This is a genomic window from Marinobacter flavimaris, assembly GCF_002933295.1.
Lineage (GTDB): Bacteria > Pseudomonadota > Gammaproteobacteria > Pseudomonadales > Oleiphilaceae > Marinobacter > Marinobacter flavimaris.
In genome coordinates, this window is the sequence record NZ_PSSW01000016.1 from 1 (window position 1) to 41,813 (window position 41,813).

The following is a 41,813-nucleotide window of genomic DNA, read 5'->3' on the forward strand; positions in this document are numbered from 1 at the left end:
GAAACGCCGATCAACTTGATTCATGGAGACCCTGATGCGCTGGAGGCCATGAAGGATCACTTGCGTCAGAACACCCGGTTTGAGGTGGATGTGGCAGGCTACCAATCCATTTTGCGTCTTTGATGTGAGACCGGGCAAATACCCGGGGTAATCCGGATATTTACGGCGAGGATTTCTAGTAGGCCACCATTAACGTCAGTAGAGTTATCAGGGAGAGATCATGAACGGCTATTCCATTGAGGATTCACATCGAATCCAGCAGCGTGCTGCCCAATACCGGCAGCGTTACCCCCAGTTTGCCAACTGGGCAAAAGGGCGCGGGGTGATCGAACATACCGATTTGACCCAGGTGCGCGTGTTCGACCTGTGCCAGGAACTCGTTTGTGCCGGGCGTTATGACTCGCTCGACGATGCCCTGATTATTTTCGAGGCTGCAGACACCCTCACCAACGCGGCCATGTGGCTGGTAGCCCACATGACTTATGCCAGCAGAGTGGACCTGTCCGGACAGCCGCTGGCGGCGGATGACTTCAAGGAAAATCCCCAGGGGCATACCGGTGGTTCGCTGAACATGGTGCCTGCCTATCTTGGCTACACGGCCGCCAACGCGTTGGCGGGGCTGACCCGTAGCTGGCTGATGGGGCAGGGGCACTGTGTGGCGGCTATCGAAAGCGTCAACATACTGCTCGGCAATCTGCATCCAGAACAGCAGGCTCGGTACACGCTCGACGAGGCGGGGCTGTCCCGGCTGGTGAGTGACTTTTACAGCTACGCCGTCACTCCGGATGGCACACCGGGGGTTCCCCTGGGCAGTCACGTCAACCCCCACACTGCCGGCGGGCTGATCGAGGGCGGATATCTGGGCTTCGCTGAACTGCAATACACCCACATGCCGCTGCCGGGGGAGCGTCTGGTCGCGTTTCTCAGTGATGGGGCATTTGAGGAGCAGCGGGGCAGCGACTGGGCAAGCCGCTGGTGGCGAGCTGAGGACTGTGGCCTGGTGACCCCGGTGATGATTGCCAACGGCCGCCGCATCGATCAACGTTCAACGATTTTTCTGCAAGGGGGGACAGACTGGTTCCGGCAACACCTGGAACTCAATGGCTTTTACCCCATACTCATTGATGGCCGCGATCCTGCGGCCTTTATCTGGGGCATCTTCGAGGCCGAATCGAGGCTTCAGGCGTGCAGCGAACAGGTCAGCGCCGGCCACATGAGGTACCCTGTAAAGCTCCCCTATCTGATTGCCGAGACGGTCAAAGGCTATGGTTTCTATGGTGCTGGCTCAAACGCGGCGCATGGTACCCCGCTTCCGGCAATACCGAGATTTGATGAGGTCTCGCGCAGGCACTTTAACGAATCCATTGCCCGTTTGTTTGTGCCCGAGATCGAGATTCACGGCGCCCGCGACGTGCTGGCAACTCACCGGGCAGACGATCGGCCTGCGGAAAAGGATCATCCGCTGAGCTGTCGTGACGTCAAGCTGCAAACTGTGCCCGAACCGGTCTGGTTGCAAACGGCGGTATCAGAGTCGCCCATGGTTGCGATTGATCGGCAGTTTGTTGCCCTTGTAAAGGCCAACCCGGCGCTTCGTATTCGCCTGGGGAACCCGGATGAATTGCGTAGTAATCAGATGAACCAGTCGCTTGACCTTCTGAAGCATCGCACCCTGACGCCCGAGCCCGGCCTTGCGGAATCCCTTCACGGCTCGGTAATCACAGCCCTGAATGAGGAGGCCGTTGTCAGCGCCGCTCTGGGTAATAAGGGAGGTATGAATCTGGTGGTGTCCTACGAAGCGTTTGCCATGAAAATGATTGGCGCTCTTCGGCAGGAAATTATTTTTGCGCGACACCAGAAAAGTCTCGGTCGGCCCGCCCGATGGTTATCCGTGCCGGTCATTGCGACGTCGCACCTCTGGGAAAACGGCAAGAACGAGCAGTCTCATCAGGACCCGGCCTTCGGCGAAGTCCTGATGGGAGAAATGAGTGACACTGCCCGCGTTGTCTATCCTCCCGACTGCAATAGTGCTGTGGCGTGCCTTAACGAGTGTTTTCGAACCCAGGGGCAGTTCTGGGCCATGACGGTTCCCAAGGCAAAACTGCCTGCCGTTTTTGACGGCCGTCAGGCTGTGCAATTGCTCCGGGATGGTGCCATCGCTCTTGGTGAAGCCGGTGATGTGCAGTTGATCGCTGTCGGCGCCTATCAACTCCGGGTTTGCCTTGAGGTTGCCGAAGCGCTGGCTCAGAGAGGGCTTTCGAGTGGTGTGGTCTGCCTTCTCGAGCCCGGTCGATTCCGGAGTCCCCGGGATCCAATCGAGTCAGGACATCAGTCTGGTACTTCTTACAGGGCCGAGCTGTTTCCCCACGATACAAAACTCAGAGTGTTCGTCTGCCATATGCGCCCAGAGGCCTTGCTGGGAATCTGCCGTCCTCTCGATCTCGGACCCGACCGGACGCTGGCGTTTGGCTATGAAAACCATGGTGGCACCCTGGATACATCGGGGCTGCTGCAGGCCAACAAATGTGATGCCCATTCGATAGTGCAGGCGATCCTGTCAAAAAGTGGCTCCTCAGGCGCTGATAAGGCGACATTGTAGCGATGGAGCGCGAGGATCGATTTACAACAGTCTTTACGGGGAAAAGTAAAGCGTTGGTGATCACCGTACTGATTCTCACACTAAAACAATCCGGGCGGCAACCGATTCAGCTAGCCGCCCCACATACAGGTCAATCATGCTATGAATGAATCGTTCAATCACGCTGGGGCCTGGGGCATCACACTGATCGTTATCGTTCTGGTGTCCTGGTTCTTTTACCGTTATTTCGCGCCGAAAAACTGGCGGGAATGGGCCGGCGCCGGAGTGGTGCAGGCCTTCATCATTGCGCTTTATGCGGAAATGTACGGTTTTCCGCTCACTATTTATCTGTTGGTGCGTTTTTTTGGCCTCGACAGTGAGTATGTCAGCGCCAGCCTGTGGTCGACCCTGGTAGGGCTGGGCGAAACCGGGATGTTGGTCTCAATGTTGCTCGGCTATGCGCTCGCGTTCACCGGGATCGGCCTCTTTATTCAGGGGTGGCGTCAGGTCCACAAGGCGCGAGGTGAAAACCGTTTGGTGAAAGACGGCTTGTATGCGTATGTGCGGCATCCGCAGTATACGGGGCTATTCATCGCTCTGTTTGGAGAAGGTGTGGTGCACTGGCCGACGCTGTTCTCGGTCGGCCTTTTTCCGGTGATCGTGCTTGTCTACACATGGCTGGCTCGACGTGAGGAGCGGCAGGTGCTCAAGGAGTTTGGTGAGGAGTACCGTGCCTACCAGCGGCAGGTGCCGATGTTCATCCCCCGCTGGGGGCGGTGGCGTCAGCTCGCCGCTGCGTCACGAAATAGTAGTGAAAATGATACGGTGTGACGCAGGTATTGGTTTTGCCGGTCGACTGGTTCGCATCAGGCTCGATTCCGTTGAGACGGCGTACAGGAGCGATCATTCCCGGGTGTCTGACTATACTGCGTGGCGCCCCCACATACGGTGCTGGCTCAATCTCATGATATCCGGCCATTGTAAAAACTGACTTGCATCAAGATAAGGGCGGCACAACTGACAATTTCAGTTTCGTTTCAGGTCAAGGGTGTCTAATTGTTCATGTTTTGGATCGATGGCTTTATTCGAAAGCCTTTTCCGGAACAGCTATATACGTCTCTTCATCTAACCCAGAAGGGTGCACCTATGAAAAAACTCCATTTTATCAAGCTGTCGCTTGCGGCCTCCGTACTCGCCAGCGGGACTGCAATCGCAAACGAAGATACTGAGTCAAAAATTGCCAACCTTGAGTCGCAGATGGCGGCACTGCGGGAGGATGTAAAGAGCAACAACCTCGATACGCTGTCCAAGCTGCACATGGCCGGATACGCCAACGTTGATGCCATAGCGGGCTCTGATCGACAGGAAGACGGTTTTACGGCAGCACGATTTGCGCCGATCTTTCATTTTCAGTTTTCCGACAGGGTGCTGTTTGAAGGCGAACTTGAAATCGAGACGAATGCGGACGGTGAAACCGAAATCGCAGCAGAATATGCGACCATCGATCTCATGCTGAACGATTACATGGCGCTGGTGGCGGGCAAGTTCCTGAGTCCGATCGGCCAGTTCCGCCAGAATGTCCACCCAAGCTGGATCAACAAGCTGCCGACCGCGCCCGTGGGCTTTGGTCACGGGGGCGCAGCCCCGCTCTCCGACCTGGGCGTTCAGTTGCGTGGCGGCATTCCGCTGAGCGGGTCGATGCGCGCCAACTATGCGCTGTTCACCTCGAACGGTCCGACCCTTGTTGTTGATGCTGATCCCGGCGAAGAAGTGGAAATTGAACTGGAAACCGAGGCTGCCGCATCCAATGGCGATGGTAATTTCGTCTACGGTGGCCGGGTAGGGTTCCTGCCGGTGCCTGCGCTGGAGCTGGGCCTGTCCGGCGCCCTGGGCAAGATCGGAGTGGCCGAGGGGCACGATGTGTCTGACCTGGCGGCGGGAGAGCCGGACCGTGACTACACAGTCCTGGGTGCGGACGCCGTTTACAACCTTGACACCCTGCAGCTGCGCGGTGAATTCATCCAGCAGACCGTGGGAAGCGAAGCCAACAGCGCGGTTGCCGGTGGCGCGGTGACCGAAGAACTCGAATACACTGCCTGGTATGCGCAGGCGGCCTACCGGGTGCCGGATACCAAGTGGGAAGGCGTTGTCCGCATAGGTGACCTGGACACCCCGGGTGCCGATGCAAACCGCTCCCAGTGGTCCGTTGGGGTGAATTACCTGTTCGCAAACCACGTTATCATCAAGGCGGCCTACACCGTGGACGATTACGATGACAACGCTATCGACGATGACGAACGCTTCAACGTTCAGTTGGCTTACGGCTTTTAAGAGGGTATTAACATGAAACTAATGAACCGCAACCTCATCAGTAATGCTGCACTCATGGCTGCGCTTTTCTTCGGTGGCGCAGGTTCAGCCGCTGCCCAGGACGCCGACGATCCCATGGCGTTCGTCCGGGGCGCCCAGTCATGGGCCGACAACTGCGCACGGTGTCATAACATGCGCGACCCGGCCGAGTTCCGTGACGATTTCTGGGAGCCATCCGTGCTTCACATGCGTCTCAGAGCGGGCTTAACCGGGCAGGAAACAAGGGATATCCTGACCTTCCTCCAGAAAGCCAATGATCCGGCAGATAATAAGGGGGAGAATAAATGAAACGATCGTCTTTTCTGATCGCCAGCCTGGTCGCCGGGAGCTTTGCCTACTCAGGCGGAGCCGCGGCTCAGGCGGACAGCGTGGAAGCCGGCGAAAAGCTCTATAACTCCACCTGCGTTGCCTGCCATGGCGCAGACGGAAAGGGCAAGCTGCCCGGCGTTCCTGACTTCACAAAGAGCGATGGCCGGCTGACCAAGAGTGACGATGTATTGGTTACCAATATCATGGAGGGTTTCAAGAGCCCCGGCTCATCCATGGCGATGCCCGCCAAGGGTGGCATCAGCTCATTGACCAAGGAGCAGGCGGAGGCCATGGTTCTATACATGCGCCAGGCCTTTGCCAGCAATTAGTAGTTGAAGTAGGGCAACTCGAAACTCCTTGTTGCCCTACTTCTTAGCATGCGTCGTTATCGCAGAACAGCTCATACAGAACTTCTATGATCCGGCGCGCCTCCTCTCCCGCCAGGGAGTAGTGTATGGTCCGCGCTTCGCGGCGCGCAGATACCAGGCCGTCCTTGCGCAGCAGGGCGAGTTGCTGGGAGACGGCCGCCTGGCGCATCTCCAGTGCATCCGCAAGTTCGCTCACCGCCTGCTCGCCGTCGACCAGTTGGCAGAGGATCATCAGCCGGCTCCGCCCGGAGAGGGCCTTTAGCAGATTGGTGGCCTGATCCGCCGCTTCCGACATCTGATTTTTATTCATACATTCATAGCTCTGCAATCGTGAACATGTTAGGCTTGGTTCAGATGATCGGCTGCTCTTGGCCAGGTAGTCAAGTGTTGCCCGTCGTCGTCTGGCAGGCCCCGGCTCTCCATGGTCCGGCACGTGGCCATGCCAGGTATTGTGTACGGGTGCTTTCAGTGCAGCCAGCGCAGTGCGCAATCTGCTGAAAGTGCCGGAACGCGCTACTATAACAGGAGGGGCATATGTCTATCGACCGCCTTGTACTCGCCTTCGCAGGATCTTTCATTCTTGTAAGTCTGGCTCTCTCCCAGCTCCACTCGCCTTACTGGCTGTGGTTCACCGCGTTTGTGGGCGCCAACATGCTGCAGGCTGCCTTCAGCGGATTCTGCCCTCTGGCGAAGATCCTCAAGGCCCTGGGCAAGAAGCCCGGCGCCGCCTTCGATTGACGCACGGAGGCACTGTAAATGTCTGAAAACACCGAGAGTTCGTGGCTACAGTTCGCCACTGACCGTCCTCGCCTGACCGTTTGGGCCATGGTGGTTGCCACGCTGGCGCTGGTGGCGCTGGCGGCGCTGCCAAGCGTCTGGCCCGAGCGGTTCGGTCTGCTTAATCCGCTGACCATCGATACCGACCCCGAGAACATGCTCTCTTCCGACGAACCCGTGCGCGTTTTCCACGACGATATGAAGGAGCAATTCTCGCTTTATGACATGGTCGTGGTGGGTGTGGTCAACGAAAGCAACCCTGACGGGGTATTCAATGTCGGTTCGCTGCGGCGCATCTATGAGCTGACGGAGTATGCCAGTACGCTCAGGTGGCCCGATCCGGACAACCCGGGCCGGCAGGAGGGCGTGGTTGAGGAGGATATGCTCGCGCTCTCGCGGGTCGACAACATTGAGCAAGAGGGGGTCGGCTCGGTTCGTTTCAGCTGGCTCATGCCAGAGCCGCCGGATACCCGCAACCAGGCGCTCGCTATTCTTGAGCGGGCGCAACGCATTCCGCTGTTCGACAATACCCTGGTCAGCGCCGATGGTAAGGCAGTCGCCCTTTACCTGCCGCTGACCAGCAAGGACATGAGTTACCGGGTCCGCGAAGCCCTGCTTGACAAAGTCGCTGGCTGGAAGGATACCGGCGATCAGGTCTACATCACCGGGCTGCCCGTGGCGGAGGACACCTTTGGTGTGCAGATGTTCTACCAGATGGCGATCTCGGCGCCACTGGCAATGCTGGTCATCTTCCTGGTGATGTGGTGGTTCTTCCGCCACGTCCGGCTCATTACCTCGGCGATGATCGTGGCCATGGTGGCGGCCGCGAGCACCATGGCGCTGCTGGTGATCAGCGGCAGCACCGTCCACATCATGAGCTCGATGATCCCCGTATTCATCATGCCCATTGCGGTGCTGGACGCGGTGCATATCCTCTCGGAATTCTTCGACCGCTATCCCCTGCATCGTGACCGCCACCGGGCCATCCGGGAGGTTATGGGGATACTGTTCAAGCCGATGCTGTTCACCACCCTGACGACGATGGCGGGGTTTGCCTCACTGGCACTCACCCCGATCCCGCCCGTTCAGGTGTTCGGCATCTTTATCGCGATTGGTGTGTTCCTGGCCTGGTTGTGCACGGTGACCTTCATTCCGGCTTACATCATGCTGATGCCGGAGCGGCGGCTCACCGGCTTCGGTCACGCCGCCGGGGACCCGGACCAGGATACGGTCATGGGGCGCTGGCTGCGTCGCCTCGGCGAGGGCGTGGTCAGCCACGCCAGGGCGGTGCTGGTGGTTACCATGGTCGTGGTGGTGGCCGCCGGTTATGGCATCAGCCTGATCCGCATCAACGATAACCCGGTCAAGTGGTTCGAGCCCGAGCACCCCATCCGGGTGGCAGACCGGGTGCTCAACGAACATTTCGGCGGCACCTACATGGCCTATCTGGCGCTGGTTCCGGAGGGGGATAACGCGGCCCAGGACAACCAGATCTTCAAACGCCCCGAAGTCCTGCGCTACATCGCCAGGTTGCAGCAGCGGCTGGGCGAGACCGGCGTGGTCGGCAAGTCCAACTCCGTCGCCGATCTGGTCAAAACCGTTCACCGCGAACTGCTGGGCGGCGATGCCGGAGCCTTTCGCATTCCGGACAGTCCGGCGGCGGTTGCGCAGACCCTGCTCACCTACCAGAATGGCCACCGCCCCCAGGATCTCTGGCACTTCGTTACCCCCGACTACCGCCGTGCCAGCATCTGGGTTCAGCTTACCAGTGGCGACAACCGGGATATGAGCCGGGTGGTTCAGGCGCTCGACGACTTCATCGCGGCCAACCCTCCGCCTGCGTCGATCCAGGCACGCTGGTTTGGTCTTAACTATATCAATGTCGTCTGGCAGGAAAAAATGGTCAGCGGCATGGCCATGGCCCTGTTCGGCAGTTTCGTTGTTGTGCTCCTGTTGATGGCCCTATTGTTCCGCTCTCTGCTCTGGGGCCTGCTGTGCATGATCCCCCTGACCGTGACTATCGGGGCCATCTACGGTCTGATCGGCATTGTCGGCAAGAATTACGATATGCCGGTCGCCGTGCTGAGCGCCCTGAGTCTGGGGCTCGCCGTGGACTACGCCATCCACTTCCTGGCCCGTACCCGCGCCACTCAGGCCGAGACCGGCTCCTGGCGTCGCTCGGTGGCACCGATGTTCGGTGAGCCTGCACGAGCAATAACCCGCAACGCCATCGTGCTCGGCGTTGGTTTCCTGCCGCTGCTGGCGGCGCCGCTCGTGCCCTACCAGACGGTGGGGGTATTTATCGCGGCCATTCTGTTGACCGCCGGCCTGAGCACACTGCTGATCCTGCCGGCACTGGTAACCCTGCTGCAACGATGGCTGTTTCCCGGTGCCCGCAGGGCCGCCCCGAATCCGCAAAACCAAGAGGAAGGCGTGCAATGAGTAGATACTGGCCTGTTACCCTGTTCCAAAAGCTGGCCCTGGTGGTGATCGCTCTGGGCATCACGCCCATTGCCCTGGCCCAGGATGCCGGCGCTGCGCCCTCGGTGGAGCGCATTGTCAACCGTGCCAATATGGTCTCCTACTTTCAGGGGCGTGATGGCCGCGCCAGGGTCGCTATGACCATCACGGATAGCCAGGGGCGTACCCGTAGTCGCGAACTCACCATTTTGCGGAGAGACGGTCCGGAGACAGATGCCGTTGAGGGGGGCGCCTATCTCGGCGAGCAGAAGTACTATGTCTATTTCCGACGACCGGCGGATGTGAGCCAGATGACGTTGCTGGTTTGGAAACACCAGGACCGGGACGACGACCGCTGGCTGTACCTGCCGGCGCTGGATCTGGTTAAGCGAATTGCCGCTTCCGACAAACGCACCAGCTTCGTCGGCTCGGATTTCTTCTACGAGGACATCTCCGGGCGCAGTATTGATGCCGACAGCCATGAGCTGATTGAAACCACGGATAACTACTACGTAGTGCGCAACAAACCCAAGAGGCCCGGGGAGGTTGAGTTCGCCTACTACGATGTCTATATCCACAAGCAGTCGTTCCTGCCGGTTCGCACCGAGTATATCGACGACAGTGACAACCTCTACCGGCGTTACACCGCGCTGGCGGTGGAGAACATTCAGGGTTACCCCACGGTCGTCAAGGCGAGGATGGAGAATCTGCGTAACGGTGGCACTACGGAGCTGACCTACAGCGGCATTGACTATGACCTGGGCCTGCCGGAAGACGTGTTTTCGGAGCGGTATCTGCGCCGGGCACCGAGGGAGTACTTGCAGTGACCACCGGTGCACTGAGGGCAGGAGGGCGTGGATGAACACCAGAAGCCTGCTCTGGGGCATGTTGCTGACGGGTATCGTTCTCGGTGCAGCGCCCGGGGCGCTATGGGCGGCCGCGCCCGAGCTGCCGGAGGGGCTGGGTGCGCCAGCCAGTGATACCGCAGAACCGGCCCTGCCAGCGGGCCTCGGGGGTGAGACCGGAGCAGAACAGACCACCGACCGATCGGCTGCGGCGGCGCTGCCATTTCGTCTGCGCGGCTTCTGGGAGGCCCGCGGCGGAACCCGGCTGGGCGATGATCCTCACCAGCGCGATCTCTCCATCGCCGAAACCCGGTTGCAGCTCGAGGCGGAGAAGTATTTCAAGGGAGTAACGCTGCGCCTTACCGGCGATTTTCTCTATGACGACCTGGACGATGATCGGTCGGTGGACCTGGAATCGGGTGAGGGCGCGTTCGACCTGCGCGAGGCCAGCCTGGTGTTTTCGCCGAGCGCGGATACCGATGTCAAGCTGGGGCGCCAGATACTAACCTGGGGAACCGGCGACCTGGTGTTCATCAACGATCTGTTTCCCAAGGACTGGGTCTCGTTTTTTATCGGCCGCGATGTGGAGTACCTCAAGGCGCCCTCGGACGCGCTGAAGGTTTCGGCTTTTTCCAGCTGGGCCAATCTTGACCTTGTCTACACCCCCCGGTTTGACGCGGATCGCTTCATCGACGGTCGCCGTCTCTCTTTCTTCAACACAGGGCAAGGGCGGCTGACCGGGCGCAATGCGGTTGTACTGGCGGGCCGCCCGGCGGACGCGTTCGAAGACGACGAGTGGGCCGCCCGGCTGTACCGTAACCTTGGCGCCTACGAGGTCGCGCTCTACGGCTACGACGGCTTCTGGAAGAGCCCGGCCGGGGCTGATCCGGCCAGCGGTCGGGCCAGGTTTCCTCCGCTGTCGGTGCTCGGCGCCAGCCTGCGCGGGCCGGTGGGGGCCGGCATCGGCAACGTCGAGCTGGGCTATTACGATTCCCGCGCAGACCGCGATGGCGACGATCCCACAGTACGCAACAGCGAGCTGCGCCTGCTGCTCGGCTATGAGCAGGAAATTGCCCGTAACCTGACCCTGGGCCTGCAATACTACCTTGAGCGCATGGGCGAGTTTGAGGCCTACCGGCGGGCCTTGCCCCCGGGTGCCCCGGTGCGAGACGAGAATCGCCACGTCCTCACCCAGCGGCTGACATGGCTGACACACAGCCAGAATCTGGAGTGGTCGTTGTTCCTGTTCTACTCGCCCTCGGACCGGGACGCGTACCTGCGCCCCCGGGTGGGCTATCAGGTTGATGACCATCTCTCTGTTGAAGCCGGCGGAAACCTGTTTTTCGGCGCCCAGGAGGAAACCTTCTTCGGTCAGTTTGAGGACAACAATAACCTGTATCTGGGGGTACGCTATGGGTTCTGAAAAGGTTAGGTGTTGATATTGAAGGGCTGGCTACTATAGGCCTCACTCGGTTTACCCAAAGAAAAGGAAATGTATATGTCTTACACAATGAATCGCGTAATTCAGAATGTGGATTTCGAGACAGTGGATGAGCGAACCCGCAAGGCCCTGGCCGATCAGGGTTTCGGGGTTCTGACAGAAATTGATGTTAAGGCCACCATGAAAAAGAAACTGGACAAGGACATGCTCGCCTACCGAATTCTCGGTGCCTGCAATCCAGCCATGGCTTGGGAAGCCATTGGCGTGGAACCCCGGGTAGGCGCTATGTTGCCGTGCAATGTCATACTGCGCGAGACCCCGGAGGGCGTTGAAGTCAGTGCGGTTGATCCCGTGTTATCCATGACAGCGATCGAAAATGAGCAACTCAAGCATATTGCGGGTGAGGTGAGAGATAGGCTGTCTGAGATTATCAAGGCGGTCTAACTCGACTCGCACCAAAGCACTCGCTGCGTCCTTAATCATTGCCGCACCGGGTGGCTGGGCCCCTGGTTCGGCATACCAGGCAAGTTGAGCCCCGATCTAAGTCGGCCCACGTCAAAGCCACTTGCGTAGCAACAGGCCAAGCGTGTCATACACGCCTTTCATGAAGCCGCGGTGTTTCCAGGCGATGCCAGTGATTTCACTGGCATCCAGCAAATCAGTTACGAACTCGTTTCTTAACTGGCCATTCAAGGCTTCGTTTGTGGAAATCAGCGTCAGTTCATAGTTAATAAACAAACTTCTGTAGTCGAAGTTCGCTGTCCCTATGCTTCCCCAGACATCGTCAACGAGCAGCACTTTGGAATGCATTAGCCGGGGCGTGTACTCGAATATGCGAACGCCGTGTTCCAACAGTTCTCCGTAAATGGCGCGGGCCGCCCATTGTGCGGGGGTCGAGTCGGTCTTTTCGGTGGTCAGGATCCGCACATCGACTCCACGGCGGGCCGCGAGAGCAAGTTGTTTGCGCAATCCCCGGTCCGGTACGAAATAGGGCGTCGCCAGCCAGATTTTGTCGGATGCTCCAGCCAGTTGGTCTTTGATGGAGCACCGCAGCTGGATGCGGCAGGCGCGTGTGGTATTGGGAGTGATCCGGCTGTCACCGATGGTATGACTCTGTGGGCTCCAGTCAGGGTGACCGCACCAGAAGGCGTCAAACAGAGCGTCAGCCTCCGCCGCCAGAGGCCCCTCGAAGCACACATGCACGTCGCGCCAACGCTTTGGGCCGTAATAGCGCCTCGAGCCTTCGCGATGAATGTTGAAGCCGCCGAGGTACGCTGTTTTGCCGTCAATGACCAGCAGCTTGCGATGGTCGCGACGGTTGTAACGCATCGGTTGCCGCCAACTCCAGCGGTGAAAGCGCTGAAGACGGATGCCGGCGGCTCTGAGCTGGCGTCGGTGCTTTCGGGTAAGGACGCTGCTTGAGCCCAGCGCATCAACGTGAATGCGCACGTCGAGGCCGTGGCGGGACTGCTTCATCAGTTCATCAAGCAGTTCAGTCCCCACCTCGTCCGCCGCGAGGATATACGAAGCAAGAAAGATACGCTGGGTGGCAGCACGGACCGAGCGAATCATCTCCGCATAGAGTTCGTCTCCCTCACCGAACAGCCTGAACACACCCTTCACGGCTCCGCCCTCGGGTTCACAGGCGACGTCGCCGGGGTTGCCGTCCATATCTATAACCCCAAAGAGCCGATACCCAGGCTGTCGTTGGTGTCTCTGATCGACGTTTCCGCATCGGGTTCGGCCCCGGTCAGTGCGCGTATGGCATCGATGGTTTCCGGAACAACAATCGCCTGGTTGTCGACCATATAGGCATAAAACAGCTCATTGCCCTGCACTTTGAGCATGTCTTCCCAAAGCGCGACTTCATACAGGCTGTCGTGAGGTCGGCCAAGGTCGGCCATCAACTCCTTGACGCTGTTGATCGCGCTTAGCCCGTCGCTGTTCCGGAGGAAAACAATGCGGGAGGAGGTGCGGAACGCATCGAGCACTTCGTCCTTGCTCGCCTCACGTGTCAGTTGAACGGACCAGTAGTGCAGGTGGGCCAGTGTCTCCGGAACCTTGACCGCCATGGTTACCACATCCAGGTCCGGGTCGACACTTTGGGCGTCCGGGCCCTGGTGACTGGGAATCTCCGGCTCTGGCACGACGGTATTCATGATCCCGCCCTGGTGGCTCTCCCAGGGATCGGTGGCCCGGCGCAGAAGGGTTCCCCGTGCCCGGTCCAGCAAGCCGTGGCGTTTGAGCGCTGACAGGGTACGAATGATCGACGTCGTGTTGCACGATACGACGCGTGTGCAGTCACGGCCGACAGCGCTGGCGTAGTTGGCCTCGGCAACGAATGAATGGCCCGTGCTTTGATGTTTCTCGCCGCCATGAACGATGAACCTGATACCGAGCCGCCGGTAGGTTTCGATGTTCTTGCTGGCCAGGTGTTTCGGTGTACAGTCCACCACGATGTCCGCGGCTTCAAGTAAGTCATCCAGTGTGCCGGAAACATCAAGCCCGGCTGCGCCCATGGCAACGGCGTGCTCTTCAGTCGCGCCGTACAGGGCATACCCTCTACTCAGCGCGGCCCTCACTCGCCAGTCCTGCGCGACATCAGCTACGCCAGCCACAGCCATGTCTTTTTGTACCGCAACGGCTTGCGCTACCCGTTTGCCGATAACGCCATAACCGTTGACCGCGACGCGAATAATTCTCTGACCGACCATCTTTTGTATCTCCAGCTTCTGAAAAGGGGCGAGCGAACTGTTATGTTGCTTAAGTGACCAGATTATAGGCAAAGACTGAATTTCAGCTGAAAGTCCGGTTTGACGCGTAGCTCAGGGCAATGGCTTTACCGAAAAGTTGATGGTGATCAAAAAAATGCAAAGCACAGAAATGCTTTTCAGGTTCAGTTCATCCGGGCGTAGTGGAATGGAGTGCAGTAGAGGGCAACTACATTGCTTATGACCAGGTCGAACCTTGAGAGGCTCGAATGGTATGAAACCATCGAAAGGATGATCGGAAGATGTCTGCCAAAGAAAATAGTTCTGCTATCAAAGATAGTGCTGGGAAGGAGTCGGAGGGCCGGTATACCTGCCCGATGCATCCGGAGGTCATATCTGATGAGCCTGGGAATTGCCCGAAATGCGGGATGCACCTTGTGCCTCTGGAAAACAATAAAGTGAGTTCTCATTCAGATCACTCTCACCATTGTTCTGGAGATCATGAAAAACCGTCAGGCGACGATCGAACATATGACCGTGTACCACCCGGGTATTCGGGGGTGGTTTACACTTGTCCCATGCACCCTCAAGTCCGACAGACAAAGCCCGGGGCATGTCCTCTGTGCGGTATGGGACTGGAGCAGGAATCGGCCACCGCGGAAGATGAGGGGCCCAACCCGGAGTTGGTGGACTTTTCTCATCGGCTCTGGGTTGCCCTGGCATTTTCAGTGCCCTTGCTGATTTTGACCATGACTCCCTATATCGGTGTCATGGCGGTTCGCGACTTCTTCGGTGAGCGTTTGTCACTCTGGATTGAACTGGTGCTTGCTACTCCTGTAATCCTATGGTCCGGCTGGCCCTTCTTTGCTCGCGGTTACATCTCGTTTCGGACAATGAACCTGAATATGTTCAGCCTGATCGGCATGGGAGTTGGGGCGGCCTATATCTTCAGCATCGTAGCGGTGCTTGTGCCAGGGATCTTCCCGGAAGGCTTCCGGGATTCTGAAGGAAACGTCGGCGTTTATTTTGAGGCGGCAGCCGTTATCGTCACGCTGGTTCTGCTGGGCCAGGTGATGGAGCTGAGGGCCCGTGAGGGCACAGGTAAAGCCATACGTGCGTTGCTGGACATGGCCGCGAAATCGGCGCGCCTGATCCGGCCCGATGGAACCGAGGAAGAAGTCGCTCTGGAGGATGTGAAGGTCGGTGATCACCTGCGTGTTCGGCCCGGTGATAAGGTGCCCGTTGACGGCGTGGTTGTTGAAGGTCGCTCTTCCATTGATGAGTCGATGATTTCCGGGGAGCCAGTTCCGGTAGAGAAGGTGGAAGGAGACAAGGTCACCGGGGCCACCATCAACGGTACCGGAAGCCTGGTTATGGAGGCGACCCGGGTTGGTGCGGATACTACGCTCAGTCAGATTGTCGAAATGGTTGCCAACGCCCAGCGTAGCCGCGCGCCTATCCAGAAGTTTGCCGATATGGTGGCCGGCAAGTTCGTACCGGCGGTTATTGCCATAGCCGCCCTGTCCTTTGTGGCGTGGGCCATCTGGGGACCGGCGCCAGCTTTGTCGTATGCGCTCGTGTCTGCGGTAGCGGTGCTTATCATCGCTTGCCCTTGCGCATTGGGGTTGGCTACGCCCATGTCAATCATGACGGCGACAGGGCGAGGCGCCCAGTTGGGTGTGCTGATCAAGAACGCCGAAGCCCTGGAGCGTTTTGCCAAGGTGGATACCTTGATTGTGGATAAAACCGGTACCTTGACGGAAGGCAAGCCCAGGCTCGTGGCTGTGCTGCCGGAATCGGGTCATGACGAGACCGAGGTCCTCAGGCTTGCTGCCACACTGGAGAAGGGGTCAGAGCATCCACTTGCCGAAGCCATCGTTTCCGGCGCCGAGGCGCGTAACGTAATGCTTGGAAAGGCCGATGACTTTGAAGCCGTTACAGGCAAGGGGGTTAAGGGTGTTGTGGATGGCAACCCGGTGGCATTGGGCAATGCCAAGCTGCTGGAGGAACTGGGCTTGGACGGCGGCCATCTGATGGAGGTAGCCAATGGCCGGCGCGACGAGGGCGAAACGGTCATGTTTGTGGTGCTTGAGGGCGCTGTTGCGGGCCTGGTCAGTGTTGCTGACCCAGTCAAGGAAACGACACCCGCTGCGCTGAAGGCGCTACACGCCGCTGGTTTCCGCATAATCATGGCAACTGGCGACAATGAGCGCACGGCAAAGGCGGTGGCGGGTAAACTCGGTATCGATGAGATTCGTGCCGATGTGCTGCCAGAGGACAAGGCCAGCATCATTCGCGAACTTCAGAGCCAGGGGCGCAAGGTAGCGATGGCGGGGGACGGCGTAAATGACGCACCCGCCCTGGCCCAGGCCGATGTTGGCATTGCGATGGGAACCGGCGCGGATGTCGCCATTGAGAGTGCGGGCTTTACCCTGGTTAAGGGTAACCTCGACGGCATTGTCCGCGCCAGGCGGCTGTCCCAGGCGACGATGCGGAATATCAAGCAGAATCTGTTTTTTGCCCTGGTCTATAACGGCGCGGGTGTGCCAATAGCTGCGGGCGTACTCTACCCATTTTTTGGCATTCTGATAGGACCGATCTTTGCCGCTTTTGCAATGAGTGCGTCCTCGTTGTCAGTGGTGATGAACTCCCTGCGTTTGCGTCGAGAGAAAGTCTAGGCGCGAAACGACCATATCGATGACCTCAGCACAGGTAGCCCCATCCTGTGGCTACCTGTGCTGAGGTCGGAGTAAAAATCAGTTTGGCCAGGGAAAACTAATGAAAATTGTGTTCTTTGAGGCAGAGAAGTGGGAGTGCGATATTCTGCAGCAGGCCTGCTGCAATCATGAGGTTGTTTTCACGGACGAGGAACTCGGAACAGCCAACGTTGGGCTATACAGGGACGCCGATATCATCTCCCCTTTCGTTCATTCGGTCCTGGACCACTCGGTCCTTGACTGTTTTGAGCATCTGAAGTTCATTGCTACCCGGTCGACGGGATACGACCATATCGATTTGGAGTATTGCACCAGAAATGCGATTCCAGTCAGCAATGTGCCCGTCTACGGTGACCAGACTGTTGCGGAGCATGTTTTTGCGCTGCTCCTTGCCATTAGCCACAAGATTCCAGAGGCGATCAATCGCACTCGCAAGGGGGATTTTTCTCAGAAAGGCCTGCAGGGGTTTGACCTGCAAGGCAAAACCCTGGGAGTGATCGGTACCGGGTCTATCGGAAAGCGTGTCGTAGAAATAGCGCAGGGGTTTCGCCTGAACGTTCTTGCCTGCGATCCCAGGCCGGATGACGTATTCGCGGATCAATACAACGTGTCTTACGTCGATTTGGATCGTCTTCTTGAGCAGTCCGATGTGGTGACGCTGCACGTACCTGGCAGCAAATCGGCCAAGCATCTTCTGTCGGACAGGGAGTTCGCCCGGATGAAGCGCGGGGTTGTCCTGATTAATACCGCTCGCGGCTCCATTGTTGACACTCAGGCGTTGCTGTACGCGCTGGCGGATGGGAAAGTGTCGGCTGCCGGTCTTGATGTACTGCCGGATGAGCCCTCCATCAGGGAGGAGGCGGAATTGATCCGCTCCTTTTTTGACAAGAAACATGATCTGGAAACGCTGTTCGCCAACCATGTTCTTCAGCACATGAGAAACGTCATCGTCACCCCGCACAGTGCGTTCAATACGAAAGAGGCTGTCGAAAGAATCCTCACGACCACCGGCGAAAACATTGTTGGCTTCATTGAGGGTGCACCCCGCAATCTTGTGAACAAACACTGAGCCAGGATGATTTTTTATGCCGATGCTCTATACCTATTTGATCTGGGGTGTGTTGTTGGTGCTGCTGTCGGGATTGGTTCTTGTTGTTACCTGCAATAAGAAGATGCTGAGGATGAGCCTTGGTACCGCTCCCCTGGGGTCGTGAATTCAGATAATAACTGCAGCATTTTTCGTAATTTATACGAGCATCGCTATTGGCAGACCAGGACATAATAAAAGGCTAATCATCATGTGGAACGAAAAAGGCAATAGCCATCTCCAACAACCCATCTTGCCGTCACTATTCAGCATTGGCGCCATTGGTTTGACCCTCGCTGGCGCGCTGATCTGGCAGTCTGAGTTTGCGTATGCGCTTGATTATGTTTCCTCGTACGTGGATGGTCTGCTGCGCTGGTGGTATGTGGCACTGGTTGCGTTTCTGACGGCATTTGTTATTTGGCTAGGGCTGGGGCGTTACAAGAACGTGCGCCTTGGTAAAGACTACGAACAACCGGAATACCGGCTTTTTCCCTGGTTGGCGATGCTGTTTGCGGCCGGCACGGGTGTGGGGCTGCTGTTCTGGAGCATCGCCGAGCCAATCATGCACTTTCAGGGTAACCCTTTTACTTCGGAGGGCTTTACTCCCTCCGCTGCGTCTACTGCAATTCAATTGTCGTTTTTCCACTGGGGGCTGAACGGATGGGCTATTTTTGCGTTGGTCGCGATTGCATTCGGATACTTCAGCTATCGCCATGATCTCCCGCTCGCGCCTCGATCAGCGCTGTACCCGTTTATTGGTGAAAGAATCTTTGGCTTTTGGGGGCACGTCGTTGACGCGCTCGCTGTTTTTGCGACTGTATTTGGTCTGGCGACGACGCTGGGGCTGGGAGCCCGTCAGACTGGCACGGGGCTCAAGTGGCTTTTCTCCGTGGAGGCGTCTCTTTGGGTGGAGCTGTCGGTGGTCGCCGTGGTTACTGTAATCGCGACGATTTCGGTGGTTTCTGGGGTCAGGCGGGGCGTGAAAATATTGAGTGAGGTAAATCTTTGGCTAACGCTGATTTTACTCGCCGCCTTTATGATTATTGGCCCCTTTGATTACATGGCAGGGTTGTTGGTGCAGGAAATTGGCGGTTACCTGGATAGTCTATTGATCATGACATTCTATGTTGGCGCCAATGAACCGGGAAATTGGCAATCGACCTGGACGGTGTTTTTCTGGGGCTGGTGGCTGGCCTGGTCACCTTTTGTCGGGTTGTTTATCGCCCGGATATCCCGCGGCCGCACCCTGAGAGAGTTTGTTTTCGGGGTTCTTCTCTTACCAACGCTGGTGACTTTTGTATGGATCTCGGTGATGGGGGGCGCTGCACTCCACAGCGAGCTATTCGGGGGTGGCGGAATTGTTGAGGCGGTCAATAAAGACATCGCCTATGCACTTTTCGCGACCATTGAGCACCTGCAGACGACTGACTCAATTAAATTTTTGATGGGTCTGGTGGCAACGCTCCTTATCAGCATCTACTTTATAACGTCTGCTGACTCCGGCGCATTGGTGGTCAATATCATTTTATCAGGAGGGCAGCTTGAGCCTCCCAAGGTGTCGAGAGCAGGCTGGGCCATTGGCAACGGAGTATTGACCGCGGTATTGCTAGTGGCGGGAGGTATTGCCGTCCTCCAGGATGCGGTCATCCTCGCGGCCCTGCCATTCTCGCTGGTTATCGTTGCTATGACAGCTGGCCTGTTGAAGGCGCTGCATCATGAGCCGCTGACGGCACCCCGGGAGGGTTGTAAGCAACACCGGGCCGCTGAGCCATGGACCGGATCGGATAAGGCATGACTGCACCCCTGAAAAGCTCACAACCAGGTTCAGCGACATGACCCCTGGCCCCGTGAGCGCAGGGCTGATGAGGTCTTCCAGATCGTAAGCCATGTTGGAAAGCGATAGCACCTTGGTTTACTCGTCTTCATCGGGGGGAGGGTGAGAGTATGCCGAATTGGACACTGCCCCCTCTGTCAAGGTTGTTGAAGCCATCTGGCTACAGTAGCATTCTCATGCCATCCCCCCAGGGGGGATAGGTCAAAAGCTGGTTTTGATCCTGGCCGGGATCGTTTATGGCTCAATGGCTTTGCTGGCTGATGGCCTGCACATGGGTTCGCACGCGGTGGCTCTGGGTATTGCCGCCTTCGCCTATGCGTATGCCAGGAAAAACGCGGGCAGCGCCAGGTTCTCTTTCGGGACGGGGAAGGTCAATGCGCTGGGCGGCTTTACCGGCGCGATTCTGCTGGCTGTCTTTGCGCTCTACATGGTCATCGAGAGCGTCGGGCGTTTTATCCAGCCCGTCCCCATTTCTTTCGATGGGGCTATTTTTGTGGCCATCATTGGCCTGGTAGTCAACGGGGTGTCAGCTTGGATACTGGGGGATGCAGGCCATGATCATGGTCACAGTCACGGCCACCACCATCATCACCATGACCACAACCGCCGGGCCGCTTACCTGCATGTACTTGCGGATGCGCTGACGTCAGTCCTTGCTATTGTTGCCCTTCTGGCGGGTAAATATGCCGGGTGGAACTGGATGGACCCGATGATGGGGATTATCGGTGCGATTCTGGTAACCCGTTGGTCCTGGCATCTGCTGAAAGAGACCTCAAAGGTCCTCCTCGACGAGCAGCATCAGGACATGGAGGAAACCGTCAGACAGGCCGTCGAAGACGACGATGCCAAAGTCAGTGATCTGCATGTGTGGGCGATAGGCCCAAACATTCATGCGGCTATTGTCTCAGTCGTCTCGCATCAGCCCGAGTCGCCTACAGTCTATAAAAAGCGCATTCAGGCACACTGCCAGTCCCTGGTCAATCATGCCAATCACGCTTTCAAGATGGCCGTTTGCCCGCTTCAGACGTTTGATAATGTTCGGGTGAGATTGATGCGTGTGATCATTTACCATTTTTAATTCCTATCCCCCACGGGGGGATGGTATCCTCCGTTCTCGTTGAAATCCAACCACAGACTCGACGCAGTAGATTGATGATTTCGGCCATTCACCCGAGAAAACTGCTTCCAACGCTCGTCATACTCCTTGCATTGGCGGGCCTGTCACTGTCGGTGATTGGCGAGTCATTCTCTCATGGTGTGGCCAACTTGGCAGGCGACTGGGAATCGCAGTTTGACGGCCAAGCGAGCAGTCATGGTGCGCATGGACACACCCATGATTTTGACGAAGAGCCAGAGACATCATCAGTGCATCATGATGCTGGCAATCATACCCACGAGACCGTGGACCACCTCAGGGTTCCGTTTGTTTCCCAAAGCCTGACCGTTCTCCGGCAGCCCGTGCCCTTTGTCGGAGGTTCTCCCCGCAGTTTGCGCTATCGGCTTGAACGTCCTCCAAAAGCTCTCCTTTCCGCTTGATTCTTGCCGCTTAGGCGGCCCGAGAAAACACATTCGATTGGAGTCTTTATGTTGTCAAACTTGACAGGCCGATGCCGTGGTGTGTCCTCAACGGGCACAGGCAATCGCCTACTCTGGATATTTCTGACTTTGGGCTTGCTGGGGCTGAGTACCGACGTACTCGCCCATGCCGTGGCTCAGGGCGACAAGGGGTACATCCAGGAAATTACCGGGATAAACCTTATTTCGTTCATCTACCTGGGGGCCAAACACATGGTCACCGGCTATGACCACCTGCTGTTCCTGCTGGGTGTCATCTTCTTCCTCTACCAGATGAAGCACATCGCGATCTACGTGAGCCTGTTTGCCCTCGGGCATTCCACCACCATGTTGCTGGGGGTGTACTTCAACGTGGGCATCAACAGCTACCTCATTGATGCGATTATCGGTCTGTCCATCGTCTACAAGGCGCTGGACAACATCGGTGCCTATCAGCGGTGGTTTGGCTTCCAGCCCAACACCAAGGCCGCCACGTTGATTTTCGGGTTCTTCCATGGTTTCGGCCTGTCCACCAAGATCATCGAATACGACATCTCGCCGGACGGCCTGATTCCGAACCTCCTCGCCTTCAACGTGGGTGTGGAAATCGGACAGCTCATCGCCCTGGCCATGATCCTCATTGCTATCAGCTTCTGGCGAAAAACCGACGGCTTTTTCCGCCATGCCTACACCGCCAACGTGGCCATGATGAGTGCAGGTTTTCTGCTCTTTGGCTATCAGCTTACCGGTTACTTTGTCGCCTGATTCTGGAGATTTTTTATGTACAACACCGATATACCCAACCGTGAAGAACTGCCCAGCACTGCCAAACTGGTTCGATCCACCATCATTGCCGCTTTTGTGGCGCTGGTTCTGCTGGCTACCGTGGTCATGCCCGCCGAGTACGCCCTGGACCCAACCGGCGCAGGTCGCCTTTTGGGCCTGACTGAAATGGGCGAGATCAAAGAGCAGCTCGCCGAAGAGGCTGCTGCTGACGAGGCTGTTCAGATGGTTGCTGTTCAATCCTCAACTGAGCGACAGGCGCCGGAAGTCAATGCACCTGTCGTGGATGAAGCCGTTGAGAAGCCAGCCCCCTCACCGGAAGCAGAGGTTGCGTCTTCTGAGCCAGAATCTGCGCCTGCACCAGAAATTGCGGAACCGCAGTGGCAGGATGAAGTGCGCGTGATTCTCACACCGGGAGAAGGCACCGAATTCAAACTTACTATGGAGGAAGGTGCTACAGCCCGGTTCTCCTGGGTGTCAGAAGGTGGCCCGATCAACTTCGATACTCATGGCGATGGAGGTGGTCAGTCAATTTCCTACGAGAAAGGCCGGGGCGTGCCTGAAGACGAGGGCGAGCTGGAGGCAGCCTTTACCGGCAATCATGGCTGGTTTTTCAGAAACCGGAACGACAACGACATCACTCTGGTACTGCGTACCGGAGGAGACTACGGGCAGTTTAAAAAGATGTTGTGACGTTCACCAACGAATAAGCGCCGAGGGGTCTCCGGGCCTATGTTTTCATAGGTCCGGACCGTGCTTAAGTAACTTAATGTTCTACAGTTCGCTAAACCAAAAATCTGGAATTCTTCATTAATGCGATCAAATATTGGCTCATTGAAAAGGTAATAATCACACCTGAAAAACCGGAGCGAATCCACCTCCGGGGGTACGAAAATTGGTTGTCTGGCCTTGGTATATCCTCGCCGCAACCAGCATACTTTTGCCGGCGTAGGTATACAGCCGAATGTCGACTTTTCGGGTGACTACTGCATCGTCAATTCTCAGGGTTCGTTCTCCAGCGGGGACAAGGTCCTGGGCGATGTAGCCACCATTCAGGATGTTCTCGAAAACGCGCCGGGTTAGTTTGTCGCCCCGGTAGACGCCTTTGCTGCCATGGCCGGCAACCGGCTTGAAGAACAGATGACGTCGCGCACTCCACAACTCAGCCGCGTCGTTCCTCGAAACCTGCCTGGTTTTCGGCACGGCTCTCTCCAGGTAGCCTGCATCGGCCTCATTGAGCCCCCAGTCTCGAAGGGAGTGGGGTGCGGATAGCAGGGCCAGGTTTCGCTTGTCAGCCAGCACAGCGTGCACATGGGGATTAGGCGTTACCACCACGGCGCCATCCAGATAGGCATGCCTTAATGCCGCATGGGGCGCGGCGTCCAATGCGAAGTCCACCAGACGGTTGTAGACCATATCAATGGGCTTACCGCGGGCTGTCAGCGTACCGCCGGCATACTGAAGCTCCTGTGGATCGAGTATCAATGTATCAATTCCTTTGGTTCGGAGAATCTGTTGGGCCAACTGGAATTCGGGGAACATAAATTGTGTCTTTGGGGCATCGTCTACTATGGCCAGGCAACTGGGCCCGAAATTGTCGTGCTGGCTTTGCCACTCCTGTTTGAACATTGAGAACACCGCGTCCTCGAATCCGTCGAGCGGCTGCTGGGGTGTTGTGGGTTGTTGAGATGGGTCGCAGCAATTGCGCTGGGCTCTCGACAAGACAAGGTTCAGGAAGGCGCCACCGGCGTTGGTGTTGATTTCGATCAGCCGGGGGCCGTCGGGACCCATGTGAAAATCATAGCCCATGAACGCCCCGATGGGCCCTGGATTGAACTGTGCGATTTCCGGTGCCCAGGAAAGTACTCGTTCTCGGTACGAGGGAAGCTCTGAGGCCGCTTCAATCGACTGAACGATCCTCTCCATCTCCGCTATGTCGGCTCGGGGTACGAAAACCGGTGTGTTTGAAAAAAGGTGATCGAACTCCGGGAGCGTTGACAGTTCGCTTCCAGCATCTGAAAGCTGGTTGTGGAGGCTCTTGTTGAGGGCTATTCGGTCAAGAGTGATGCAGTAGCATTGGCGGTTGAGTTCGTTGGCCCGGCTGTTTGCTATTCGTCTGTTCTCATAAATAGGTTCCGGCATCTGGAGTCCGTCATTCGAGGTTTGCAATGGTTGAAACGGCTTACTTAATGCTCGAAGAATCTATCTTGCATTTGTGATTTGCGTCAAATAGATCCACATCTTGTGTCTGTTTTCAGGTCTGTTTTCAGGTCTGTTTCAGTTCCGCGTGTTGAACTACTGCTAGGTAAATTGGTGCTTGCCATCTATCTTCGACTCTCACAATGGGCGGCGATCTCTCCCGTCGATGGCAGCCTTTTGATCACCAGTCGGGCCGAAGCCAAGCTCTGGGTGCTTGATCCGGGCTCTCTGGAAATTATCGATGACGTTTCTTTGGACGGGATAGGTCACCAAATATCGCTAGAGGCATACTAGCCAGTAAGCCCCACTGATAAGCTTTTCCCAAAGGGATTCTATATGGATAAGCGTTTTAAGATTACGTTGGCAATTTTTGCGGTTATCGCTTTGGTTTTACTCTGGGGCGAACATAAGGTTCACCTTCTGGGTGCTCTGCCGTGGTTAATCCTTCTTGCATGCCCGTTTATTCATATGTTTATGCACGGAGGGCATGGGAGTCACGGTGGCCACAACCACCACGATCAACCAGAAGGCAAAAACGGAGGCCAACGCGATGACTGATGCTTCGTCCGATTACGGTCTTTGGGGGCTGGTGGTTCTTAACTCGGTGATCTTTATTTTCTTCGCTTTCAGTTTTTTTAAGCCACAGACCCAACGAGACTGGCGATCCTTCGGCGCGTTCAGCGCGTTTCTCGTGGCATTATTCACTGAGATGTATGGGTTCCCGTTGACACTCTATTTTCTATCCGGTTGGCTTCAGACTCAATACCCCGATGTAAATTGGCTTGCCCACGATAGCGGGCACCTGCTTGAAATGCTTTTTGGTTGGCAGGGTTCTCCCCATTTCGGCCCCTTCCACTTGTTGAGTACGGTGTTTATTGGTGGAGGTTTTTACTTGATTGCCGCCGGGTGGCGAACCTTGTACGCGGCGCAAAAAGAGCGAAAGCTGGCTACGACAGGTCTCTATTCGTATGTTCGGCATCCACAGTATGTCGGCTTTGTCTTGATAATGTTTGGCTTCCTGCTGCAGTGGCCGACTCTGTTAACCCTGGCGATGTTCCCGGTTTTGCTCTGGATGTATTCACGGTTATCGATCAGTGAGGAACGGGAAGCCGAAGAAACGTTCGGGGAAGCCTGGAGACACTATGCAGACAACACTCCCAGGTTTTTGCCGCGATTGCGCGGATTGGGGCGGCAAGCTTGAACAAAAGCTCTACTCATTTGATGGGTAGATAAAGGAGCCGTTGGTGAACCAATCACTTTCGATACGTGCAGTCGCTGGGATGGTTCTTGTCGCCTTTCTTTGGGCGATCTGCTTTCCTTTTATTGTGGTGGGGTTGCCGGACGCGCCACCTTTGCTTTTTGCCGCTTTACGCGCATTGCTGGCAGGGCTCTGTCTGATTCTGCTCGCTTTTACAAAAGGTGGTCGGCCCAGTTATTCACTTCGCCAGCTTCTAATGCTGGCCGTAATTGGCCTCAGTTACACGGGTATGGGGCTTGGAGGGATGTTTCTCGGTGCTGGCAAGCTGGGACCGGGGCTTGCAACGGTTCTGGCCAATGCGCAACCACTGTTTGCGGCGGTTCTTTCGTTTTTTATCGTTCGAGAGGTGGTGACCGGGCGTGTGTTTGTGGGCCTTTTGATTGGTTTTATTGGTGTTGTGGTGCTAGCGATGCCAGAGATGGAGTTTGGTAACGCCAGATTTTCAGGGGCCGTCTATGTTCTTGGTGGAGCCATCGGAACCGCCATTGGAAATGTGCTGCTTAAATACCAGGCCGGCAGCGATGATATCTATTGGTCAATGGGCATCCAGCTTGTCATAGGTTCAGTGTTTCTGGGAATAGCATCCGTGAGCTTGGGCGAGGGCTTCGAGATTGATTGGACTTGGTCATTTACGACGGCCATGTTCGTTCTGGCCATTCCGGCAACGGCAATGATGGTTGTGCTCTGGTATGCCTTGCTCGCCAGCGCGCCCTTGAACAGCCTCAATTCGTTTACTTTTTTAACGCCTGTTTTCGGTCTCGCTATCGGAATGCTTTTGTTCGGCGAAACTTTCACATCACTGGAGATGATCGGGATAGGAATCACAATTGTCGGCTTGGTGATCGTTGTCAAAACGCCTCGGAAAACAACAAGCGGTTCCGCTGTCGGGGAACAGGCAAAGGTGATCCGTAGCTCATAGTAGAAAAGGGAGTAGTCAATGAGAGTCTGGATTAGCGTTCTCCTTTTGTTTGCCGCATCAGGTCGGCTTATCGCGGGCCCTCCCTCGGCAGTTTCCTTGATTGAAGGCATGGAACAGACTCTGTGGTCCGACAGCAATCACGGGCGTTTCACTATGCGGATCGAGTCTGAGTATTGGACTCGCACACTGGAACTGGAAGCCTGGATGAATCGTCCGGAGCATACGTTGATTCGCATTCACGCGCCCAAAAAAGAGGCCGGCATCGGCTCGCTGCGCATCGGCGATGCCATGTGGAATTACTTGCCCAAAGTTGATCGCACCATCAAGATCCCACCGTCGATGATGCTCCAGCCATGGATGGGCTCCAACTTCAGCAACGACGACCTGGTCAAGGAAAGCTCGTTCGTCGAGGACTACACCCACGAATTGGTCGAAACCGACGATTCCGGTGAGGTGCCTGTGTATCGTGTTGTCTCGACGCCCCGACCTGATGCCCCGGTAGTGTGGAGCCGTCTTGAATTCAATGTTCGGGAGGACTCGATCCCGGTTTCGCTTGCCTACTACGACGAGCGCGATCAGATCGTCAAACGCATGACCTATGAGCAGATCGAAACCATGGATGGGCGGCGGATACCCACCCGCTGGACGATGGTGGACGCCGATAACCCCGAGTCCCGCACGGTGATCACGATTGACTCTATTGAATTCGACCTGCCGATCGATGAAGAGGTGTTTTCATTGCGCCGGCTGCGCAACCCACAGTGAGGGCCCGGCATGAGCATCGTCAATGTGGAGAAAGTCTCGCGAATTTACCGTCAGGATTCCATCGCCGTCAAGGCCCTGGATGAGGTGTCGGTCGCGATCGAGGCCGGGGAGTTCACAACCTTGGTGGGCCCGTCTGGATCGGGTAAAACCACGCTATTGAATCAGATTGGAGCCCTGGACGAGCCGGATAGCGGGCGCATTCAGGTGGCGGGTGAGGAAATCACCGGGCTTAGCCGAAAGAAGCGGACCCTTCTGCGGCTGTGGAAGGTTGGCTTTGTATTTCAGGAATACAACCTGATTGGCGTGCTGTCGGCTCAGGAGAACGTCGAGTATGTGCTGATGCTGCGCGGAGTGCCGTTTCGGGAGCGCCGTGCCGAGGCCCGGCGTATTCTGGTGGAGGTCGGCCTGCAAGGGCTGGAGCGGCGCCTGCCCCATGAACTGTCTGGCGGTCAGCAACAGCGTGTTGCGGTGGCCCGGGCGATTGTCAGCAAACCCGCGATTGTCCTGGCCGACGAGCCCACGGCCAATCTCGATTCCACGACCGGCGCGGCGCTACTGGACTTGATGCGTAAGCTCAATGCCGAGCATGGCATTACCTTTGTCTTCTCCACCCATGACCCGATGGTGATGGAACGCGCGCGGCGGGTAATCCATCTCCGCGATGGCCGCGTCGAGCGTGAGGAAATACGGTCGTGATGGCGTGGCTACGTCTGGCTTTTGGCAACCTTCGGGTCAATCGTCGGCGTACGGCCATCACACTGTTGTCGGTGGCCGTCGGTGTCGGTGGGCTAGTGTTTCTCTGGGCATTCATTGATGGCATCAACGCCCAGATGATCAACAACATGACGGGCTATGTGACCGGCGACCTGAAGGTACATCAGCGGGGCTTTCACGATGACAGGGAGATGAACATTGCCCTGGCCGAGCGCTGGAATCTCACAGAGGAGGTATCGGCCGTAGCCGGTGTGGCGGCAACCACCCCCCGGGTGACGGGCCATGCCCTGGCCAGCCGTGAAGACCAGTCACGGGCATTACAGGTGATGGGCGTCGACAGCGCGACGGAATCACGGGTCACCCGGCTTGACCGGTCGATTGTCCGTGGTCGCTACCTGGAACGCGGCAATGAAATTCTTGTTGGCGTCGATGCCGCCGGTGCCCTGGATGTCTCCCCGGGCGACGAGCTGGTACTGGTGGTGCAGGCGTCGGACGGCTCTATTGGCGCCGACCGGTTCGAAGTGGTGGGCGTATTCGAGACCGGTATCAAGCGTATTGATGGCTTCGTGGCCCAGATGCCCCTGGCGGCCGCTCAGTCGCTGTATGCCTTTCAGGGGCGGTTTACCGAGATCGCGGCCCGCGTGCAGGATGCTGACCGGCTCGACGAGGTGGTCGGTACTGTCGGGAATCAGTTGCGCGATCGAAACGTGGAAGTGCTGGGCTGGCCGGCGCTGATGCCATCGCTGGTGCAGATGGTTGCCTTTCACGACGCCGTCGCCTACATCGTGATCTTCGTGGTGTTTGTGGTGGTGGCGGCCGGTATCGTTAACACCATTCTGATGTCGGTACTGGAGCGTGGCCGCGAATTCGGTGTAATGATGGCGTTGGGCACACCCAGCAGTCGCATCGTCTGGCTGGTGCTTCTCGAAACAACGGTTCTGGCCGGTCTCGGCTACCTGTTGGGGTTGGTACTTGGGTTGTCGGTGACCGGCTATTTCAGTAGCAATGGGCTGGATTTCAGCGCCTACATCAAGGCCATGGATACCATGCCGGGGCTCAGTGGCATCGTTTATCCCACCATCGAAGCTCAGCGCCTGGTTGTGATTGGCATTGTGGTGGTGTCGGTAGCCCTGCTGGCGGCCGCCCTCCCGGCCTGGAACGCGGGTCGCAACAGCCCGCTGGAGGCGATGGGCGCACGGCGAACTATGATCAACCGTATCCGCCGGATCCACTGGCAGGTGACGTCTGATCATCGGCTGCTGATTTTTGCACAAATGGCACTCCGTTCGGTATTCCGAAACCCGCGACGGTCGATGATTACCGCCTCGGCCACTGCATTCGGGCTGGCGGCCTATCTATTCCTGTACGCCTTCGCCGATGGTTTCTTCGAGCAGATGATCCAGAACTCGACCCAGCAGCTCAGCGGGCATGTGCAGGTGATGGCAAAGGGTCACGACGTGGATCTGTCGCCAGATTTACGTATTGCCGACAATCGAACCTTGCAACAGCGATTGCAGGAGCATCCTGAGGTTGAGGCGGCCGCGCCCAGGGTATTGCTGCGTGCCATGGTGGCCAACCCCGGGAAGAGCCTGCCGGTGGAGCTGGTGGGTATTGCACCGGAGCAGGAAAGGGCGGTTACCGAGCTTTCCGGGTACATGCAGCAGGGCACTTACGTTCAATCCGGGGAGACGGGCATTGTCATTGGCCAGAAGCTGGCTGAGGAGCTGGGCGCCCGGCTGGGGGACAAGCTGGTCATTACGGTCCAGCAGGCTGGCGGAGATCTTGCCTCCAGTGCCCAGGCCATCCGCGGTATCTATCGCACTGGCAGTGACCTGTTCGACACCGAGTATGTCTTCACCGATATCAACGCCGCGCGCCGCCTGGGTGGCCTGCTGAAAGGTGAAGTTTCACGGATCGTATTGAGGCTTTCAGATCGGGCGAAGAGTGCCGGCCTGGCGCGAATCCTGAATCAGTCGCCGCTTCTGACCAACGACGGACTGGTGGCCCAGGGCTGGGAAAGCCTGCTTCCGGTGGTGGTGCAGATGGTGGAAATGAGTCAGGTGGATTTCTATCTCATCTTGTCGGTGGTTTTTGTTGTGGTCGCCATAGGTGTCATGAACACCATGGTGATGTCAGTGATGGAGCGTACCCCGGAACTGGGCGTAATGCTGGCACTGGGCACCAGAGGGTCGCAGCTGCAACTGACTATTCTGTTTGAGGCGTTTTTCCTGGCAATACTGGGAATGCTGGTAGGAACGGTGGTTGGCGGACTGCTTGTTGTCTGGCTTGGCACTACCGGCATTGATCTGTCCTCGATCAGCGGCGCTCTGGAAGCCATCCCCGGTATCACTGACCGTATCTATCCGGTGCTGATTTTCGATCATGTCTGGCTTCCCAGCCTGCTGTTGTTCCTGTGTTCGGTGCTGGTGGCTCTGTATCCGGCCTGGCGGGCCTCGCGACTGGATCCGGTGGAGGCCATCCGCCATGGTTAGGCGATCTCCACTGATGCTGGTCGCGATGGCCTGGCTGGTGCTGGCTTCAGGCGCTGAGGCGGAGTACAGCTATTCGGGATCGCTCAAGAACCTGAGCGTTGGCTCGCGCTCATTGATTGACGACAATCGCTACTTCTCGAACCTTACTCGCCTGCGTATTGAGCCCCGTTACCGATATCAGGACTGGGTTGTGGATGCGGCCTACGACCTGGAACTGGTGACTGGCAGTTTTCTGGACAGCCCCGAGTTTGCCCTGCTCAGGGATGCTGCCGATCCGCGCTACTGGGATCTGCAGGGGAACGTGCATGAATCGGGGGATGCCCTGGCGCGTCATCAACTGTACCGGGGCACGATTCAGTGGCGCTCCCCGGTCGGTGATTTCCGGTTTGGCCGCCAACAGGTGAATTGGTCCACGGCGCTGATCTGGAACCCCATGGACATTCTCAATCCTGTCAGCCCACTCCAACTGGAGCCGGACGAGCGCATTGGCGTGGACGCGCTGTTATGGGACAGATCCTGGGGTGCAACGGGCCGGGTAAGCGCCGTGCATGCGCCGCAACACGGGGGCCAGAATGCCAGCACGGCGGCACGGGCCAAGCGCTTCGTTGCCGGGGTCGATGCCGGCGTGATGATGGGCGAGTTCGCCGACGTCACCAAAGCGGGTGTCAGCGGCAGTGGCTCCGCGGCCGGCACCGGCTGGCGTGCAGAACTTGTCTGGAGTGAGACAGATAGCGGAGATAGATACTGGCAGGGGGTGGCCGACCTGAACTGGGCATTTCGCAACGGGCTCAACCTGGCCGTTGAATATTTCTATAATGGCCAGCCGTTATCGCCTGGAACGACAGCTCTGGCCAACCTTGTGGCTGCACAACCCCTGTATGCCGGGCGCCATTATGCCGGACTTCTGGTATGGCAGGATATCAATCCGTTCTGGCAGTACCGGGTGGTGACCATCCTGAATGCCGATGATGCCAGCTGGGTACTTTATCCGAGATCCACATGGATACTGCCACTGAGCCAGGAGATCTATTTTACAGCCGGAGCCCAGTGGTTCGGAGGAGGCGATGACAGTGAATACGGGAAACTGGATCCGCTGGCCCTGGTGGAGGTGGAGTGGTTTTTCTAAGGAGACTTGTTCAGAGCCTTCCCCAGTTGTAATGGAGCTTTCAGGTTCGTTTCAGGTTTCTCTGGTATAGATCGGATCTGCCTAAGGTTATTGGGCTGCAACAAATAAAATCTCGTTTCAGAGATGGTGGAGGATCAATGAAAATAATACGAAAGCGAATCGGTCAGGGAGTTTTGGGGGTGCTGATAGCTGCGAACGGAGTGCCTGCAGCATTAGCGGTGGAAGTTCCTACGGCTTCAGGAATCAAGTTGGATATTCTTACCCAAGGCAAATTTCAACCAACCTATTTTTCTAATTTCGATCTGGACAGCAGCGTCGATGATGGTGCCACGGGAACTTCTGCGGGCGGTGTTCAGGTTGGAGATGAGCATGTCAGGGCTGAGGTCAGGCTTGGCGTAGTGGCGACCGGTGATAACTGGACAGGCAAAATACTTCTTGAGAACGACTTTGCCCTCGACGCCAATTCTGTCGATCGCGCATACCGAGGCGAGAGATTTGGCCTGGAGCAGGCTTTCTTCACCTATACCTTCGATCCGGCATTTACCCTTCAAGGCGGCTGGACCTTCAAGAATCTGGATCTGGCTTCCGGCGGGCTTCTATACGGCGACGACCATCCCTTGTTCGGCGCTACCGGCAAGACTTCGTTCGGTAGCTATGATGTTTTCTGGATGCCGATTACAGATGGGCTCATTTCGGACATACAGGCCCCTGGGGCCAATCCCGCCAACGGTGAGTTGGACTGGGATGTGTTTGCTTCGAAATTTGATATCGATCTGGGGAAAGGTAGTCGTATTTCGCCCATCCTGACTTATAGCGACAACCAGCAGAAAGGTGCGAAAGCAACCTATTACGGTGTCGAATACATCGGAAATGTTGGCGCTATGAAGGTTCGGGCCGAAGCGCTCGGTGTGACCGGGAGTTTCGACAATGGTGACGACATCAGTGCTTTTGCCGGCTACGCGAGCCTTGAGTACCCGCTTAATGAGTCCTTCAACCCCTTCATAGCACTGCGAGTAGCCAGCGGGGACGACGACCCTACCGATAATGATGTAGAGGGCTGGCTGGGCATCACCGACATTGGTAGATACTCGCCCCTGATTGGTATTGACGGCCAGTTCTTGGGATGGCAGCCGAACTCCAACCAGGCGATCGCATCGGGTCTTTTCGGTATCGCCCTTGACCAGGCTGGCCCTGGTGGCGCCGGATATGGCGGTATTTCCAATGCCGGCACCGGTAACAACCCAGGCCAGGTTATGCTCTCTGTTGGCAGTTCGGGAAATTTAGCGTCGATCTCGCCTAAGCTGTCATATCAGGCGCAGATTTTCCCGATGTGGTTCCAGCAAACGGGGGGGCTTGAAACGCTCAGTACTGCAAGTGGATCCGTGGACAGCTATGCCGGAACCGAGCTTGATGTCGCGATCAAATACCAGGCCAACCAGTACTTTGCTCCAAGGCTGGTACTCTCCAGTTTCCTGCCAGGTAAAGGCGTTGAGGACGCAACTGGTGCAGACGATGCAGCTTATGTCGCAATGCTTGAATTGAACTGGAATTACTGATCCCAGGATACTTATTGCGATTGGAGGAACTAGAATTGAGGCGCCGGGGACGGGGCCTCAATTTTTTTGAGGGGCATGTTATGAAGCCATTTTTCCTGATCTTCCTTGTTTTTTTTGCAGTGTCAGGTGCTCAAGCTCAAGTCTACGACCTACCCTTGGACTCGCTGTCAGAATGGACGGGAAAGAAGAGCATCAGGGTGGTATCAAATATTGATGGTTTGAGTGCAGACAAAGAATTCCTTGCCCTGTTGGGGCGTCTGAATATCAAGGGCTTCGATGTTAAGTTTGGTGGTTCAGGATCTTCCGAGGAAGGGCTGATTCTCGAGGTACTTCAAATCAGCGATAGAATTGCAGTGTCTATTAAGTCCACCGATTCTCAAAAGTACTTGCTTTCTGTACTGATTGACGAGAACGATCAAAGTGAAGTTGCATTGCGAGAGGAGGTTAGTTCTCGCAGCGTTCTTCCTCTGCCAGAGGATTTCAATCCGAAAATGGTTGAGGCGCTCTCATGGTCGGACCGCGAGGAGGATCAACTGGTTTTTCTGTCGGATTCCTCATTGGTGCTGGGCGTCTTCGATGGCAACAGGATAAAAAGAGTTGATGCACTCGCGTCCAGCCTCAAAAATTCGAAAGCAATCTTCTTATCGGTTGGTCAGTCAGACTCAGATTCGAATCCGGAGATTGCTGTGGTGTGGGGGCAAGACCGAGATATCTCAGGCAAAGGGCAATACACGAAGCTTTACTCTCAACTTTTTGAAGTCTCTGAGCAGGAGTTGCGGGAAGAAACCAAAAAAACCGAGAATATTGCGTTACGCTTTATCAACAATCAGCTTTACACCCAAAGATATGAGTTGTTGCAAGGCGACATTGGGAAACCAGCATTTGCTTTTGCGGAGGGCGGCGATGTTCGTGGTGACTCAATTGTTTTGTCTAATGCTGAGAAAATGATTTTCTCTGTTTTCCCTGTTGATAATACAACCTCTATAGTAGTGGGTGAAGAAAATCTTGAACTGCGGAGCCCCAGCCGTAAGCCTTGGCCACAGCTAGACTTGGGCAAAGTTTCCTCGCCAAGATTAATTAAACGCTTGGAGGAGCGGGAAATCACTACATCACCTGATTACGCTTTTTCCGTTAATGAGGAGTATCTGTCTATTCCCAGGAAAGTAATTGTAAATAATGGAACTGTCTTGACCTATATCAGGCAAAGAAGGTCAGGTTTTTCTGGGTTAGCTCCCGCTTCAGGGGCGGATAAATTAATCAGAGCTCGCTGGGATAATGGTGGTTTGGATTCAGGTTTTACAGTGTTTCCCATATATGAATTGAGCTCTTTTATCGTTGATTTTTCATATGTAAAAAATAAAGGGAAATCTCGGCTATTAATATTGGCTAACCAAGAAAATTCTAGTCAAGGTGCAAATGAAATATATATATACTGATTATTTTATGTTCATGTTTAAGTGATCAATTTTGCGCCAAGATCCCGGTAAATGAATTATATGGCCAGTCATGATTTTTGTGGCTGGTCGCGCCAGCGGTGTTTTGGATTGCATTTTCCAGACGCCAGATTTTGTTTGATTTTTCTCTAGAGCGCGATGATGGGCTCGTCCTTTTCTGCCAGACATCTGTCCGCGTGCCTTCATTCCAGCTTATGACGCTCCCAGGCGTGTCATTTCTTCATGGCGTCGCTGCAGTTTTGTATCATGCAGAATGTTTTTATTCACGTGATCTTTTTCCATTTCATTATGGATTCTTTCATGTCTTGGTTTCAGCATACTACCGTCAAGTGCTGGCATTGAGAGAGTGGTCGATGGCTTCGTTAAATCATCAGTTCCTGAAACCTGGCTGAAAAAAAGAAAGCCTATTCAATATGTGGGAAGTTCTGTTCGTGATAAGATAATTGAGTCAGGTCAAAATAATATCCATGCGCCCTTAATTTCAGCTTCGTTTCAGTTTTTAAATCTAATATAGGCGCTCTTACATGCCTTCTACGGAGATCCTACGTTGTTCATCCGCCCCCTTTTCACTAAGCAAGCCATTTTGGGTGTGTTGCTGTTTAGCAGCATTTCCGGGTGGGCTCAGCCAAGGCTGGAGCTCCAGAGTGTCATCGAAACAGCAACTGAAAACGATCCCTGGCTGGGCCAGAGCTCTTACAAACAAGATGCGCTGATGGAAGAGTCTGTTGCTGAGGGCGCGCTTCCCGATCCCCGGGTAATGATCGGCGCGGCAAATCTGCCTCTGGATACTTTTGATACCGGGCAAGAGCCCATGACCCAGGGCACGATTGGCATTACACAGCGAATTCCTCGTGGAGACAGCCGCCGCTTGGCTAGCGCAAAGAAAGAAGAACTGGCCGGTGTACAGCCTTACCTCCGACAGAATCGTCGTGCGCAGGTCACCGAAACGGCGACCCACCTATGGCTCGATCTTTGGAAAGCCCAGGAAAGCATCCGCCTCATTGAACAGAACCGGGGGCTGTTCGAGCAATTGGCGGATGTTGCGGAAGCTGGATATACCTCCGCGACAATGGGCTCCAGACAACAAGATGTTATTCGTGCTTCGCTGGAATTGACTCGGCTTGAAGATCGGCTGACCGCTTTGCATACTCAGTTGGCTTCCAGCAGAGAAGCTCTAGGGGAATGGATCGGTTCCAGGCGGGCCCAGCTCTCGGTCGCCGAAAACATTCCTCCTCTGTTATTGGCAGATGTTTCCAGCAGCTGGCCGGAGACCAGTGTGGAGTCTGTCATCCGTCACCCGTCGGTTCGCGCCACAGATCAACTGATTGATGTACAGGACATTGACGTAGACCTTGCCAGGGAAGCCTACAAACCAGAGTGGTCGGTCTTCGCACAATATGGTTACCGTGACCGAGCTCCGAACGGCCAGGACAGGGCAGACCTGTTTTCTATTGGTATCGGTTTTGACCTGCCCATATTCACAGGAAACCGGCAAGACCGACGGCTCAACGCGTCTGCAGCCAGACTGGAAGCCGAAAAAACGGATCGGGTTCTGAGAATCCGATCGCTCCAGGCGAAGGCGCGCTCGGCGTTGGCCCGCATTGAGCGATTGGATGATCGGATTGACTTGTATCAGCAAACTCTTCTTCCGCAGATGGAAGAGCAGGCCGATGCCTCGCTGACCGCCTATAACAATGACGACGGTGATTTTGCTGAGGCGGTACGCGCAAGGATCTCCGAACTCAATGCCGAGGTCGAATTGATCCAGATGATGGCCGAGCGGGCCAAAACTCTGGCAAGTTTCCGTTATTTGACCACGGAAGCCTCAAACATTCCCTCCTTTTCAATGACCGATTTGCAGGATTGATCATCATGGCTAATTTCATTCGTCCATTGGGCTTTATAGTGCTCGGCGGGATCGCTGGCGTCGGTGCCGCCTATTGGCTGGCACCGGGAATGGTTTCAGATCCAACCGTAGATGGGGTCGGTAACGAGGAAAAGGAGCCGCTCTACTGGGTGGCGCCCATGGACCCTAATTTTAAAAGCGACAAACCCGGGAAATCACCTATGGGGATGGACCTGATTCCAGTGTTTGAGGATGCCGGGTCAGCTGACGACCCGGCCGGTACCGTTCGTATTTCGCCTGCCGTGGTCAACAACCTGGGAGTTCGCACCGAGCCCGTCATCCAGGGACGCTTGCCGAACACCATCACTACTGTGGGCTACGTCCAATATAACGAAGATGAGATGGCCCACGTGCATCCCAGAGTAGAGGGCTGGATCGAAGCGCTCTACGTGAAAGCTGAGGGGGAACCAGTCGAAAAAGGCAAGCCTCTGTATACCCTCTATTCACCCACATTGGTCAATGCTCAGGAGGAGTTGCTCCTGGCACTGAACCGGGGGAATCAGCGACTGATCAATGCCGCTGAGGAACGGTTGGCTGCTCTGAATGTGCCGGCTAGCCTGATACGGCAGCTGCGCCAGACAAGAAACATACAGAGAACGATGACCGTATACGCCCCAAGCTCGGGCGTTATCGACAATCTGAACGTTCGCGAGGGCATGTTCATAAAGCCCGGAGACCGGGTTTTGTCGATTGCTGCACTGGATGAAGTCTGGGTGATTGGCGAGGTATTTGAAAGCCAGCTCTCGGCCGTGGAGGGCGATAGCCGGGTGATGATGACCCTGGATTACATGCCCGGGCGCCAGTGGCGCGGAAAAGTGGACTATGTGTATCCCGAGGTTAATCCGGAAACCCGGACGGCCCGGGTCCGGATGCGGTTTGACAATTCCGACGGAGCTTTGCTGCCCGGCATGTTTGCTCGCCTGGAGGTCCAGGGGGATCGTGGGCAAAGACGCCTGTTGGTGCCGCGTGAATCGATCATCCGCACTGGACAAAGCGACCGTCTGGTGGTGGCGCTGGAACAGGGTGCCTTCAAGTCCGTTAACGTCACTGTGGGGCGGATTGGCGATAAGTACGCGGAAATACTGGGGGGGATTGAGCCTGGGGAAACTGTGGTGACGTCTGCGCAGTTCCTGATCGACTCCGAGTCCAGCAAGACTTCGGATTTCCAGCGAATGTCGGCATCAGGCAGCAACGCCATGGATTCACAGATGGATCATTCGGGGCACGTCATGGATCCGGAGAAAGCGGAGCCCAAAAGCGAACCTGAGGCGATGGACCATAGTTCCATGAATCATGGCGGAGGCGAATCATGATCGCTGCCATCATTCACTGGTCTGTTCGTAATCGATTTCTGGTATTGCTGGCCACCTTGCTTATTACAGGGCTTGGCCTCTACTCGCTGAGCAAGACGCCGGTAGATGCGCTGCCGGATCTTTCGGATGTGCAGGTCATTATCAAAACCAGCTTTCCGGGCCAGGCACCACAAGTGGTGGAAGACCAGGTGACCTATCCACTGACCACCGCCATGCTGTCGGTGCCGGGTGCCAAGACGGTCCGGGGTTACTCCTTCTTTGGGGACTCCTACGTTTATGTGATCTTCGATGAAGACACCGACATGTACTGGGCTCGCTCCCGGGTGCTGGAGTACCTGTCCCAGGTGGCCCCGAGCCTTCCAGACTCGGCCCGCCCGCAACTGGGGCCGGACGCAACCGGGGTTGGCTGGGTTTACCTCTACGCTCTGGTGGATCGCACCGGGAACAACGATCTGAGCCAGCTGCGCAGCCTGCAGGACTGGTTTCTGAAATACGAACTCCAAACAGTGCCAGGCGTGTCCGAAGTGGCCGCGCTTGGTGGCATGGTGAAGCAGTATCAGGTCAAGGTCAGCCCGGAAAAGCTCAGGGCGTTGGGAATTCCCCTGGCTCATGTCCAGAACGCCATCAAGAGGGGCAATCAGGAAGTGGGCGCCTCGGTCATCGAGATGGCCGAGGCGGAATACATGGTGCGCACGTCCGGCTACATCCAGTCCCGTGAGGACCTGCTGTCGATTCCGTTGGGGCTCGATGACAACGGCACCCCCGTGCTCCTGAAAGACGTGGCCACTGTTGAGATTGGGCCGCAGATGCGGCGCGGGGTGGCTGAGCTGAATGGCGAAGGCGAGACCGTCGGTGGCATAGTAGTGATGCGCTTCGGTGAAAACGCCCAGGCAACCATCAATGGCGTGAAGGCGAAACTGGAGGAACTGAAATCCAGTTTGCCGGAAGGTGTCGAGGTGGTAACGGTTTATGATCGCTCCGGTCTGATTGAGCGGGCGGTGAATAATCTCGGGTTCAAGCTGCTTGAAGAGTTTCTGGTGGTGGGCCTGGTGTGCATCATCTTTTTGTTCCACGTTCGCTCGTCGTTGGTGGCGATTCTCAGCCTGCCGGTTGGCATTCTGGCGGCCTTTATTGTCATGTACTGGCAGGGAATCAACGCCAATATTATGTCCCTCGGGGGGATTGCGATTGCGATCGGGGCGATGATCGATGGCGCCATCGTCATGATCGAGAACATGCACAAACATATGGAGCGGACCCCGTTAACCCCTGAGAACCGATGGGAGGTCGTGGCCAGATCGGCCTCCGAGGTCGGGCCAGCCCTGTTTTTTTCGCTCCTGATCATCACCGTCAGTTTTGTGCCGGTATTTGCGCTGGAAGCGCAGGAAGGCCGGATGTTTGCACCGCTGGCTTTCACGAAGACCTACGCCATGGCAGCCAGTGCGGCCCTGGCGGTGACGCTGGTTCCCGTGCTCATGGGCTATTTCATTCGCGGCAAAGTGCTGCCGGAACACAAGAATCCCGTGAATCGTCTGCTGGTCGGTGCCTATCTGCCGGCGCTGAAGCTCGTCCTTCGATTCCCGAAAAGTACGGTTATGGCCGCACTGCTTGCACTGGCTGTGGGCCTGTGGCCGGCCACCAAAATCGGGAGTGAATTCATTCCTCCGCTGGATGAGGGCGACCTGATGTACATGCCAACCACCTACCCGGGTATTTCAATTGGCAAGGCCCGGCAGCTGCTGCAGCAAACCGACAAACTGATTGCCACGGTACCGGAAGTAAAAACGGTATTCGGCAAAGTCGGGCGGGCGGATACCGCGACCGATCCAGCACCGTTGACGATGATCGAGACATTTATCCAGTTAAAGCCCAGGGATGAATGGCGGGAAGGGATGACGACGGAAAAGCTCAAGCAGGAGCTCAATACCCTGATCCGTTTCCCGGGGGTAACTAACGCCTGGGTCATGCCCATCATAACCCGCATCGATATGCTGGCGACGGGTATTAAAACGCCAGTCGGTATCAAAGTGGCAGGTCCGGATCTTGCCATTATCCAGGACATTGGCAAACGGCTTGAGGAAATCATCGTTGATATTCCCGGCACCGCCTCTGTTTATTCAGAGCGGGTTGCCGGTGGTCGATACATCAAGGCGGATATCGATCGCGAGCGAGCAGCCCGCTACGGACTGAACATAGCGGATGTTCAGCAGATTGTTGCTTCGGCGATCGGCGGTATTAATGTATCACGGACGATCGAAGGGCTTGAGCGCTACCCGGTCAATCTGCGCTATCCCCAGGACTACCGGGATTCCCCAGAGAAGCTCGAGCAGTTGCCAATCGTTACGTCAACGGGGCAACGGATTGCGCTGGCCGACGTCGCCGATATTCGGGTTGAAGACGGTCCTCCCGCCATCAAAAGTGAAAACGCCCGCCTCAATGGCTGGACCTTCGTGGATATTGAAGGGGTCGATGTCGGCACTTATGTGGAGCAGGCCATGGCCACCGTGAACAAGGAACTTGACCTGCCAGCGGGCTATTCGGTTACCTGGTCTGGCCAGTATGAGTACATGCTGCGTGCCAAGGAAAAGCTCACCTACGTGGTGCCGCTGACGCTGGCGATTATCGTCATTCTGCTGTTCCTGAACTTCCGCCGTTTTGCGGAAGTGGGCATCATCATGGGTACGCTGCCGTTTGCCATGATTGGCGCAATCTGGCTGATGTATCTGCTGGGCTATAACTTTTCGGTTGCGGTCGGTGTAGGCTTCATTGCGCTGGCCGGCGTTGCCGTGGAGATTGGTGTGATCATGCTGGTGTATCTGAACCAGTCTTACGAGGAAATGTTGCAAACCTGTAAGGAGAAGGGGGCGACTCCAAGACGCGAGACGTTGCGCCATGCCGTGCTTCATGGTGCCGGATTGCGCGTGCGGCCTATAATGATGACTGCTGCTGCTATTATCGGAGGTTTGGTGCCTATCATGGTTGGCACTGGTACCGGCTCCGAAGTCATGGGGCGCATAGCTGCACCAATGGTCGGTGGGATGATATCTGCTGTGATTTTGGCGCTGTTGGTGATACCGGTAGGTTACTATCTCTGGAAATGCAGGAGTTTTTCCGAAGCGTAAAGAAAGTTAGACCTCGCCATATTGCTTTCGAGATTCTGGCGAGGTCTGATGATGCATTGGTGTCTGGGTAATGTTGTTATAAAGCAAGAGCCTGGGTATTGTCCCAGGCAGATATTCTGGCATCATATTGCTTGGGGAGGTTTCCGGCCCTCTAAAAGGCCGAGAACAACAGCGATGAGGTAGGCAAACTTGATGGCGCTCAATCATGTCTTGCATGAAGTCCTCGTGCCTTTGTGATTCGCCATTCGTTTGGATTCTGCATGATAAGGTATGTTACGTAGCGCGTCTGTTAACCATGCCCATAGGTATGAGCTCCCTCGTGCTTGTAGTCAGGGTGTTCAAATTCCAGTGTTGAATGAGTTATGTTGAATTCTTTCACCAGAGCCTGTTTTATCCTGTCCTTGATTTTCTCAAGTTCATTCCATGTACTTATTTCGACAACCACACGGGCGTCGAGCGAGGCATCATGCTCACCCACCTGCCAAAAATGTACGGGGTGAAGTCGATAACTCCTTCTAAGTCTGATACTGCCCCAATGACGGAATCTGTGCCGATATCCTCGGGACTCCCCAGCATGAGTGTTCTGATGGTCCCGCCAATTTCTGTCAGGTCCAGGTAGAGAATATAGCTGGCCATGCCAATGGTGATTGCGGAATCAACCCAGCGCATGTCGTAGAGCAAGATAAGAGCTCCGCCTATAACACTGCTATTGACGCAAACGCATCAGACAAGTTGTGTAAAACAACGCATGAATATTAACGCTGCCCTTCTGCATTGAGTAGGTCAGCAGCGCGCTCAACGCGTCCATTATCAGTGCAACAATGTAAGTCAGACTACCCAACACCCCTTGAGTTCCAGCGGATCTGGGAACCGCATGACACCCTCGTATATCAGGTAGGGCCCTATCATGATCAAGGTGGTGTATTTAACAGCGCAACACCTACCTTTATTCGCCCGTAGCCGAAGGTCAGCTTTTATTCAGCCGGGCGACCGATCCTCGCTTGTTGACTGAAAAATAACAGACTTCTTGGTCGGCTGGTAATCCCCCCGAAAAACAGCGGTGATCAAAAGTAGAATTTTCCGTAAGCTACACGCAGGGAGATTCTGCATGAAGAAGTCACGATTTTCCGACAGCCAGATCCTGTCGATCCTGAAACA

35 protein-coding genes and 2 pseudogenes are annotated in these 41,813 nt (G+C 56.1%); 30 read left to right on the forward strand and 7 right to left on the reverse strand.

The window, feature by feature from the left end; genetic code table 11:
• Positions 1–15 precede the first annotated feature (15 nt).
• The 6 genes from MDHKLMBL_RS21410 to MDHKLMBL_RS19385 all read left to right on the forward strand — a co-directional run bounded on the left by MDHKLMBL_RS21410 (position 16) and on the right by MDHKLMBL_RS19385 (position 5,583).
• A complete protein-coding gene (locus MDHKLMBL_RS21410) occupies positions 16–123 on the forward strand; it encodes a hypothetical protein (RefSeq protein WP_341866811.1) in 108 nt (35 codons plus the stop codon).
• 97 nt (positions 124–220) lie between these two features.
• A complete protein-coding gene (locus MDHKLMBL_RS19365) occupies positions 221–2,596 on the forward strand; it encodes a phosphoketolase family protein (RefSeq protein ID WP_104272251.1) in 2,376 nt (791 codons plus the stop codon).
• Positions 2,597–2,737: 141 nt separating this feature from the next.
• A complete protein-coding gene (locus tag MDHKLMBL_RS19370; RefSeq protein WP_053113994.1) occupies positions 2,738–3,406 on the forward strand; it encodes a methyltransferase family protein in 669 nt (222 codons plus the stop codon).
• A gap of 315 nt (positions 3,407–3,721) precedes the next feature.
• Complete coding sequence (locus MDHKLMBL_RS19375) at positions 3,722–4,906, forward strand: porin (protein ID WP_104272255.1); 1,185 nt, start codon at positions 3,722–3,724, stop codon at positions 4,904–4,906.
• Between the two features lie 12 nt (positions 4,907–4,918).
• Complete coding sequence (locus MDHKLMBL_RS19380; protein WP_008170017.1) at positions 4,919–5,233, forward strand: hypothetical protein; 315 nt, start codon at positions 4,919–4,921, stop codon at positions 5,231–5,233.
• Positions 5,230–5,583 (forward strand): c-type cytochrome, encoded by a 354-nt coding sequence (locus MDHKLMBL_RS19385; RefSeq protein WP_008170016.1) that lies wholly within the window; start codon positions 5,230–5,232, stop codon positions 5,581–5,583. Before MDHKLMBL_RS19380 ends, MDHKLMBL_RS19385 begins: the two co-directional genes overlap by 4 nt.
• A gap of 43 nt (positions 5,584–5,626) precedes the next feature.
• Here MDHKLMBL_RS19385 and MDHKLMBL_RS19390 read toward each other — a convergent pair whose 3' ends face one another.
• Positions 5,627–5,932 carry an ArsR/SmtB family transcription factor gene (locus tag MDHKLMBL_RS19390; RefSeq protein WP_008170014.1) on the reverse strand — a complete coding sequence of 102 codons (306 nt, stop codon included), beginning with the start codon at positions 5,930–5,932 and terminating at the stop codon, positions 5,627–5,629.
• Between the two features lie 224 nt (positions 5,933–6,156).
• Between MDHKLMBL_RS19390 and MDHKLMBL_RS19395 the strand changes: the two genes are divergently transcribed.
• From MDHKLMBL_RS19395 to MDHKLMBL_RS19415, 5 genes are all read left to right on the forward strand, one after another.
• Positions 6,157–6,360 carry a YgaP family membrane protein gene (locus MDHKLMBL_RS19395; RefSeq protein ID WP_053113999.1) on the forward strand — a complete coding sequence of 68 codons (204 nt, stop codon included), beginning with the start codon at positions 6,157–6,159 and terminating at the stop codon, positions 6,358–6,360.
• Positions 6,361–6,378: 18 nt separating this feature from the next.
• The gene (locus tag MDHKLMBL_RS19400; protein WP_104272257.1) at positions 6,379–8,841 is read left to right on the forward strand and encodes an efflux RND transporter permease subunit; all 2,463 of its coding nucleotides are present in this window, start codon (positions 6,379–6,381) and stop codon (positions 8,839–8,841) included.
• Positions 8,838–9,686 (forward strand): outer membrane lipoprotein-sorting protein, encoded by an 849-nt coding sequence (locus MDHKLMBL_RS19405; protein WP_104272259.1) that lies wholly within the window; start codon positions 8,838–8,840, stop codon positions 9,684–9,686. Before MDHKLMBL_RS19400 ends, MDHKLMBL_RS19405 begins: the two co-directional genes overlap by 4 nt.
• 31 nt (positions 9,687–9,717) lie before the next feature.
• Complete coding sequence (locus MDHKLMBL_RS19410) at positions 9,718–11,127, forward strand: hypothetical protein (RefSeq protein WP_104272261.1); 1,410 nt, start codon at positions 9,718–9,720, stop codon at positions 11,125–11,127.
• 75 nt (positions 11,128–11,202) lie between these two features.
• On the forward strand, positions 11,203–11,589 hold the full coding sequence (locus MDHKLMBL_RS19415; protein WP_091854522.1) for a DUF302 domain-containing protein: 387 nt from the start codon (positions 11,203–11,205) through the stop codon (positions 11,587–11,589).
• 111 nt (positions 11,590–11,700) lie between these two features.
• On the opposite strand, the gene MDHKLMBL_RS19420 is transcribed toward MDHKLMBL_RS19415, so the two are convergent.
• A complete protein-coding gene (locus MDHKLMBL_RS19420; RefSeq protein WP_091854524.1) occupies positions 11,701–12,816 on the reverse strand; it encodes a phospholipase D-like domain-containing protein in 1,116 nt (371 codons plus the stop codon).
• A 2-nt stretch (positions 12,817–12,818) separates the two neighbouring features.
• Positions 12,819–13,859, reverse strand: a complete 1,041-nt coding sequence (locus tag MDHKLMBL_RS19425) for a type II glyceraldehyde-3-phosphate dehydrogenase (RefSeq protein ID WP_053114010.1) — start codon at positions 13,857–13,859, stop codon at positions 12,819–12,821.
• Between the two features lie 374 nt (positions 13,860–14,233).
• On the opposite strand from MDHKLMBL_RS19425, the gene MDHKLMBL_RS19430 reads away from it, so the two are divergent.
• From MDHKLMBL_RS19430 to dmeF, 4 genes and pseudogenes are all read left to right on the forward strand, one after another.
• The gene (locus tag MDHKLMBL_RS19430; protein ID WP_273085731.1) at positions 14,234–16,534 is read left to right on the forward strand and encodes a copper-transporting P-type ATPase; all 2,301 of its coding nucleotides are present in this window, start codon (positions 14,234–14,236) and stop codon (positions 16,532–16,534) included.
• A 100-nt stretch (positions 16,535–16,634) separates the two neighbouring features.
• Positions 16,635–17,642: a hydroxyacid dehydrogenase gene (locus MDHKLMBL_RS19435; RefSeq protein WP_104272268.1), complete on the forward strand. Its 1,008-nt coding sequence runs from the start codon at positions 16,635–16,637 to the stop codon at positions 17,640–17,642.
• Between the two features lie 229 nt (positions 17,643–17,871).
• Complete coding sequence (locus MDHKLMBL_RS19440; RefSeq protein ID WP_104272269.1) at positions 17,872–19,455, forward strand: BCCT family transporter; 1,584 nt, start codon at positions 17,872–17,874, stop codon at positions 19,453–19,455.
• Positions 19,456–19,708: 253 nt separating this feature from the next.
• Positions 19,709–20,446 (forward strand): annotated as a pseudogene (gene dmeF / locus MDHKLMBL_RS19445) (CDF family Co(II)/Ni(II) efflux transporter DmeF); the annotation flags it as partial.
• Positions 20,447–20,464: 18 nt separating this feature from the next.
• On the opposite strand, the pseudogene MDHKLMBL_RS20850 reads toward dmeF, so the two are convergent.
• Positions 20,465–20,566: pseudogene (locus tag MDHKLMBL_RS20850) on the reverse strand (metal-sensing transcriptional repressor); the annotation flags it as partial.
• A gap of 80 nt (positions 20,567–20,646) precedes the next feature.
• Between MDHKLMBL_RS20850 and MDHKLMBL_RS19450 the strand changes: the two are divergent.
• Genes MDHKLMBL_RS19450 through MDHKLMBL_RS19460 form a run of 3 tightly spaced genes read left to right on the forward strand, consistent with a single transcriptional unit; the run spans position 20,647 to position 22,524 of the window.
• Positions 20,647–21,030 (forward strand): hypothetical protein, encoded by a 384-nt coding sequence (locus MDHKLMBL_RS19450; protein WP_104272272.1) that lies wholly within the window; start codon positions 20,647–20,649, stop codon positions 21,028–21,030.
• 48 nt (positions 21,031–21,078) lie between these two features.
• Positions 21,079–21,813, forward strand: coding sequence for a HupE/UreJ family protein (locus MDHKLMBL_RS19455; RefSeq protein ID WP_175497415.1), 735 nt, complete (start codon positions 21,079–21,081; stop codon positions 21,811–21,813).
• Between the two features lie 15 nt (positions 21,814–21,828).
• Complete coding sequence (locus MDHKLMBL_RS19460; protein ID WP_104272274.1) at positions 21,829–22,524, forward strand: hypothetical protein; 696 nt, start codon at positions 21,829–21,831, stop codon at positions 22,522–22,524.
• 156 nt (positions 22,525–22,680) lie between these two features.
• Here MDHKLMBL_RS19460 and MDHKLMBL_RS19465 read toward each other — a convergent pair whose 3' ends face one another.
• Complete coding sequence (locus tag MDHKLMBL_RS19465; RefSeq protein WP_104272275.1) at positions 22,681–23,973, reverse strand: ATP-grasp domain-containing protein; 1,293 nt, start codon at positions 23,971–23,973, stop codon at positions 22,681–22,683.
• Between the two features lie 393 nt (positions 23,974–24,366).
• On the opposite strand from MDHKLMBL_RS19465, the gene MDHKLMBL_RS19475 reads away from it, so the two are divergent.
• The 12 genes from MDHKLMBL_RS19475 (at position 24,367) to MDHKLMBL_RS19530 (ending at position 40,655) form a co-directional block, all read left to right on the forward strand.
• Positions 24,367–24,588 carry a DUF2933 domain-containing protein gene (locus tag MDHKLMBL_RS19475; protein ID WP_076657107.1) on the forward strand — a complete coding sequence of 74 codons (222 nt, stop codon included), beginning with the start codon at positions 24,367–24,369 and terminating at the stop codon, positions 24,586–24,588.
• A complete protein-coding gene (locus tag MDHKLMBL_RS19480) occupies positions 24,581–25,231 on the forward strand; it encodes a methyltransferase family protein (protein WP_058091979.1) in 651 nt (216 codons plus the stop codon). Before MDHKLMBL_RS19475 ends, MDHKLMBL_RS19480 begins: the two co-directional genes overlap by 8 nt.
• 43 nt (positions 25,232–25,274) lie before the next feature.
• The gene (locus tag MDHKLMBL_RS19485) at positions 25,275–26,207 is read left to right on the forward strand and encodes a DMT family transporter (RefSeq protein ID WP_104272277.1); all 933 of its coding nucleotides are present in this window, start codon (positions 25,275–25,277) and stop codon (positions 26,205–26,207) included.
• 18 nt (positions 26,208–26,225) lie between these two features.
• Positions 26,226–26,972 (forward strand): outer membrane lipoprotein-sorting protein, encoded by a 747-nt coding sequence (locus tag MDHKLMBL_RS19490; protein WP_099616097.1) that lies wholly within the window; start codon positions 26,226–26,228, stop codon positions 26,970–26,972.
• 9 nt (positions 26,973–26,981) lie between these two features.
• Positions 26,982–27,668 (forward strand): ABC transporter ATP-binding protein, encoded by a 687-nt coding sequence (locus MDHKLMBL_RS19495; protein WP_092033491.1) that lies wholly within the window; start codon positions 26,982–26,984, stop codon positions 27,666–27,668.
• Positions 27,668–30,178 carry an ABC transporter permease gene (locus MDHKLMBL_RS19500; RefSeq protein ID WP_104272279.1) on the forward strand — a complete coding sequence of 837 codons (2,511 nt, stop codon included), beginning with the start codon at positions 27,668–27,670 and terminating at the stop codon, positions 30,176–30,178. Before MDHKLMBL_RS19495 ends, MDHKLMBL_RS19500 begins: the two co-directional genes overlap by 1 nt.
• On the forward strand, positions 30,171–31,304 hold the full coding sequence (locus MDHKLMBL_RS19505) for a hypothetical protein (protein ID WP_146083429.1): 1,134 nt from the start codon (positions 30,171–30,173) through the stop codon (positions 31,302–31,304). Before MDHKLMBL_RS19500 ends, MDHKLMBL_RS19505 begins: the two co-directional genes overlap by 8 nt.
• Positions 31,305–31,441: 137 nt before the next feature.
• A complete protein-coding gene (locus tag MDHKLMBL_RS19510) occupies positions 31,442–32,860 on the forward strand; it encodes a hypothetical protein (protein WP_146083430.1) in 1,419 nt (472 codons plus the stop codon).
• Positions 32,861–32,940: 80 nt separating this feature from the next.
• Positions 32,941–34,296 (forward strand): hypothetical protein, encoded by a 1,356-nt coding sequence (locus tag MDHKLMBL_RS19515; RefSeq protein ID WP_146083431.1) that lies wholly within the window; start codon positions 32,941–32,943, stop codon positions 34,294–34,296.
• Between the two features lie 730 nt (positions 34,297–35,026).
• Positions 35,027–36,181, forward strand: coding sequence for a TolC family protein (locus MDHKLMBL_RS19520; RefSeq protein WP_476158076.1), 1,155 nt, complete (start codon positions 35,027–35,029; stop codon positions 36,179–36,181).
• Between the two features lie 5 nt (positions 36,182–36,186).
• On the forward strand, positions 36,187–37,533 hold the full coding sequence (locus tag MDHKLMBL_RS19525) for an efflux RND transporter periplasmic adaptor subunit (protein ID WP_092033502.1): 1,347 nt from the start codon (positions 36,187–36,189) through the stop codon (positions 37,531–37,533).
• Positions 37,530–40,655: an efflux RND transporter permease subunit gene (locus MDHKLMBL_RS19530; RefSeq protein WP_092033505.1), complete on the forward strand. Its 3,126-nt coding sequence runs from the start codon at positions 37,530–37,532 to the stop codon at positions 40,653–40,655. The genes MDHKLMBL_RS19525 and MDHKLMBL_RS19530 overlap by 4 nt, the downstream gene beginning before the upstream one ends.
• A gap of 429 nt (positions 40,656–41,084) precedes the next feature.
• Here MDHKLMBL_RS19530 and MDHKLMBL_RS21235 read toward each other — a convergent pair whose 3' ends face one another.
• Complete coding sequence (locus MDHKLMBL_RS21235) at positions 41,085–41,336, reverse strand: cation diffusion facilitator family transporter (protein ID WP_241956279.1); 252 nt, start codon at positions 41,334–41,336, stop codon at positions 41,085–41,087.
• A 297-nt stretch (positions 41,337–41,633) separates the two neighbouring features.
• The coding region (locus MDHKLMBL_RS21075) for a hypothetical protein (protein ID WP_206748292.1) at positions 41,634–41,813 on the reverse strand (180 nt) is incomplete at its 5' end.

What these genes read in the sequence shown, in the direction of transcription:
- MDHKLMBL_RS19365 (WP_104272251.1), top strand. Translation starts at nt 221, where the DNA reads ATGAACGGCTATTCCATTGAGGATTCACATCGAATCCAGCAGCGTGCT.
- MDHKLMBL_RS19370 (WP_053113994.1), top strand. Translation starts at nt 2,738, where the DNA reads ATGAATGAATCGTTCAATCACGCTGGGGCCTGGGGCATCACACTGATC.
- MDHKLMBL_RS19375 (WP_104272255.1), top strand. Translation starts at nt 3,722, where the DNA reads ATGAAAAAACTCCATTTTATCAAGCTGTCGCTTGCGGCCTCCGTACTC.
- MDHKLMBL_RS19380 (WP_008170017.1), top strand. Translation starts at nt 4,919, where the DNA reads ATGAAACTAATGAACCGCAACCTCATCAGTAATGCTGCACTCATGGCT.
- MDHKLMBL_RS19385 (WP_008170016.1), top strand. Translation starts at nt 5,230, where the DNA reads ATGAAACGATCGTCTTTTCTGATCGCCAGCCTGGTCGCCGGGAGCTTT.
- MDHKLMBL_RS19390 (WP_008170014.1), bottom strand. Translation starts at nt 5,932, where the DNA reads ATGAATAAAAATCAGATGTCGGAAGCGGCGGATCAGGCCACCAATCTG.
- MDHKLMBL_RS19395 (WP_053113999.1), top strand. Translation starts at nt 6,157, where the DNA reads ATGTCTATCGACCGCCTTGTACTCGCCTTCGCAGGATCTTTCATTCTT.
- MDHKLMBL_RS19400 (WP_104272257.1), top strand. Translation starts at nt 6,379, where the DNA reads ATGTCTGAAAACACCGAGAGTTCGTGGCTACAGTTCGCCACTGACCGT.
- MDHKLMBL_RS19405 (WP_104272259.1), top strand. Translation starts at nt 8,838, where the DNA reads ATGAGTAGATACTGGCCTGTTACCCTGTTCCAAAAGCTGGCCCTGGTG.
- MDHKLMBL_RS19410 (WP_104272261.1), top strand. Translation starts at nt 9,718, where the DNA reads ATGAACACCAGAAGCCTGCTCTGGGGCATGTTGCTGACGGGTATCGTT.
- MDHKLMBL_RS19415 (WP_091854522.1), top strand. Translation starts at nt 11,203, where the DNA reads ATGTCTTACACAATGAATCGCGTAATTCAGAATGTGGATTTCGAGACA.
- MDHKLMBL_RS19420 (WP_091854524.1), bottom strand. Translation starts at nt 12,816, where the DNA reads ATGGACGGCAACCCCGGCGACGTCGCCTGTGAACCCGAGGGCGGAGCC.
- MDHKLMBL_RS19425 (WP_053114010.1), bottom strand. Translation starts at nt 13,859, where the DNA reads ATGGTCGGTCAGAGAATTATTCGCGTCGCGGTCAACGGTTATGGCGTT.
- MDHKLMBL_RS19430 (WP_273085731.1), top strand. Translation starts at nt 14,234, where the DNA reads ATGCATCCGGAGGTCATATCTGATGAGCCTGGGAATTGCCCGAAATGC.
- MDHKLMBL_RS19435 (WP_104272268.1), top strand. Translation starts at nt 16,635, where the DNA reads ATGAAAATTGTGTTCTTTGAGGCAGAGAAGTGGGAGTGCGATATTCTG.
- MDHKLMBL_RS19440 (WP_104272269.1), top strand. Translation starts at nt 17,872, where the DNA reads ATGTGGAACGAAAAAGGCAATAGCCATCTCCAACAACCCATCTTGCCG.
- MDHKLMBL_RS19450 (WP_104272272.1), top strand. Translation starts at nt 20,647, where the DNA reads ATGATTTCGGCCATTCACCCGAGAAAACTGCTTCCAACGCTCGTCATA.
- MDHKLMBL_RS19455 (WP_175497415.1), top strand. Translation starts at nt 21,079, where the DNA reads ATGTTGTCAAACTTGACAGGCCGATGCCGTGGTGTGTCCTCAACGGGC.
- MDHKLMBL_RS19460 (WP_104272274.1), top strand. Translation starts at nt 21,829, where the DNA reads ATGTACAACACCGATATACCCAACCGTGAAGAACTGCCCAGCACTGCC.
- MDHKLMBL_RS19465 (WP_104272275.1), bottom strand. Translation starts at nt 23,973, where the DNA reads ATGCCGGAACCTATTTATGAGAACAGACGAATAGCAAACAGCCGGGCC.
- MDHKLMBL_RS19475 (WP_076657107.1), top strand. Translation starts at nt 24,367, where the DNA reads ATGGATAAGCGTTTTAAGATTACGTTGGCAATTTTTGCGGTTATCGCT.
- MDHKLMBL_RS19480 (WP_058091979.1), top strand. Translation starts at nt 24,581, where the DNA reads ATGACTGATGCTTCGTCCGATTACGGTCTTTGGGGGCTGGTGGTTCTT.
- MDHKLMBL_RS19490 (WP_099616097.1), top strand. Translation starts at nt 26,226, where the DNA reads ATGAGAGTCTGGATTAGCGTTCTCCTTTTGTTTGCCGCATCAGGTCGG.
- MDHKLMBL_RS19495 (WP_092033491.1), top strand. Translation starts at nt 26,982, where the DNA reads ATGAGCATCGTCAATGTGGAGAAAGTCTCGCGAATTTACCGTCAGGAT.
- MDHKLMBL_RS19500 (WP_104272279.1), top strand. Translation starts at nt 27,668, where the DNA reads ATGGCGTGGCTACGTCTGGCTTTTGGCAACCTTCGGGTCAATCGTCGG.
- MDHKLMBL_RS19505 (WP_146083429.1), top strand. Translation starts at nt 30,171, where the DNA reads ATGGTTAGGCGATCTCCACTGATGCTGGTCGCGATGGCCTGGCTGGTG.
- MDHKLMBL_RS19510 (WP_146083430.1), top strand. Translation starts at nt 31,442, where the DNA reads ATGAAAATAATACGAAAGCGAATCGGTCAGGGAGTTTTGGGGGTGCTG.
- MDHKLMBL_RS19515 (WP_146083431.1), top strand. Translation starts at nt 32,941, where the DNA reads ATGAAGCCATTTTTCCTGATCTTCCTTGTTTTTTTTGCAGTGTCAGGT.
- MDHKLMBL_RS19520 (WP_476158076.1), top strand. Translation starts at nt 35,027, where the DNA reads ATGGAAGAGTCTGTTGCTGAGGGCGCGCTTCCCGATCCCCGGGTAATG.
- MDHKLMBL_RS19525 (WP_092033502.1), top strand. Translation starts at nt 36,187, where the DNA reads ATGGCTAATTTCATTCGTCCATTGGGCTTTATAGTGCTCGGCGGGATC.
- MDHKLMBL_RS19530 (WP_092033505.1), top strand. Translation starts at nt 37,530, where the DNA reads ATGATCGCTGCCATCATTCACTGGTCTGTTCGTAATCGATTTCTGGTA.